The sequence below is a fragment of the Dactylosporangium sp. NPDC005572 genome, assembly GCF_040605515.1.
In the GTDB taxonomy this organism is placed as follows: domain Bacteria; phylum Actinomycetota; class Actinomycetes; order Mycobacteriales; family Micromonosporaceae; genus Dactylosporangium.
Genome location: NZ_JBEXCY010000008.1, coordinates 1 through 57,671, shown reverse-complemented (window position 1 = coordinate 57,671; position 57,671 = coordinate 1). Strand labels below are relative to the sequence as shown.

46 protein-coding genes, 2 tRNA genes and 1 riboswitch (1 of these 49 running past the window's edge) are annotated in these 57,671 nt (G+C 70.7%); of the genes, 18 read left to right on the top strand and 30 right to left on the bottom strand.

Features of this window, described 5'->3' with window-relative positions; translation table 11 throughout:
* From ABZS66_RS06405 to ABZS66_RS06360, 10 genes are all read right to left on the bottom strand, one after another.
* Positions 1–321 carry the start of a tetratricopeptide repeat protein gene (locus ABZS66_RS06405; RefSeq protein ID WP_354755736.1) on the bottom strand. It extends 2,115 nt beyond the left edge of the window, so only the first 321 of its 2,436 coding nucleotides appear in the window; it begins with the start codon at positions 319–321; the stop codon falls past the left edge of the window.
* Between the two features lie 64 nt (positions 322–385).
* Positions 386–2,455: an MMPL family transporter gene (locus tag ABZS66_RS06400; RefSeq protein ID WP_354755734.1), complete on the bottom strand. Its 2,070-nt coding sequence runs from the start codon at positions 2,453–2,455 to the stop codon at positions 386–388.
* 668 nt (positions 2,456–3,123) lie between these two features.
* Complete coding sequence (locus ABZS66_RS06395) at positions 3,124–4,281, bottom strand: acyl-CoA dehydrogenase family protein (protein ID WP_354755732.1); 1,158 nt, start codon at positions 4,279–4,281, stop codon at positions 3,124–3,126.
* 103 nt (positions 4,282–4,384) lie between these two features.
* Positions 4,385–5,899, bottom strand: a complete 1,515-nt coding sequence (locus ABZS66_RS06390) for an acyl-CoA carboxylase subunit beta (RefSeq protein ID WP_354755730.1) — start codon at positions 5,897–5,899, stop codon at positions 4,385–4,387.
* Positions 5,900–6,181: 282 nt separating this feature from the next.
* Positions 6,182–7,075, bottom strand: coding sequence for a hydroxymethylglutaryl-CoA lyase (locus ABZS66_RS06385; protein ID WP_354755728.1), 894 nt, complete (start codon positions 7,073–7,075; stop codon positions 6,182–6,184).
* Positions 7,072–8,409, bottom strand: a complete 1,338-nt coding sequence (locus ABZS66_RS06380; protein WP_354755726.1) for a biotin carboxylase N-terminal domain-containing protein — start codon at positions 8,407–8,409, stop codon at positions 7,072–7,074. The genes ABZS66_RS06385 and ABZS66_RS06380 overlap by 4 nt, the downstream gene beginning before the upstream one ends.
* 79 nt (positions 8,410–8,488) lie before the next feature.
* On the bottom strand, positions 8,489–9,121 hold the full coding sequence (locus ABZS66_RS06375; protein ID WP_354755724.1) for a TetR/AcrR family transcriptional regulator: 633 nt from the start codon (positions 9,119–9,121) through the stop codon (positions 8,489–8,491).
* Between the two features lie 57 nt (positions 9,122–9,178).
* Positions 9,179–11,992, bottom strand: a complete 2,814-nt coding sequence (locus tag ABZS66_RS06370) for a hypothetical protein (protein WP_354755723.1) — start codon at positions 11,990–11,992, stop codon at positions 9,179–9,181.
* Positions 11,982–13,745, bottom strand: coding sequence for an HSP90 family protein (locus ABZS66_RS06365; RefSeq protein ID WP_354755721.1), 1,764 nt, complete (start codon positions 13,743–13,745; stop codon positions 11,982–11,984). Before ABZS66_RS06365 ends, ABZS66_RS06370 begins: the two co-directional genes overlap by 11 nt.
* Before the next feature lie 34 nt (positions 13,746–13,779).
* Entirely contained in the window at positions 13,780–14,976 is a 1,197-nt protein-coding gene (locus tag ABZS66_RS06360) for a hypothetical protein (protein WP_354755719.1), read from the bottom strand.
* Between the two features lie 61 nt (positions 14,977–15,037).
* Here ABZS66_RS06360 and ABZS66_RS06355 point away from each other — a divergent pair, with 61 nt between their 5' ends.
* From ABZS66_RS06355 to ABZS66_RS06345, 3 genes are all read left to right on the top strand, one after another.
* Positions 15,038–15,904, top strand: a complete 867-nt coding sequence (locus tag ABZS66_RS06355; protein ID WP_354755717.1) for an ADP-ribosylglycohydrolase family protein — start codon at positions 15,038–15,040, stop codon at positions 15,902–15,904.
* 240 nt (positions 15,905–16,144) lie between these two features.
* Positions 16,145–18,550 carry a glycosyltransferase gene (locus ABZS66_RS06350; protein WP_354755715.1) on the top strand — a complete coding sequence of 802 codons (2,406 nt, stop codon included), beginning with the start codon at positions 16,145–16,147 and terminating at the stop codon, positions 18,548–18,550.
* Entirely contained in the window at positions 18,540–19,490 is a 951-nt protein-coding gene (locus ABZS66_RS06345; RefSeq protein WP_354755713.1) for a hypothetical protein, read from the top strand. The genes ABZS66_RS06350 and ABZS66_RS06345 overlap by 11 nt, the downstream gene beginning before the upstream one ends.
* A gap of 29 nt (positions 19,491–19,519) precedes the next feature.
* Here ABZS66_RS06345 and ABZS66_RS06340 read toward each other — a convergent pair whose 3' ends face one another.
* Together ABZS66_RS06340 and ABZS66_RS06335 are read right to left on the bottom strand one after the other, a co-directional pair.
* On the bottom strand, positions 19,520–20,410 hold the full coding sequence (locus tag ABZS66_RS06340; protein ID WP_354755712.1) for a sulfurtransferase: 891 nt from the start codon (positions 20,408–20,410) through the stop codon (positions 19,520–19,522).
* 10 nt (positions 20,411–20,420) lie between these two features.
* Entirely contained in the window at positions 20,421–21,191 is a 771-nt protein-coding gene (locus ABZS66_RS06335; protein WP_354755710.1) for an SGNH/GDSL hydrolase family protein, read from the bottom strand.
* Positions 21,192–21,362: 171 nt separating this feature from the next.
* On the opposite strand from ABZS66_RS06335, the gene ABZS66_RS06330 reads away from it, so the two are divergent.
* Complete coding sequence (locus ABZS66_RS06330; RefSeq protein ID WP_354755708.1) at positions 21,363–21,788, top strand: CBS domain-containing protein; 426 nt, start codon at positions 21,363–21,365, stop codon at positions 21,786–21,788.
* 209 nt (positions 21,789–21,997) lie between these two features.
* Positions 21,998–22,426: a SufE family protein gene (locus ABZS66_RS06325; protein ID WP_354755865.1), complete on the top strand. Its 429-nt coding sequence runs from the start codon at positions 21,998–22,000 to the stop codon at positions 22,424–22,426.
* On the opposite strand, the gene ABZS66_RS06320 is transcribed toward ABZS66_RS06325, so the two are convergent.
* On the bottom strand, positions 22,400–22,927 hold the full coding sequence (locus ABZS66_RS06320) for a YbaK/EbsC family protein (RefSeq protein ID WP_354755706.1): 528 nt from the start codon (positions 22,925–22,927) through the stop codon (positions 22,400–22,402). The genes ABZS66_RS06325 and ABZS66_RS06320 overlap by 27 nt on opposite strands.
* Positions 22,928–22,937: 10 nt before the next feature.
* Positions 22,938–24,575 (bottom strand): substrate-binding domain-containing protein, encoded by a 1,638-nt coding sequence (locus ABZS66_RS06315; RefSeq protein ID WP_354755704.1) that lies wholly within the window; start codon positions 24,573–24,575, stop codon positions 22,938–22,940.
* 236 nt (positions 24,576–24,811) lie between these two features.
* Between ABZS66_RS06315 and ABZS66_RS06310 the strand changes: the two genes are divergently transcribed.
* Positions 24,812–25,381 (top strand): GNAT family N-acetyltransferase, encoded by a 570-nt coding sequence (locus ABZS66_RS06310; protein WP_354755702.1) that lies wholly within the window; start codon positions 24,812–24,814, stop codon positions 25,379–25,381.
* 51 nt (positions 25,382–25,432) lie between these two features.
* Here ABZS66_RS06310 and ABZS66_RS06305 read toward each other — a convergent pair whose 3' ends face one another.
* The gene (locus ABZS66_RS06305; protein WP_354755700.1) at positions 25,433–26,146 is read right to left on the bottom strand and encodes an SDR family oxidoreductase; all 714 of its coding nucleotides are present in this window, start codon (positions 26,144–26,146) and stop codon (positions 25,433–25,435) included.
* Positions 26,147–26,229: 83 nt separating this feature from the next.
* Here ABZS66_RS06305 and ABZS66_RS06300 point away from each other — a divergent pair, with 83 nt between their 5' ends.
* A complete protein-coding gene (locus ABZS66_RS06300; protein ID WP_354755698.1) occupies positions 26,230–27,069 on the top strand; it encodes a LysR family transcriptional regulator in 840 nt (279 codons plus the stop codon).
* 7 nt (positions 27,070–27,076) lie between these two features.
* Here ABZS66_RS06300 and ABZS66_RS06295 read toward each other — a convergent pair whose 3' ends face one another.
* The 10 genes from ABZS66_RS06295 to gyrB form a co-directional block, all read right to left on the bottom strand.
* The gene (locus tag ABZS66_RS06295; protein ID WP_354755696.1) at positions 27,077–28,288 is read right to left on the bottom strand and encodes a hypothetical protein; all 1,212 of its coding nucleotides are present in this window, start codon (positions 28,286–28,288) and stop codon (positions 27,077–27,079) included.
* 44 nt (positions 28,289–28,332) lie between these two features.
* Positions 28,333–29,112 carry a hypothetical protein gene (locus ABZS66_RS06290; RefSeq protein WP_354755694.1) on the bottom strand — a complete coding sequence of 260 codons (780 nt, stop codon included), beginning with the start codon at positions 29,110–29,112 and terminating at the stop codon, positions 28,333–28,335.
* Positions 29,105–29,665, bottom strand: coding sequence for a SigE family RNA polymerase sigma factor (locus ABZS66_RS06285; RefSeq protein WP_354755692.1), 561 nt, complete (start codon positions 29,663–29,665; stop codon positions 29,105–29,107). The genes ABZS66_RS06290 and ABZS66_RS06285 overlap by 8 nt, the downstream gene beginning before the upstream one ends.
* A 151-nt stretch (positions 29,666–29,816) precedes the next feature.
* A complete protein-coding gene (locus ABZS66_RS06280; RefSeq protein ID WP_354755690.1) occupies positions 29,817–31,820 on the bottom strand; it encodes a DPP IV N-terminal domain-containing protein in 2,004 nt (667 codons plus the stop codon).
* A 708-nt stretch (positions 31,821–32,528) separates the two neighbouring features.
* Positions 32,529–32,604: transfer RNA gene (locus ABZS66_RS06275), tRNA-Ala, on the bottom strand.
* Positions 32,605–32,641: 37 nt separating this feature from the next.
* Positions 32,642–32,770: a DLW-39 family protein gene (locus ABZS66_RS06270; protein WP_238009660.1), complete on the bottom strand. Its 129-nt coding sequence runs from the start codon at positions 32,768–32,770 to the stop codon at positions 32,642–32,644.
* A gap of 349 nt (positions 32,771–33,119) precedes the next feature.
* Positions 33,120–33,193: transfer RNA gene (locus tag ABZS66_RS06265), tRNA-Ile, on the bottom strand.
* An 88-nt stretch (positions 33,194–33,281) separates the two neighbouring features.
* A complete protein-coding gene (locus ABZS66_RS06260) occupies positions 33,282–34,127 on the bottom strand; it encodes a DUF3566 domain-containing protein (RefSeq protein WP_354755688.1) in 846 nt (281 codons plus the stop codon).
* Positions 34,128–34,130: 3 nt separating this feature from the next.
* Positions 34,131–36,578 (bottom strand): DNA gyrase subunit A, encoded by a 2,448-nt coding sequence (gyrA, locus tag ABZS66_RS06255; RefSeq protein ID WP_354755864.1) that lies wholly within the window; start codon positions 36,576–36,578, stop codon positions 34,131–34,133.
* A 98-nt stretch (positions 36,579–36,676) separates the two neighbouring features.
* The gene (gene gyrB, locus ABZS66_RS06250) at positions 36,677–38,620 is read right to left on the bottom strand and encodes a DNA topoisomerase (ATP-hydrolyzing) subunit B (protein WP_354755686.1); all 1,944 of its coding nucleotides are present in this window, start codon (positions 38,618–38,620) and stop codon (positions 36,677–36,679) included.
* Positions 38,621–39,064: 444 nt separating this feature from the next.
* On the opposite strand from gyrB, the gene ABZS66_RS06245 reads away from it, so the two are divergent.
* Entirely contained in the window at positions 39,065–39,622 is a 558-nt protein-coding gene (locus ABZS66_RS06245) for a hypothetical protein (protein WP_354755684.1), read from the top strand.
* A gap of 8 nt (positions 39,623–39,630) precedes the next feature.
* Here the strand turns inward: ABZS66_RS06245 and ABZS66_RS06240 are convergent, their stop codons facing one another.
* The 5 genes from ABZS66_RS06240 to dnaA all read right to left on the bottom strand — a co-directional run bounded on the left by ABZS66_RS06240 (position 39,631) and on the right by dnaA (position 46,682).
* Positions 39,631–40,134, bottom strand: coding sequence for a DciA family protein (locus ABZS66_RS06240; RefSeq protein WP_354755683.1), 504 nt, complete (start codon positions 40,132–40,134; stop codon positions 39,631–39,633).
* Positions 40,127–41,239, bottom strand: a complete 1,113-nt coding sequence (recF, locus tag ABZS66_RS06235; protein ID WP_354755681.1) for a DNA replication/repair protein RecF — start codon at positions 41,237–41,239, stop codon at positions 40,127–40,129. Before recF ends, ABZS66_RS06240 begins: the two co-directional genes overlap by 8 nt.
* A gap of 7 nt (positions 41,240–41,246) precedes the next feature.
* Positions 41,247–42,140 carry a phosphogluconate dehydrogenase (NAD(+)-dependent, decarboxylating) gene (gene gnd, locus ABZS66_RS06230; RefSeq protein ID WP_354755863.1) on the bottom strand — a complete coding sequence of 298 codons (894 nt, stop codon included), beginning with the start codon at positions 42,138–42,140 and terminating at the stop codon, positions 41,247–41,249.
* 21 nt (positions 42,141–42,161) lie between these two features.
* Positions 42,162–43,292 (bottom strand): DNA polymerase III subunit beta, encoded by a 1,131-nt coding sequence (dnaN, locus tag ABZS66_RS06225; RefSeq protein WP_354755680.1) that lies wholly within the window; start codon positions 43,290–43,292, stop codon positions 42,162–42,164.
* A 1,716-nt stretch (positions 43,293–45,008) separates the two neighbouring features.
* Positions 45,009–46,682, bottom strand: a complete 1,674-nt coding sequence (gene dnaA / locus ABZS66_RS06220) for a chromosomal replication initiator protein DnaA (RefSeq protein ID WP_354755678.1) — start codon at positions 46,680–46,682, stop codon at positions 45,009–45,011.
* A gap of 525 nt (positions 46,683–47,207) precedes the next feature.
* On the opposite strand from dnaA, the gene rpmH reads away from it, so the two are divergent.
* The 10 genes from rpmH to ABZS66_RS06170 all read left to right on the top strand — a co-directional run bounded on the left by rpmH (position 47,208) and on the right by ABZS66_RS06170 (position 57,617).
* Complete coding sequence (gene rpmH / locus ABZS66_RS06215; RefSeq protein WP_344616653.1) at positions 47,208–47,345, top strand: 50S ribosomal protein L34; 138 nt, start codon at positions 47,208–47,210, stop codon at positions 47,343–47,345.
* Between the two features lie 26 nt (positions 47,346–47,371).
* Positions 47,372–47,740 carry a ribonuclease P protein component gene (gene rnpA, locus ABZS66_RS06210; protein WP_354755676.1) on the top strand — a complete coding sequence of 123 codons (369 nt, stop codon included), beginning with the start codon at positions 47,372–47,374 and terminating at the stop codon, positions 47,738–47,740.
* Entirely contained in the window at positions 47,737–48,027 is a 291-nt protein-coding gene (gene yidD / locus ABZS66_RS06205; RefSeq protein WP_354755674.1) for a membrane protein insertion efficiency factor YidD, read from the top strand. Before rnpA ends, yidD begins: the two co-directional genes overlap by 4 nt.
* Before the next feature lie 11 nt (positions 48,028–48,038).
* Positions 48,039–49,103: a membrane protein insertase YidC gene (yidC, locus tag ABZS66_RS06200; protein ID WP_354755861.1), complete on the top strand. Its 1,065-nt coding sequence runs from the start codon at positions 48,039–48,041 to the stop codon at positions 49,101–49,103.
* A 115-nt stretch (positions 49,104–49,218) separates the two neighbouring features.
* Positions 49,219–49,842, top strand: coding sequence for a R3H domain-containing nucleic acid-binding protein (locus tag ABZS66_RS06195; RefSeq protein ID WP_354755672.1), 624 nt, complete (start codon positions 49,219–49,221; stop codon positions 49,840–49,842).
* Positions 49,843–50,532: 690 nt separating this feature from the next.
* Positions 50,533–50,616: riboswitch (ZMP/ZTP riboswitch) on the top strand.
* 22 nt (positions 50,617–50,638) lie between these two features.
* Complete coding sequence (locus tag ABZS66_RS06190; protein ID WP_354755670.1) at positions 50,639–51,523, top strand: tetrahydrofolate dehydrogenase/cyclohydrolase catalytic domain-containing protein; 885 nt, start codon at positions 50,639–50,641, stop codon at positions 51,521–51,523.
* A 1,886-nt stretch (positions 51,524–53,409) separates the two neighbouring features.
* A complete protein-coding gene (gene rsmG, locus ABZS66_RS06185) occupies positions 53,410–54,099 on the top strand; it encodes a 16S rRNA (guanine(527)-N(7))-methyltransferase RsmG (RefSeq protein WP_354755668.1) in 690 nt (229 codons plus the stop codon).
* Between the two features lie 253 nt (positions 54,100–54,352).
* On the top strand, positions 54,353–55,585 hold the full coding sequence (locus ABZS66_RS06180) for an AAA family ATPase (protein ID WP_354755860.1): 1,233 nt from the start codon (positions 54,353–54,355) through the stop codon (positions 55,583–55,585).
* The gene (locus ABZS66_RS06175) at positions 55,582–56,586 is read left to right on the top strand and encodes a ParB/RepB/Spo0J family partition protein (RefSeq protein WP_354755666.1); all 1,005 of its coding nucleotides are present in this window, start codon (positions 55,582–55,584) and stop codon (positions 56,584–56,586) included. The genes ABZS66_RS06180 and ABZS66_RS06175 overlap by 4 nt, the downstream gene beginning before the upstream one ends.
* A gap of 245 nt (positions 56,587–56,831) precedes the next feature.
* Positions 56,832–57,617: a hypothetical protein gene (locus ABZS66_RS06170; RefSeq protein WP_354755664.1), complete on the top strand. Its 786-nt coding sequence runs from the start codon at positions 56,832–56,834 to the stop codon at positions 57,615–57,617.
* Positions 57,618–57,671: the final 54 nt, after the last annotated feature.

Genomic DNA, 57,671 nt, shown 5'->3' with positions numbered 1-57,671 from the left:
CAGCGTGGACGCCGGCCGCGCCCGCTGGGCCGGCAGGCGGACCTCCGGCGCGTCCGGCCGCGCCGCGCTCGCGCTTGCGCTCGCCAGGAAGTCGTCGCGCTCCAACCCGGTCAGCAGCAGCGCCTCGGCCAGCAGCGACACGGTGTTGCGCTGCGGCCGGGCGACCCGGCCGCGCTCCAGCTCGCGCAGCGTGCGCACGCCGAGGCCGGCCCGGCTGGCCAGCTCCTCCTGGGTCAGACCCCGCGCCAGGCGACGGGCCCGCAAGGTCGCGGCGAACCCGGCCCCGGCGTTGCGCGGATCATGGTCCGGACCTGGAGACATGTTGAGGAAGGGTACTTCCGGAGCGTCCCGCGAAGAAGCCAGGCGTCAGAACTACGACGCTGGTCTATACCCGCACGACTTCCCGCCGGCGCTGCAGGAACTTCGGCGCCCACCAGTTCCATTCGTCCAGCATCGTCATGAGCGCCGGCAGCAGCAGACCACGCACGACGGTCACGTCGATGAGCACCGCCACCGTCATGCCGACGCCGATCTCCTTCACCGCGACCAGGCCGCCGAAGGTGAAGCCGAGGAACACGATCCCGATGCAGATCGCGGCGGCGGTGACGACCGGACCGGACCGCGTGATGCCCCGCAGGACGGCGCGGTTGGTGTCCGGCCGCTGGTCGTACTCCTCCTTGATCCGGGCGAGGAGGAACACCTCGTAGTCCATGGAGAGCCCGAAGATGAACACGAACAGCAGCACCGGTGTGGTCAGGTCGACGCCACCCCAGGAGTCGAAGAAGAGCGGCAGCTGCCCCCAGCCCCACTGGAACACCACCACCAGCACGCCCAGCGTGGCGAGCAGGGTCAGCAGGTTCATCAGCACGGCTTTGAGCGGGATGACCACGGATCCCGTGAGCGCGAAGAGCACCACGACGGTCACGAGCAGGATGATGAGCGCGGCCAAGGGCAGGCGGCCGGCCAGCGACTGGCGATAGTCGACCACTTCGGCGGCGGGTCCGGTGACGTACTTCGGGAACGGCGTCGCCAGCGCGCGCACCTTGCGGACCAGGTCGTACGACTCCGCCCCGCCGACCTCGCCCTTCGGCGTCAGGTCGAGCACCGTCCAGCCCTTGGGGACGTCGCGGCGCACCTCCAGCCGGAAGAGGTCCTGCTGGAGCTGGTTGATCTGGTTCATGAACATCCGCACGTCGGCGCGCTCCGGCCCGGCCTCGACCAGCACCACGACGTCGTCGGGATGGTTGTTGTTGAACTTCGTCTGCAGCGCGTCGTAGGCCTGCCGCGCCTCGTTGCTGTGCGGCAGCGCCCGCGCGTCGGAGTTGGCGAAGTTGGCGCCGAGCAGCGGCGCCGCCAGCACGAGCAGCCCGGCGATCACGGCGAGCGCGACCGGCCCGGGCTTCTCCTGCGCCTTCGTCGCGAGCCGGGCGAGCAGGTTACGCTTCGGCTCGGCGGACGCCTTGATCCGGTGCTTGGCCAGCGAAAGCAGCGCAGGTACCAGCGTGAGCGCGGCCAGCGTCGCCAGCACTACGACCGCCGCACCGCCCAGCGCGACCGCGGCGAGCAGCGGCTCGGCGAACACGGCCAGCCCGCCGAGCGTCAGCGCCACCGCGAGCCCCGAGATGGCCACCGCCCGCCCGGACCGCTCGACGGCGACGACGAGCGCGTCGTCCGGCTCGTGCGTGCGCCGCTCCTCCCGGAACCGCGCGACGATCAGGAGCGAGTAGTCGACGGCGAGCCCGATCCCGAGCAGCGTGACGACGTTGAGCGAGTACTCGCTGACCTTGGTCACGTAGCTCAGCCCGAGCAGGAGCAGCAGCGACCCGGTCACACCGGCGACGGCCACCGCGAGCGGCAGGCTGGCCGCAACCACCCCGCCGAAGATCAGCACGAGCGCAACGAGGAGCGCCAGGAAGGCCACACTCTCCCCGATCGCAAGGTCGTCGACGGACTGCTCGGCGAACGCCCGCTCGGCGATCTTGTCCCCGCCGACCACCACGCTGGGCGCCTCGATCATCTCGAGCCGGTCCCGCACCCGGTCCTCGAGCGCCTCCCGGTCGGCGTCGCCGAGCCGGGGGTCGAGCTCGACCCGCACGGTGGTGCTCATGTTGTCCGCGCCGATCTGCCCGCCCTGCCCGGTGTAGAGGTCGTTGACCTCCTTGACGCCGGTCATGGCCCGGATCTCGTTGGCGGCCTTGCTCACGCTGGCGTTGAGCCCACCGTCGTAGACGTCGCGCCCTTCGATGACGGCGATGACGAGGGACCCCTGCGGCGCGATCCGGTCGACGGTGTCCTGGGCCACGGCCGACTCACTGTCGGCCCGGTTCGTGGTGGTCGTGGCCAGCCGGTCGAACAACCCGGCACCGAACACGGCCCCGCAGACCACAACGACGAGCCACACCCCGATGACCGGCCACCGAAACCGATCAACGAGGCCGCCCAGTTTCGCGAACATCGGAGTATGCAAGCATGCCTCGCGTCCGCGCCAACATCCCCCGGACCGCCACGGAGAACTGTCAGATTCTCGCCGCCGAGCGCCGCCACGGGGCGTCCATCGCCACTCCTGAACGCTTCGGCGTCGCTACCAAACCACCGCCCGCTCGCCGCCCCCGCTCGCCGGCCCCGCTCGCCGCCCCCGCTCGCCGCCCTCCCCGCGTGTCACCCTTCCCGCTCAGCGCCAACCCCCGCCTCTACCCTGGCGCGATCTTGGAGTTGTGGTCCCGGGTAAGTCCGAAATAGCGACATAAAGCCGGGACCATAACTCCAAGATCGCGACGGGATGGGTTGGCAACAGTGGCGGCGGCGGGACAACGGGGCGGCGGCCGCACCTCCGACTCCCCGGCCGGCAGGACGGACAGCTCACCGTCACCGGCGGACGGGGCGGCGGAGGACCGGGCGGCGAGGCGGTCAGATGGGGCGGCGGAGGACGGGGCGGCGAGGCGGTCGGATGGGCAGAGCGGCGGGCGGCCGTAGCGGAGGCGAGGGCCGCGGCTGGCGGGCGTGCGTGCGTGCGGCGACTGGCGGGTGGCGGTGACAGGGCGGGTGGCAGTGACAGGGCGGGTGGCAGTGACAGGGCAGGTGGCAGTGACAGGGCAGGTGGCAGTGACAGGGCAGGAACGTGGGCTACAGGCCCAGGGAGCGGGAGATGATCATGCGTTGGACCTCCGACGTGCCCTCGCCGATCTCCAGGATCTTGGCGTCGCGCCACATGCGGGCCACCGGGGTTTCGTTCATGAAGCCGTAGCCGCCGTGGACCTGGGTGGCCTCGCGGGCGTTGACCACGGCCGCGTCGCTCGCCTGGAGTTTCGCGATCGCCGCCTGGCGCTTGAAGTCGCGGCCGTTGATCATGCGGCTTGCCGCGTCCAGGTAGGCCAGGCGGGCTGTGTGCGCCCGCGCCTCCATGTCCGCGATCTTGAACTGGACCGCCTGGTAGTCGCCGATCGGGCGGCCGAAGGCGTGGCGCTGCTTGGCGTAGGTCACCGACTCGTCCACGCAGCCCTGCGCCAGGCCGACGCCCAGCGCGGCGAACGCCACCCGGCCCTCGTCCAGGATGCGCAGGAACTGAGCGTAACCTCGGCCGCGCTCGCCCAGCAGGTTGGCCGCGGGCACGCGGACGTTGTCGAAGTTCAGCTCGTGGGTGTCGGAGGCGCACCAGCCGACCTTCGAGTACCCGGGCTGGACCGTGAAGCCCGGGGTCCCGCTGGGGACGATGATGGCCGACAGCTCCTTCGACCCGTCCGGGTTCACGCCGGTGATCGCCGTGACCGTCACCAGGGCGGTGATGTCGGTGCCGGAGTTGGTGATGAAGGCCTTCGAGCCGTTGATCACCCACTCGCCGGTCTCCTCGTCGAGCACCGCGCGGGTGCGGGTGCCGCCCGCGTCGGAGCCGGCGCCCGGCTCGGTCAGGCCGAACGCTGCCAGCGCCTCGCCCGAGGTGAGCTTGGGCAGCCAGTGCTGGCGCTGCTCCGCGGTGCCGTACCGGAAGATCGGCATCGCACCGAGCGAGATGCCCGCTTCGAGGGTGACCGCGATGGACGAGTCGACCCGGGCGAGCTCCTCCAGCGCGACGCACAGGGCGAGGTAGTCGCCGCCCATCCCGCCGTACTCCTCGGGGAAGGGCAGCCCGAACAGCCCCATCTTGCCCATCTGGCGTACCAGGTCGTACGGGAAGGCGTGGCGCTCGTAGTAGTCGCCGATGACGGGCGCCACGACGTCGTGGGCGAACTCCCGGACGCTCGCGCGGAGCGCTTCCAGGTCCTCGCCGAGAGAGAAGTCGACCATGACAGTTCCTCCGGACGAATAAATCGGGTCCAGAGCCGATAGGCCCCGACCGAATTCAGCTAGCAAGTCGGGTCCAGAGCCGATAGGCCCCGACCGAATTCAGCTAGACGGGTGTCACGCCGTGTCGGCGGCGGGAGAAGGTGCGGTCCTTGTACCGCGCGGCGGCGTACCGGCGGACCAGCTCTCCGCGCAGCGCGGCCGGCTCGACGACCGTGTCGACGACGAGCTCGCTGGCCAGCCGCATGATGTCGATGTCCTGCTCGTACTCGGCGCGCTTCTGCGCGACGAAGGCGGCCCGGGCCTCGTCGTCCTCGAGCGCGGCGATCTTGTTGGCGTAGACGGCGTTGACCGCGGCCTCGGCGCCCATCACCGCGATCTTGGCCGTGGGCAGCGCGATCGTGGCGTCGGGCTCGAAGCCGGGGCCGGCCATCGCGTACAGGCCGGCGCCGTAGGCCTTGCGCACCACGACGCAGATCTTCGGCACGGTGGCCTCGGAGATCGCTGTGATCATCTTGGCGCCGTGGCGGATGATGCCCTGCTTCTCCACGGCCGAGCCGACCATGAAGCCGGGCACGTCGGCGAGGAACAGCAGGGGCACGTTGAACGCGTCGCACAGCTGCACGAAGCGGGTGGCCTTGTCGGCCGAGTCGACGAAGAGCACGCCGCCCTTGAACATCGAGTTGTTGGCGACGACGCCGACCGTGCGGCCGTCCAGCCGGCCGAAGCCGACCGTCAGCTCGCGGGCCCACAGGGCCTGGATCTCGAAGTACGAGTCCTCGTCCAGCAGGCCCTTGACGAACTTGCGCATGTCGAAGGCCTGGCGCTCGCTCACCGGGATGTCCGGCACGCCGGTCGCCGGGCGCGCGTCGGTCACCGGCGGCTCGAGCTCATAGGACGACGGGAGGAACGAGAGGTACTGCCGAATCGTCTCGATGGCAGCGGCCTCGTCCTTGCAGAGGAAGTGACCGACGCCCGACTCGGCGCAGTGCACCCGGGCCCCGCCCATGGCCTCGAGCGTCGTCTTCTCGCCGGTGACCATCTCGACCATGCGGTCGGAGCCGAGGTACATCGAGGCGTTGCCCTCGACCATGGCGACGACGTCACAGAAGGCGGGGATGTAGGCGCCGCCGGCGGCGGACGGGCCGAACAGGGCGCAGGCCTGCGGGATGCTGCCGCTGGCGCGCACCTGCGTGTGGAAGATCCGCCCGGCGCCCCGCCGCCCGGGGAACAGGTCGACCTGGTCGGTGATGCGCGCGCCGGCGGAGTCCACGAGGTACACCATCGGCACCCGCTCCGAATAGGCGCGTTCGATGATGCGGATGATCTTCTCGACGGTCCGCGCACCCCACGAGCCGGCCTTGACGGTGGAGTCGTTGGCCATGAGGCAGATGGGCCGCCCGTCGACCGTGGCCGAGCCGGTCACCACCCCGTCGGCCGGCAGGCCGTCGGCCAGCGCGTTGGCGTAAAGGCCGTCCTCGACGAAGGAGCCCTCGTCGACCAGCATCGCGACCCGCTCGCGGGCGAACAGCTTGCCGCGTGCGGCGTTGGCCGCGTGGTATTTCTCCGCGCCCCCGGCCTCGATCCGTTTGCGCGTCTGGTTGAGGGCATCACCCTCCATAGCGCGACCTCCGCGTCGGTGTCCTGAACGATCGTTCATGCCTAACGATCGTTCAGGTTAGCTGACGCGGAGGTGAAGCTCCAACAGGAACCTTCCGGTGGGTCACCCCGGGGACGGGTCGTCTCTGCGGATCAGAGGGATCCCGGTGCCGAAATGTTGATCGGCACCCGGAGCGTGGTGTCGAACTTGCTACCGCTCAACAGCCGGTCGTGCCGGCCCGGTGCCCGTCCCCAAAATCCGGACGAATCGGACACGCTCCCACGGCGCGCCGCCGCGGGCAGCTCAGAAGGGCAGGCGGGGGCCGGCGCGCAGGACGCCGGACGGCAGTTCGCGGCCCACGATCTCCTGGGCCAGGCGGGCCGCCTCGAGGAGGGCCTTCAGGTCGATCCCCGTCTCGTACCCCATGTCGTGCAGCATGTGCACGACCTCCTCGGTGGCCACGTTGCCGGTGGCGCCCGGCGCATACGGGCAGCCGCCCAGGCCGCCGACGCTCGCGTCGAACTCGGTGATGCCCAGCCGCAGGGCCGTCAGAATGTTGGCCAGCGCGGTGCCGCGGGTGTTGTGGAAGTGCAGGAGCAGCGGCAGGTCGGGGTGGCGGTCGCGGACCCGGCCGACCACGTCCTCCACCCGGCGCGGGGTGCCCATGCCGGTGGTGTCGCCGAACGCGACCCGGTCGGCGCCGTCGGCCACCACCCGGTCGACGATCGCCGCGACCCGGGCCGGGTCGACGTCACCCTCGAACGGGCAGCCGAAGCTCGTCGAGATGATGACCTCGGCAGTGGCGCCGGAGCGGTGCAGCAGGTCGATCAGGGCCGCGATGTCGTCGAGCGACTCCTCGGTGGAGCGGTTGACGTTGCGCTGGTTGTGCGTGGTCGAGGCGGACACCACTACCTCGATCTCGCTGAACCCGGCGGCCAGCGCGCGCTCGGCGCCCTTCGAGTTGGGGACCAGGGCCGAGTAGCGCACGCCCGGGCGCTTGGCGGCGCGGGACCAGACCTCGTCGGCGTCGGCCATCTGCGGGATCGCCTTCGGGTGGACGAAGGAGACCGCCTCGATCCGCTGGACCCCGGTGGCGGACAGGGCGTCGAGCAGGCGCACCTTGGCGTCGGCCGGCACCGGGTCCTCGTTCTGCAGACCGTCGCGCGGTCCGACCTCGCGGATCGAGATGAAGCTCATCGCATCCTGCCCACGATTCCCGTGTCGTACTCGCCGGAGACGAACTCGGCGTTGTCCAGCAACTCGGCGAAGAACGGAAGGTTGACCTTCGGGCCCACGATCTCGAAGCCGGCGACCGCGGCGCGCAGCTTGGCGAGCGCGTCGGCGCGGTCGGCGCCGTGGACGATCAGCTTCGCCATCAGCGAGTCGTAGCTGGGCGTGACCGTGTTGCCCGCCGCGTAGCCGGCGTCGACCCGCACGCCCTCGCCCGCCGGCTCGACCCAGGTCGTGATCGCGCCCGGGCCGGGCAGGAAGCGCTTCGGGTCCTCGGCGTTGACCCGCACCTCGATCGCGTGGCCGGTGACGGTCAGCGCGGCCGGGTCGAAGGTCGGCGCCAGCCCGGAGGCGACCCGCAGCTGCTCCTCCACCAGGTCGATGCCGAACACCGCCTCGGTGACCGGGTGCTCGACCTGGAGGCGCGTGTTCATCTCCAGGAAGAAGAACTGGCCGGTGGTCGGGTCGAACAGGCACTCGACGGTGCCGGCGTTGCGGTAGCCGACCGCCTCGCCGGCCCGGACCGCGGCGGCCAGCAGGTCGGCCCGCTGCCCGGGCGTGAGCGCCGGCGACGGGGTCTCCTCCACGAGCTTCTGGTTGCGCCGCTGGACCGAGCACTCGCGCTCGCCGAGGGCCACCACCCGGCCGTCGGCCAGGCCAAGGATCTGCACCTCGATGTGCCGGACACGGGGGAAGTACCGCTCGATGAGCACCGACCCGTCGCCGAACATCCGCTCGGCGAACCCGCGGACCTTGTCATACTCCGCGCGCAGCCCGGCCTCGTCGTTCGCGACGGCCATGCCCATGCCACCGCCGCCGGCCGCCGCCTTGACCATGACCGGGAAGCCGATCGCGGTCGCGGCCTCCAGGGCGGCCTCGACGGTCGTGGCCGGGTCGGTCGTGCCGGGCGCCACCGGCACACCGGCCGCCGCAATCAGGTTGCGCGCGTTGATCTTGTCGCCCATGGCCGCGATCGCCTCGGCGCCGGGCCCGACCCAGATCAGGCCGTTGTCCTGCACCGTCCTCGCGAACGCCGCGTTCTCCGACAGGAACCCGTAGCCCGGGTGGATCGCCTCGGCGCCGGTCGACTTGGCCGCGGCCAGGATCGCCTCGGTGTTGCGATACGACTGCGCCGGGTTGGCCGGGCCGATCAGCACCGCCTCATCCGCCTCGGTCACGAACGGCAGCCCGGCGTCGGCCTCCGAGTGCACCGCCACCGTGCGAATCTGCAGGCGGCGCGCGGTGCGGACGATCCGGCGTGCGATCTCTCCGCGGTTGGCGACGAGCAGCGAGCTCAGCATGCGGCGGGACTCCTGTGGATAACTCTGTGGGCGGGAACGCGGCGGGGCTGTGGATAACTCTGTGGAGTCACCCGGAGGGTTACCCCTGGAGTGCGGAGAGTGTCGCTGCCCGCAGTAATTCGGCCCGGCGCGTCCGGTCGACCTCGCCGCCGAGGAACGGCGTCGAGTTCATGAGACCGAACGCCGCGTGCGCCAGCACCCGCGCCTCGCCGTCGGTCAGCTCGCCGGCCCGCAGCGCGGTGAGCGTCCCTACCCACTCCTCGACGTACAACCGCTGCAGCCGGCGGATCTGCCGGCGCGGCTCGTCGGGCAGCCGGTCGAGCTCGTGCAGGTGCAGGGCGATGACCGCCGGGTTGGCCAGCGCGAACTCGACGTGGAAGTCGACCAGCGTGGCGAGCGCCGCGGCCGGGTCGTCGGACGCCTCGGCGATGCGCTCCTTGCCGCCGGCGAGCAGCTGCTCGCTCACCGGGATGAGGGCGGCGACGAGCATCGCCTCCTTGCCGGCGAAGTGGTGATACAGCGCGGGGCCGGTCACGCCGGCCGCCGCGCCGATGTCGTCCATCGAGACCCCGTGGTATCCGCGGGTGGCGAACAGGCCGACCGCGATCTCCAGGATCTCGTCGCGCCGGGAGCGCCGCCGAGGCTGCTGACCAGCGGGTCCGGACCCGCGGGACTGAGCCGGTGGGCGAACGGCTTGCTGTTCCAGCGTCATGGGAAAAGCCTAACCTCGTGTCAAGGGATATGCTGAACGCTCGTTAAGTGGATGTTGTCACTCACCGTCGGGCTGTTCTTCGAGATGCTCGGCACGAATCCGGGCCGCGTCGTCCGACCGGCCCTGCATCTCGAGCGACTCGGCGAGCATCCAGGCCGAGTTCTGCCCGACCTGCGAGCCCGTGGGCGCCGTCCCGAGCACCGAGCGCAGCAGCGGCTCCGCGGCCACCGGGTCGCCGGCCCGCATGAGCAGCTCGGCGTGCAGGAAGTCGGCGTCGAGCGCCTCCCCGAGCGCGCCGATGCCCCGGAAGGCGTCGCCCGAACCCCGCACCCGGGCGAGTGCCTCGTCGAGCTGACCTGCCCCGACGTGCACGCGCGCCGCGTCGGCGCCGGTCATCGCCCGCTCCCAGACCAGCCAGGGCTCCTCCAGGCCGGGGCCGGCGGAGGCCTCCGCGGTTGCCGTGGCCAGCAGGGCGTCGAGCTCGGCCAGCGCCGCGAGCGAGCCGGGCCCGTCGCCGGCCCAGCGCAGGGCCAGCGCCCGCATGCGCCGGTTGAACAGCTCGGCGGTCACGACGCCGGCCGCGCGGAACGCCTCGGCCGCCGCCGCGAACCGCTCGGCCGCCTGGGCGTCGCGGTCGATGCCATACAGCAGCTGCGCTGCCTCCTGCAGCATCCGCCCCCGCGACGGCAGGTTGTCGAACCCGTCGAGGTTGCCGGCGAGCGTCTCCAGCAGCGCCAGCGCCTGGTCGGGCTGCTCGAGGTCGCGGTAGACCCGCGACAGCAGATACCGCACGTTGTCGGCGAGCTCCTGCGCCTCGATCCGGTCGAGCACCTCGAGCGCGCTCTCGGCGGCCTCGGCGGCGTCGAGCAGCTGCCCGGCCCGGTAATACGCCTGGGCGAGGTCGAAGCGCAGCACCGCGGCCGGCGGGTCCTCGCCGTGGGCGATGTGATCGGCGATCGCCTCGACCAGGTCGTCGACGGCCGCGTCGAACCGGTCGCCGGCCAGCCGGGCCCGGCCGCGCCCGACCAGGGCGGACAGCCGCGGCTCGCGCTCGACGGCCAGGGCCAGCGCGGCGTCGAAGGCGGCCACGGCATCGTCGAACCGCTCCAGGTTGGCCAGGGCGTGGCCCTGGATCAGCGCGGCGAGCGCGGCCGGCGGCGGGTCGCCGAGCGCCGCGAACTGCTCGCGGGCGTCGGCCGCCGATGCGACCGCCTCCTCGTAGCGCTCCAGCACCAGCAGGGTGCGGGCCCGCCGGCCGTGGAGGTCGGCCCGCAGCCCCGGCCGGGTCGGCTCCTCGGCGAGCGCGGCGTCGATCACGGCCAGCGCCTCGTCGACCCGGTCGGCGTTGAGCAGCGGATACTCCAGCCGGATGTGTGCCTCGGCCCGGGCGTCGGCGTCCGCGACGGCGACGGCGAGGATCCGCTCGGTGACCGCCTCCAGCTCGTCGAACTCGTGCTCGGCCGCGGCGGCCCGGGCGTCGGACACGAGCGCGTCGAACTCGCTGCCCACCGCCCGGTGGGCCGCGGCCGCCTCGCGGAACAGGCGGGCGGCGTCCTCGTCGCGGTGCTCGGCGGTGGCCAGCCGGCCCGCGCCGTCGAGCCGGCGGGCCGCGAGGGCGGGCGCCGGCTCGGCGTGCTGCTCGTCGAAGTGCTCCCAGGCGGCCCGTGCCTCCGAGATCCGGTGGTCCTCGAACAGGGCCACCGCCCGGTCGAGCAGCTCGGCGGGGTCGGTCGGCAGCGGCTCGGCCGCCCGGCTGGGCGGCGCGGCCAGGCCGGGCGTGGTTGCGTCGGCCTGCCGGCGGGCGACCGCGCTCAGCGGCAGGTGCTCGACCAGCGGCTCGGCGGTCAGCACCGCCTCGATGCGGCGGCCGACGGCGGGCGTGCCGTTGCGCTCGTCGAACCGGCCGGCCAGGTCGCGGGCCCGGGCGGCGAGGCGGTCGGCGAGCGCCCCGGCGGTCGTCGCACCGATGGTGACCCCGGCGTCGAGCCGGCTCAGCAGCAGCCCCGCGGAGGCGGCGAACCACATCTCCGCCTGCGGGTGCGGCGCCTTCTCCAGCCACGGCAGGTGGCGCTGCACGATCTCCAGGCCGCGCACCTCGTTGCCGGTGCGGGCGCAGAACACCACGTGCTCGGCGACGTCCTGCAGGTCGGCCAGGATGGAGCGGTGCGCCCGGTAGGCCCGGCGGTGCGCGTCGGCGGCCTCTTCCAGCCGGCCGGTGCGCAGGTAGGGCAGCAGCAGCCCGGTCAGGATGCCCTGCGGCTGCTCGGCGCAGGTGAGCTGGCCGGCGAGCACCGGCTGGGCGAGCTCGATCGCCTCCTCGTCGAGGCCGCGGTTGAGCAGGTGGTAGACCTTCGACGTCGGGTCGCAGCCGATGCAGTCGCTGTTCTGGTCGCGGGGCGCGGCGTTCCAGCGGTCGAACCACTCGTCGGCGGCCGGGTCACCCAGGTGCTCGGCGACGCTGTGCCGGTAGGAGTAGACGGTGTGCAGGCTGTGGCCGCCGCGCCGGAACCGCCCCTCCATGTCGTCGAGGACGTCGTAGGTGCGGGCCAGCGGCACGGTCGGGAACTTCATCAGCCCGGCCACCATGTATTTGAACTGCCACAGCAGCAGATGCTCGTCGCTGCTGTCGAAGCGGTCGGGGTGCGCGTCGTACTCCGCGCGGCACCAGGAGAAGGTGACGAACGCCTTCGCCGTCTCGCCCCCGTGGACGTAGGCCGTGGTCGCGTGCAGCCGCGCCGCGATCCGCAGCTCGTCGAACCCGCCCGCGTCGGCGTGCTGCATGATCTGCTCGGTGAGCGCGATCTGACCACTGCCGTAGGGCATGTGGTAGGCCTCCCGCAGCAGACCCCAGAGCTCTTCCTCAGTCTTCACCCGCCACCGCCTTGTTGAGCAGTCCCAAAAACGAGCTGTTGAGCAGCGCGGCGTCGGCCGGCCGCAGTGGATGGTGCCCGAGCAGGAGGGCCTGCCCGTAGAGCCCCTCGACGGAGAGCCGAACGAGGTCGTCGTCGGCGAGCTCGGTGATCCGCCGCACGAGCGGGTTGCGGTAGTTGAGGACGAGCTGGGGGCGATCCTGCTCGTCGGTGCGCGCGAGCGCGTCGAGCACGTCGGCCCAGACCTCGTCGACCCGCTCCCGCGTGGCCCGCAGCTCGGCGGCGAAGGCGGCCGAGCGGTTCTGCAGATACATCGCCGGCATCGACACCGGGTCGAACGCGCGCAGCACGACCTCGCAGCCGAGCCGGTCGACGGCCCGCTGGGCCCGGGCCAGGAACGGCCGCCGGGCCAGCTCGACGCCCGGGTCGAGCGCGTCGAAGTGGGTGCTGAGGTCGCCCGGCTCGACCCGCTCGATGAGGGTGCCCGACTCGACCGCCGGCAGCCGCTCGATGAGCTGGGTGTCGTAGGTGTAGCCCCCGTTGACGATCGGCATGCCCTGGGCCGCCGCCACCGCGCCGATCTGCCGGAACTCGTCGACCTGGACCGTGTAGCGAACCAGGCCGTGCTGGGCCCGGAAGTCGGCGAGCGTCATGCGCCCGAGGTTGGTCTCCATCGGCCACCAGCGGTCGACCAGTCGGAGCATCTCGTCGTCGTGCAGCGCGAGCGCCTTGACCCCGAGGTGGTGGATGTCGAGGAACTCCAGCAGCCGCCGGGAGTCGCGCGCCGCCAGCCGGACCAGCCAGCCGCGGAGCTGGTCGCCGAGCGACTCGCGGGTCGCCTCGAGCAGCTGGTCCTCGTAGAGCGCCTCGCGGCTGGCGGTCGGCCGCAGCTCGGTGGTGTCGATGACGCACCGGGCGAAGAACGCCCACTCGGGCAGGACGCCCTCCGCGCCCTCGGCGAGCAGCATCCGCTTCAGGTAGACCCGGTGGCCGGCCCGCGCGGCCGGGTTGGCCGGGGTCGGCAGCACGAACGCGACGCCGGTCAGGCCGGCCGCCGGTACCGACAGGTCGACCACGTCGAACGGCATGAAGCCGAAGACTTCCTGGCAGTAGGCGGCGAGGCGCTCCCGGCGCCCGTCCGCCGGCCCCTGCCAGGGCAGCCCGCCGCCCGTCACCGGCACGTCGGCGACCTCGACCGACACCGGCAGCAGCGAGCCGTAGAGCGTGGCCAGCTCGGCGACCGTGCGGCGGACCAGCCACTGCTCCGCGTCGCGGCGCGGCACCAGCGTGACCGTCGTGCCCACCTCGGACCGCTCGGCCGCGGCCGGGCTCACGCTGTAGCGACCGTCGGCGAAGCCGCGCCAGAGCACGGTCGGGCTGCCCTCCGCCCGGGTGAGCACCCGGATCTCGTCGGCGACGAGGAAGCAGGAGAGCAGGCCGATGCCGAACTGGCCGAGGAAGTCGTGGCGGGCGAAGCCGAAGTCGTCGCGCTTCGAGCTGCGCCCGATCGTGGCCAGGAACTGGTGTACCTGCTCCTCGGACAGCCCGACGCCGTTGTCGGACACCCGCAGGGTGCCGTCGCCGGTCGCGTCGGGCGCCTCGATGCGAATCCGCCCGCCGCCGGTGCCGCGGGCGGTGATCGCGTCGACCGCGTTCTGCAGCAGCTCCCGCACGTAGACGCGTGGGCTCGCATAGAGGTGATGACTGAGAAGGTCGACCACGCCTCGCAGGTCGACCTGGAACGTCCGATCCACGCGGGCACGCTACCGCGCCCCACCGACAATTTCCTCAGCCCACCACCCGGTGCAGGCCCACCAGCCCCGGAATCGCCACCCGACCCGTGGTCGCGCCGGTCAGCGGATCGAGGCGGAGCACGGCATCGGGCTGCCCGACGTACAGGTGCCCGCTCGACACCGCGATCCCCAGAGCGTCCGCGGGCAGCGCCCACGACGCCGCGACCTCCTTCGCGCCCACGTCGAGCACGATCACCTGCCGGCCGGCGGCCAGATAGAACCGCCCGCCGGCGGCGGCCGACGCCGCCGCCCCGTCCACCACAGGAGCCGTGATCTCGTTCGTCACCGCCAGGGCGTCGGCGTGGATCACGGCGACGAGACCCTTGCCGGCGTCCGCCACCCACACCTCGTCGGCCGACTGCGCGATGGTCAATCCGGAGACCGCCCCGGTGCCGAACGCGGAGGGCAGATCCACGCAGACCGCCCAGCCACCGGAGACGCTGAGCGTGTGCACGAACGCGTGCACGTCCGGCTTGCCGTCCCGGGCGCCGGGATTCAGCAGGTCGCGCACGTGCTGGTGATCGGGCTGGTGGCTGTACAGCGTGAAGAGCCGCTCCCGCCGCGCGTCGTACACGGCCTGGCGCCCCTCGCCGCGCATCTCCTCCTCGGCGCCCGGCGGCACGAGCACCTTGATGCCCGCGTTCTCACCGGGCAGGTTCAGCGCCCGCAGCTGTCCGCCGGTCAGATCGAGGACGCGCACCCGGTAGCGGTCGGGATGCTCGGGCGGCAGCATGTCGAGGACGAACAACTCGGTACCACTGGATGAAAAGGCCTCCGGCTCGACGAACCCGGGCACCGTCAGGCGGTGCCGCTCCCCGGTCGGCCCGGCCACCACGATCGTCGTCTGGCTGCGCCCGCCGGCGGCCCCCTCCACCAGCGCGAGCAGCCCGGCATCCGGCGCCGCGGCCGCCAGCCGCAGGTTCCCGCGCACCGCCGCGGCCGTCACGACCGACCCGTCGGCGGCGTTGCGGACCACGACCCGCCCGTCCGGGTCGAAGCCGACCAGCCGGTCCCCGGTCAGCAGCGCCCCGGTCGCGACCTTGCGCGCCGTGCCCGAGTCGAGCACGACCGTCCCCTCGGGCATCGAGACGGCGAGCAGCTCCCCCGAAGCAGGCGGAACCGAGGACGAATCAGACGAGCAGGAGGCCAGTAGCACCACGCCGCCCAGGCCCAGCAGTTCCCGACGCTTCATACCCCAGGAGAGCCCCGATCCGCCGAACCCGTTCCCGGCGGCCATCGACTATTTTCGGCGGGTGGATCACGGCGCCGCACACGACAGCCTGACCGGCCTCTCCGTCGGCGACGCGATCGGCGCGCCGTACGAGATGCGACCCCCGCTGGAGGGCGAGCTGCGGCTGCCGCCCGGGCCGTGGCGCTGGACCGACGACACCGAGATGGCCTGCTCGCTGGTCGAGGCGCTGTACCGCGACGGCGGCGTCAACCAGGACCGCCTCGCGCACGCGTTCGCCCAGCGGTGGAGCGCCGACCGGGGCTACGGCCGCGGGTCGGTCACGTTGCTGGCGAACATCCGCGCCGGCGTGCCCTGGCGGGAGGCGGCCGCGGCGCTGTTCGCCGGCCGCGGGTCCAGCGGCAACGGCGCGGCGATGCGCGTCGCCCCGCTCGGCGCGTTCTTCGCCGACGACCCCGACCTCGCCGCGCGGCAGGCGGCACTGTCGGCCGAGGTGACCCACCGGCACCCCGAGGGCGTCGCCGGCGCGGTCGCGGTCGCGCTGGCCGCGGCCCACGCAGCCCGGCACGCCGAGCCCGGCACCCTGCTGCGCCTGGTGCTCAACCAGCTGCCCCCGTCGGACGTCCGCGACGGGGTCGGCCGCGCGTCCCGGCGCCCGGCGGACGCGGACATCGCCGAGGTGGCCGCCGACCTGGGCAACGGCTCGCACGCCCTCGCCCAGGACACGGTGCCGTTCGCGCTGTGGGTCGCGGCGACCCGCTTCGACGACTACCCGGGCGCCGTGGAGACCTGCGTGCGGGCCGGCGGCGACGTCGACTCGCTGTGCGCGATCGCCGGCGGGGTGGTCGCGGCGCACACCGGCCGGGCCGGGATACCGGCGGAATGGATCGACGCCCGCGAACCGCTGCCGGAATGGACCCACAGGCCGTAATCACACTACGTTACCGTTCGCCGATCGACGGGTGAAATCGTGGTAATTGACAGTGATCAGTTCAACCGGTGCGGGTGATTACGGGTGAAGCGCCGCTGACCTGCACGGAAAACCGGATAAGGTGGTCGGATTGGCCACCCGCTGAGCGCACCTCATTCGGGCGTATGAAGGTTTTTTGACGTTGCGCGGGGTAACAATGTGCTCATGTCACACCCTGCCGCTTCCTATCGACTCGGTATCGTGTCGACCTACCTGCCGCGCCGCTGCGGACTCGCGACCTACACCGCGGATCTGCGCGAGGCACTGGGTGTCGCCACCGACGATCTCGAGACCGTCGTCGTGGCCATCGACCGGGACGGGCACACCTATGGCGACGAGGTCGTCGCCACCATCAACCAGGACCGCATCGAGGACTACTCGGCGGCGGCCCGCGTGCTGCGCGAGGCCGACGTCCAGGTCGTGCTGATCCAGCACGAGTACGGGATCTTCGGCGGGCCGGACGGCTCTCACCTGCTGGAACTCACCCGCGCGCTGAACGCGTGCGGTATCGCGTATCTGCTGACGCTGCACACCGTGCTGCCGCACCCCTCGCCGGGGCAGGCCGCGACGCTGCGGGCCCTGTGCGCCCGGGCCGCCCGGGTCACGGTCTTCACCGAGACGGCCCGCCGCGTGGCCATCCGGACCGGCATCGCCGCCGGCCACCAGCTCGTGGTCGTGCCGCACGGCGCGCCCGACGCGATGCGGCAGGCCCCCGACCCGGCGACCCTGCGTCCCGAGCTGCGCGACCTGCTCGACACGGTGGCCGGCAAGCCGACGCTCACGACGTTCGGCCTGCTCGGCCCGGGCAAGGGCATCGACATCGCGATCGACGCGCTCGCCGAGGTGGTCAACAAGCACCCGGACACGCAGTACATCGTGGCCGGCAGCACCCACCCGGAGATCCGGCGCGAGCACGGCGAGCGCTACCGGGAGGGCCTGCACGAGCAGGCGAAGCGGCTCGGCCTCGGCGACAACGTGCACTTCGTCGACGCCTTCCTCGAGCTCGACGAGCTGTCGGCCATCCTGCACGCGAGCACGCTGTTCGTGACGCCGTACCGCCAGCCGGAGCAGATCTGCTCGGGCGCGCTCACGTTCGCGCTCGGCGCGGGCCTGCCCGCGGTGTCCACCTCGTACAGCTACGCCGAGGACATGCTGGCCGGCGGCGCCGGCCGGGTCGTGCCCATCGGCGACGGCGCGGCGCTCGCCACCGAGATCATCGACCTGCTCACCGACGCCCGCGCGCTCGCCGCGGCCAAGTCGGTGGCCGAGTCGTGCGCCGCCTGGCTGCCCTGGCCGGCCGTCGCCGCCCGCGAGGCGGACCTGTTCGCCGAGGTCGTGCAGCAGACGCAGGCCGCGGCGGCCAGGCCCGGCCACGCGACCGCGGCCGCGCCCGCGCTCAACCTCGCCCACCTCGACAAGCTCACCGACGAGATCGGCATCCTCCAGTTCTCCCGCGGCCCGAACCCCGACCCCGCGTCCGGGTACTGCGTCGACGACGTGGCCCGGCTGGCCATCGTGGCCGCCGACCTGCTCGCCGTGGGCACCGACGCCAAGCAGACCGCCCAGGCCACCCGCTGGCTGCGGCAGTCCGTGCGGTTCCTGATCGCCGCGTACGACCCGGCGGGCTCCATGCACAACGTGCTCAGCTACGGCGGCACCTGGCAGGACTGGCCGCACATGGGCGACCACGTCGGCCGCACAGTGTGGGCGCTCGGCGTGCTCGTCGGCACCCCCGCGGTGCCCGACGACATCCGCCGCCCGGCGGCCGCGCTGCTCGACGACCTGGGCCCGCGCACCGCCGCACTGCCCGACCTGGGCCTGCGGGCCGGCGCCTACGCGCTGATCGGGCTGGCCCGGGCCGGCCGCTCCGACCAGGCCGCGCCGCTGCTGCGCCGGCTCGACGAGGCGCTTGTCGAGACGTCGGCAGCCGACCCGGCCTGGCGCTGGTTCGAGTCCGAGCTCACCTACGACAACGCCCGCCTCGCCCAGGCCATGCTGCTCGGCGCGGCGCTGCTGGAGGACGACGACGCGGCCGGCCGCGCGGTCGCCGCGCTCGACTGGTACGTGCAGCACGTCGGCCTGGCCGACGGCACCCTGCGCTGCGTGGGTAACCACTGGCACCGGCGGGGCGAGTCGCCGGCGCTGTGGCTGGCGGACGACGGCGACGAGCAGCCGATCGACGCGGCGGCCATCACCGAGGCGCTCGTCGACGCGTGGCAGCACACCGCCGACCCGGTGCTGGCGCGGCTGGCCGGCTGGGGCTACGCCTGGTTCCTCGGCCGCAACCGGGCCGGGGCGCGGCTCTACGTCGATGCCTCCGGCGCCTGCCACGATGGTTTGTCTGCTACTGAGCCAAATGGGAACCAGGGGGCCGAGTCCACGCTAGCCTATTACCAAGCGCTGCTCAGCCTGCTCAGGGCCGGTTTGGCCGCTCTGCCCCACCCGGTGGTCGCCACGGCGCCGGTGCCGACGTCGCTCCCGGTCACCACGATGTCCACCAAGGCTGGGAACCACGGTCGGATCGTGGGCCGGGCCTCGGCAGGCTTCAGCGCGACCGCAACGCCGCCCCGCTCGCGCACCACGGAGGGCCATTCCGATGCACTTTGACGCGGAGCTGTTCCACCGGGAAGCCGCCAATCCCCTGCTGAGTGCGGGGGATTGGCCCTATCCGATCAACAGCGTGTTCAACCCCGGCGCTTGCCTGCACAACGGCGACACCGTCCTGCTCTGCCGGATCGAGGACCGCCGCGGCATCTCGCACCTCACCGTCGCCCGGAGCAAGGACGGGCGCACCAACTGGGTGGTCGAGGGCAAGCCGCTCATCGCCGACGACCCCACCGACGCCCACAGCTGCTGGGGCGTCGAGGACCCGCGGATCACCTACGTCGAGGGGCTGGGCGGCTACGTCATCGCCTACACCTCGTACGGGCCGGGTGGCCCCTGCGTCGCGCTCGCCCGCACCGAGGACTTCCTGTCGGTCGAGCCGCTCGGCATCGTGATGCCGCCCGAGGACAAGAACGCCTCGCTGCTGCCCCGCAAGATCGACGGGCAGTACGTGCTGTTCCACCGCCCGGTGTCGGTGCTCTCGGCGCGGGCCGACGTCTGGCTGTCGAAGTCGTCGGACCTGCGCTCGTGGACGACGCCCGAGCCGGTGATGCAGGCCCGCTCCGGCCCGTGGTGGGACGCCACCCGGATCGGCATGGGCCCGCCCCCGATCGAGACGCCGCACGGCTGGCTCGCCGTCTACCACGGCGTCAAGGCCATGGTGGCGACCTCGATCTACCGGGTCGGCCTGGTCATGCTCGACCTGGACGACCCGACCAAGGTCATCCGGCGTACCCCGAGCTGGGTGCTCGGTCCGGACGCCCACTACGAGCGGGTCGGCGACGTGCCCAACGTCGTCTTCCCCACGGGCCTCGTGCACGACGAGGCCCGTGACGAGCTGCGCATGTACTACGGCGCCGCCGACCTCACCGTCGCGATGGCGAGTGCGCGGTACTCCGAGGTCGTCGACTACCTGGTCTCCCTGCCACCCGAAGGCGAGTGACCGGCGGGTGACCCGAAGGGCAGCGATCCCTACCGGGGGTTGCTGCCCTTCACCACCGGCACCCGGACGGTGTTGCCCCACTCGGTCCACGAGCCGTCGTAGTTGCGCACGTGCGGGTAGCCGAGCAGGTGGGTCAGCACGAACCAGGTGTGGGACGAGCGCTCGCCGATGCGGCAGTAGGCGATGATGTCGTCCGCTTTCGCCAGCCCGAGCTCGTCGGCGTAGATCTTGTGCAGCTCGTCGGCCGGCTTGAAACTGCCGTCGTCGCGCGCCGCCTGCTTCCACGGCTTGCTCACCGCGCCCGGGATGTGGCCGCCGCGCAGCGCGCCCTCCTGCGGGTAGTCGGGCATGTGCAGCAGCTCCCCGGAGTACTCCCCCGGTGAGCGCACGTCGACCAGCGGCCGGTCGGCCTTGATGTGCTCCAGCACCTGATCGCGGAACGCGCGGATCTTCGTGTCGTCGCGCTCGACCGCCGGGTAGTCCGTCGGCGCCCGCTCGGGCACCTCGCGGGTCAGCGGCCGCTGCTCGGCGATCCACTTGGCCCGGCCGCCGTCGAGGATGCGCAGGTCGCGGTGGCCGAACAGGGCGAACACCCACAGCGCGTAGGTCGCCCACCAGTTGAAGTTGTCGCCGTAGAACACGATCGTGTCGTCGGGGCCGATGCCCTTCGCGCGGCACAGCGCGGCGAAGCCCTCGGCGTCGAGGTAGTCGCGGGTGGTCTGGTCGTTGAGCTCGGTGTGCCAGTCGACCTTGACCGCGCCGGGGATGTGCCCCGTGCCGTAGAGGAGGACGTCTTCGTCGGACTCGACCACGACCAGCCCGGGGTCGTCGAGGTGCTCGGCCAGCCACGCCGTGGTGACCAGCCGCTCCGGGTGCGCGTAAGCGCCGAGTTCGGGCGCCGGATCGTTCGCAACAGCCATAATCCCGACCCTAGCGCTCCAGCGGTGCGAGCTCGGGACGCTTCGCGGTCACCATGTCACCCGACGAACGCCCGGTCAGCCGCCGCTTCACCCACGGCGCGAGATGCTGGGTCGCCCACTTGGCGTCGGCCGCCTTCCGTGACACCCACGACAGCTCCTCCGGCGGCGCCGGCGCGGCCAGCCAGTCCGGGTCGCACGTCACGCCCAGCTCGGTCAGCACGTGCGCGGCCACCCGCCGGTGCCCCGACGGCGACAGGTGCAGCCGGTCGATGCTCCACAGCCGCGGGTTGAGGAACTCGGTGTCGTCCCAGAGGCTCACGACGTGCGCCCCGTGCCTGGCGCCGACCTCCTCGATGGCCGTGTTCAGCGCGTCGACGCGCGGCCGGAGCATCTTGCCGCCGGGCATCCGCCCCGTCAGGTCGGCCCATCGGAACAGAACGACATCCGCGCCGGTACCGCGGAGCTTCTCGATCGTCCGGTCGAAGCGCCCGACGAGCGCGTCGACCTCGAACGTCCGCCGCAGGGCGTCGTTCCCCCCGCCGGCGAAGCTGACGAGGTCGGGCTTCATCGCGACGGCCAGCGGCACCTGTTCCGCGACGATGTTGTCGAAGAGCCGGCCCCGCACGGCCAGGTTCGCGTACTTGAACTCCCCCGCACCCTGCGCCAGCACGCCCGCGACCAGGTCGGCCCAGCCCCGGAACCCCTGCCCGTCGGGCGTCGGATCGTCGAGCCCTTCCGTGAAACTGTCACCGACCGCGACGAAGCTTTTCCACTCGGCCACCGCGCCCGTACCTCCCCGTTGTGTTCATCCCCGGTTCGCATCCTGTCAGGGCGTCCGGACCGGAGGAAGCGACTTTGCCGCAGACCACACCCGCCACTCGAAACTCATGATCGTTAGCCGACTTTCACCCTGGGTATCACATGTGCATCCACCACTTCGGAGGTACAAACCATGACAGTCCAGACGGTCCGGGATGTGATGACCACCAGCGTGGTCTACCTACCGAGTGAGACAACCCTGGCGGAGGCCGCACGCACGATGCGCGAGCAGGACATCGGCGACGTGGTGGTAGCCGACGGCCCAGAGCTCACGGGTGTCGTGACGGACCGCGACATCGTGGTCCGCGCGGTGGCCGAGCGCTGCGACCCGGCGGCCACGACGATCGGCGAGATCGTGTCGAAGGACCTGGTGACGGTCCGCCCGGACGACTCGATCCACTCGGCGGCCCTCCTGATGCGCGACCAGGCCGTCCGCCGCGTCCTGGTCTGCGACGACCACCAGGGCCTGGTGGGCATCGTGTCGATCGGCGACCTGGCCGAGGAGATCGACCCGGACTCGGTCCTGGGCGGCATCAGCAAGGCCTCCCCGAACAACTGAGCGGTTCCTGATGGACCCCGGTCCGCGGGGCTACCTGCCGTTGCTCCCGCGGACACCGCTCGTGGCCCCGGTGCATCCGCCCCGGGGCCACGGACGCTGCCGTCGCCGTCGCCCCACGGGCCCGCGGGCTTCGCCCGCGCGGAGGCCCGAACCCATCCATGATCGAGGGAAACATCCGGCCGTCCGCGCGTTAGCGTTGGTTCGTGGACATGCCTGACAAACTCGCCGCCATCGTCGAGGAGTTTGCCTCCGCGCCCCGCGACGTGGTGCTGGAGATGCTGCTGGAGTACTCCGACGCGGTCCCCCCGTTGCCGGCTGAGTTCGCCGAGCACGCGGGGATGGAGCAGGTGCCCGAGTGCCAGACGCCGTTCTTCCTGAAGGCCGAGGTCACCCCGCAGCGGACGGTGCAGCTGTACTTCGACTGCCCGCCCGAGGCGCCGACGACGCGCGCGTTTGCCGGGATTCTCAGTGAAGGGCTCGACGGCGCCGACGTGGACGAGGTACTGGCGGTGCCGAACGACCTCTACCAGCGGATGGGGCTCGCGGCCGCGATCAGTCCGCTGCGGGTGCGGGGTGGCACCGCCATCCTCGCGCGCATGAAGCGGCAGGTGTCAGAGAGCCAGGCCCTCGACCACTGACGCGCCGGGCAGCTGCGCCAGCAACGCGCCGGGCAGCACGATCTTCGAGCGGCGCAGGCCGCTGCCGACGACCGCCTCCGGCACGTCGACGACCCGGGCGTCGATCCACACCGGCCATGTGGCGGGGAGGCCGATGGGCGTGATCCCGCCGTACTCCATCTGCGTCAGGCTCACGGCCGACTCCATCGGCGCGAAGCTCGCCTTGCGCACGTCGAGCCGCTTGCGGGCCACACCGTTCACGTCGGCGCGCGTGGTCGCCAGGATGACGCAGGCCGCGTACCGCATCTCGCCGTCGCGCTTGCCCGCGATCACGACGCAGTTCGCCGAGGCGGTCAGCTCGACGTCGTAGGCGGCGCAGAACGCGGCCGTGTCGGCCAGGTCCGGGTCGATCGGCGCCGCGAGCACGTCGGCGGCGGGCGGCCAGGACTGGAGGGCGGCCAGCACGGGTGGGGCGAGGAGGGACGGCGCGGAGAGTGCGGTGACGGTCTCGAGTTTGCTCATGCCGCAGTTTCTATCGCCCGTCGTCCAGGGCGAGCGCCTTCATGAAGATCTCACCGATCTTCGAGGGGTCGGTGGCGACGAACACGGCACCGCCGGTCGCGTCGACGATCTTCTGCATCTCGGCCTGGTTCACCTCGGTGCCAATGCCGATGACGATGATCTGCACCGGCTGGTCCGGGTTCTCGACCTTCTGCAGCGAGTCGACGAGGGCGTCGAGCGAGAGGCTGCCCGAGGTGTTCCGGCCGCCGGTGATGACCACCACCGAGTTGCCGCGGCCGGAGTCCCAGCCCTGCTGGACGGTCTTGTAGGCGGCGAAGATCGTGTCGTACAGCCCGCTGGAGCCCTTGGTGTCGGTCTTGAGGCCGCCGATCGCGCCGCGCAGCTGGTCGCGCTGCGCGGTGAGCGGGCCGATCGGGACCTGCTCGTGGTGGCCGGTCGAGAACGACCACAGGCCGACCGCCCACGAGTCCGGGAAGAGGTCCAGGCCGCCGACGGCGGCCTGGAGCGCTACCTGTTGCTTGGTCACGCCGGCGCCCGGTACCTGGGCCTTCATCGCCGGCGACACGTCGAGCACGGCGAGCATGCGCGACGGCTGGGTGATCTCCACCCACATCTGGAGGGCCTTCGAGATCACCGCGGGGTCGGGCACCGGCGTGACGCCGCCGCTGCTGGCCGCGCTGGGCCCGAGGGTCATGCCGACCCCGACGCTGCCGTCGTTGGCCCGTAAGTGGTGCGTGGCGAGCACGTTGCGGAAGTCGTTGCCGGTCAGGACCGAGAGGAACTGGTCGGCCGCGGCCGCCCGGTTCGGCGACAGGCGGGGCATCGCCGCGAACGGGAAGTCGAGCGCGATGGGGGCCGGGTCGGGGTACACCGCGATCAGTGGTACCGCCGGGCCGGCCGCGTTGTAGGCGTGCAGCGCCTGCTCCGACAGCGGCGCCAGGGTCACCGCGGTCGACAGCGTGCGCGGGTCGGCGTCGCGCGGGAAGCGCGCCAGGAGGCCCGAAGGCTGCTCCGACTTTCCGGTCGTCAGTGCCTTGACGGCGCCGACGGTGAGCGCGTCGCCCTCCGCGCCGAACTGGTCGCGCACCGAGGCCATCGCGACCATTGTCGACACGCCGACCGAGTCACGGTTGGGGTCGACGATGCCCGGGTTAATGCGGGTGTCGCCGACGATCTGCTCGAGGACCTGCTTCCAGGTCAGCTTGTTCTCCAGCCAGCCGAGCGACTTGGCGGTCGGCTCGGGCACGGCGAGGACGATGGGGCTTCGGGCGAGCGACGGGGCGACCTGCGTTACGAGATCTCCGCGGGCGGCACGCATGCGCTGGAGCCACAGGGACGAGTCGGGGATCCAGACGTGCGGTACCTGGGTCTTCCCGTCGGCCTGGCCGACGCCCGAAAGCTTGGCGCCGCTCTCGCCGGCGATCGCGGCGGCGACCTCCGCCGCGGCGACCGGCGTGACATCGACCGCCACGCATTCGTTGCCGACCCGCGGCTCGGTCTTCAGCCAGCGGGTTGCGGCGTCTTTGATAGCCGGCGCGATCTCCGGGCTCGCCGCGACCGACAGTCGCACCGTCCCCGAGCATCCCGCCGTCGACATCGCTCGGAAGCCGCCGTAGACGGCGCCGATCGCGACAAGGGGAAGGATCATGCCGGCTGCGAGGGCGACGAACCCGTTGCTTCTCAGGTCCGTTGCCCGATGCCGTCCTCTCACGGGTACCAATATTCCCTAGATAAGCCGATCGTGGGTCCCGCGTTCGGGTATTCGTCCGCGGGATTCCCGCCGGGCGAGTACACTCCGCACTGCCGTGATCACCGCCAGTCGGAAACCTTGTGAGTTCCCTTTGGGGAGTCTTTGGTGGCCGCTGCAACCCTACAGTCGGCTCCATGCCCTCACTGACTTCCGCGGCCGTCCCGCCCGGCACGCTGTCGTGGTCGGCCCAGCCGTCGATCCCGGCGGACGGCCTCCTGCTGCGCCCGTGGCGCGCGGCCGACCGCCCCGCGGTCCTGGCCGGGTACGCCGACCCCGACATCCAACAGTGGCATTGCCGGTCGATGACCGACGAGGAGGCCGCCGACTGGCTGGCGACCTGGCCGGCCCGCTGGCGTGAGGAGTCGGGCGCCGGCTGGGCCGTCGTGCATGACGGCGTGGTGGCCGGCCAGATCAGCCTGCGGCGGTTGAGCCTGCACGAGGGCCTGGCGGAGGTGTCGTACTGGGTGCTGCCGTCGAAGCGCGGCCTGGGCCTGGCGCCGCGGGCGTTGTCGGCCCTGGCCGGGTGGTGCTTCGCGACGGTCGGACTGCACCGCATCGAGCTCAACCACTCGACACGCAACGTCGCCTCCTGCCGGGTGGCGGACCGGTCGGGCTTTCCGCTCGAGGGCACGAAGCGCTCTGAGGCCCGGCACGCGGACGGCTGGCACGACATGCACCTGCACGCCCGCGTCGCGCCGGACTGAGCTACCGGGCAATCTCGCCGTTGCCGTTACCAGGCGATCTCGCCGTCGCCGTTACCAGGCGATCTCGCCGTTGTCGTCGAAGAAGCCGCCGGTCGGGCCGTCGTCGGGCAGGGTGGCCAGCCGGATCGCGATCTGGGCGCCCTGCTCCGGGGTGCGGAACCCGCGGAACCCGTTGAGGTCGGTCGCCGTGTAACCGGGGCAGCCGGCATTGATGAGGATGTTCGTCCCGCGCAGCTCCTTGGCGTACTGCACGGTGACCGCATTGAGGAACGTCTTCGACGGGGCATAGGCGGCCGAGATCGGCCCCGTGTCCTGGCTCCCGTCGGCCTGCCGGGCGAGCGACCCGACGGTGCTGGACATGTTGACGATCCGCGGGCTCGGCGACCGGCGCAGCAGCGGCAGCAGCGCGTTGGTCACCCGGATGACGCCGATGACGTTGGTCTCGACGACCGCCCGCATGGTGGCAGGCTCGACCGTGGTCGGCGTCTGCGGCATCCCGCCGGTGATGGCGGCGTTGTTGACGAGCACGTCGAGCCGGTCGAGCTGCTGCGCCGCCGCGGCCACGCTCGCGTCGTCGGTCACGTCGAGCGGCACGCCGAACGCGTCGACGCCGGCCGCGCGCAGCTTCTCCACCGCCGCCTCGCGCCGCCCCTCGTCCCGCGCGCCGACGCCGACGGTCCAGCCCAGGGCGCCGAGCCCGGCCGCGATCTCGTACCCGATCCCCTTGTTCGCGCCGGTGACCAGCGCAATCGTGCGTTCACTCATGCATCCGATGCTGTCGCTGCCCGCGCCGCGTCTCCAACACCGTTTGGGTCGCCGGCGATACCTCCCGGGTATCGTTGCGTTCCATGGAGACCCGCGAGCTGCGGTACTTCGTGGCCGTCGCCGAGGAACTGCACTTCGGCCGGGCCGCCCAGCGCCTCGGCATCGCCCAGCCGCCGCTGTCGCGGGCGATCGGCCAGCTGGAGCGGCGGCTCGGGGTACCGCTGCTGGAGCGCAACAGTCGCGGGGTCACCCTGACCGAGGCCGGAGCCGTCCTGCTCCGCGAGGCCCGCGCCGCCCTGGATGCGGTCGAGGCCGCCGAGCGCCGCACCCGCCGCGCCGCCGCGGGCCAGGCCGGGCTGGTCCTGGTGACGAAGGCCGGCGCCTCGACCGAGCTGCTGTCGAAGCTGCTCGCCGCGTACGCCGCCGAGCCCGACGCGGCCCCGGTCGACGTGATCCTCTGCGGCATCGGCGAGCAGGGGCGCCTCCTGCGCGACGGCCGCGCCGACGTGGCCCTCCTGCACCGCCCGTTCGACTCGTCGGCCGGCCTCGACACCGAGGAGCTGACGACGGAGGCCCAGGTCGCGGTCCTGCCGGCGGGCCACCCGCTCACCACCGCGGCGCGGCTGCGGCTGTCCGACCTCCAGAATGTCGCGGACCTGCCGCTGCCGTCGTGGCCGAAGTCCGACGGCACCTACCCGGACGGCCCCGGCCCCCGGGTCCGCGACAACACGCAGCTGCTGCAGCTGATCGCTCTGGGCCGCTGCGCCGCGGCGCTCCCGGAGTCGTGCCGGGCCCACCTGAACGCTGATGTGGCAGCGGTACCCCTGGTGGACGCGCCGCTGGTGACAACCCTGATCGCCTGGCCACCGCACAGCCGGTCCCGCGCGCTGGCCGCCCTGGTCCGCACGGCCACCCGCCTCTGACGCCCCGTCAGGCGATCCAGCCGCCGTTGAGGTAGTGGATCGTGACTGCGCCCTGCACGGTGAAAGCGGAGCAGAGGTAGGCACGCGCGAGGTACCGCACCTGGGCCATCCGGGCCAACAGCACGAACGCCGGGAAGATCTCCAGCACATGCCGGGAGGCCGATGGCAGGCGGCCGGTGGGCTCGGGAAAGCCCGGGAAGCTGACGATGAACAACCACTGCATGACGCCCACCAGTGGAAGGGCCAGCAGATGCCGGGGCAGCCTCCACGGCCCGACGAACGACAGCACCAGGAGCGTTCCCGCCAGCAGCACCGCCCCCAGGTTCAGCACGTTCGCCTGGTTGACGGAGATCGGCGTGGTCGCGAGCCCGCGCATCGTGTCCAGGATCGACACCCATGGTCCGGCGAAGTGCCGGCCCCAGTTCGCCTGGGCGTGGCTGAACAGCAGGGCATCGCCGTAGGCGTGCCGGGTGTAGGCCGCGAAGGCGACCAGCCCGGCCGGCACCAGTCCGATCGCCAGCACGTCCCAGCGGAACCGTCGCAGCTCGAACCCGTGCTGCCGCAGATACTCGTAGGCGAACGGCACGGCGAGCAGCATCCCGGAGGCGCGCGTGCCCGACGCCAGCGCCGCGAGAACACCGGCGACCCACCAGTGCCCGGTTCGCAGTGCGGAGATGCACGTGACGGAGAGGAACAGGATCAGGCTCGACGGGTACGGCGCGACGAGGAAGAACGCCGTCGGGAACGCGACCAGCACCGCCATCGCCCGGTTCGCGGTCGGCTCGCCGAACTCACGACCGACCAGGCGGTGCAGCATGACCAGCGCGCCCAGCAGCGCCAGGCTGGAGACCACCAGCCCGGCGAAGACCGGCGGCCCCGGCACCACCCAGTCGAACCAGCGGACCAGCAGCCCGTAGAGCGGGAAGAACGCCCCGATACGGGTGTCCTGCGGGGTATACATCCTGTCATAGCCGTCAGTGGCGATAATCCGGTAGAAACCCCAGTCCCACTGCCCCCAGGCGCCGACCAGCTCCTTCCAACTCGCCGGCGTGGGCTTGAGCAGATGCGCGAAGTACGTGAGCAACATCGCGTTGCACATGCACAACAACCAGGTGGCGGCGCCGGCAACCACCGACCCGCGCGCTGTGCCGGCCGATGGCTCCGCGGGCGGGTCGGTCGCCCGTGCGTGCGGGTGGGAACGCCGCCGTTCAGCGGCCATGACGAGAACGGTGGTGTCGGAGCTGGTTCGCATCGCGCCGGGGCCTACTGGAACCAGTCGATTTTGACCAGTTCCAGCGCGAGGGCCCGCGCCTGTTCTCCCGTGCATGCGGCGTGGTCCAACGGTGGTGTGGTCAGCTGCCGGCCGTTGTCGTCAACGCCGTGGTTGAAGCACGTCACGTCGATCAGCACGCCGTCGTCGGTGCCCAACCGGCTGTTTCCGAAGAACTCGGGACTTCCCGTCAGGGTGTTGCTTCCCTGGGAGTCCTGCCACCACAGGTAGCCGTCCGGCAACTGTTCACAGACCCCATTGGACCCGTCCACACAGGCCTGTCGTCGGACCTCGTCGGGCGAGCTCAGGGAGATCACGACCCAGACATCCCCGGTCCGACCGGCCTCGGTCACCGGGATCCGCACCCCGGCGGTTTCGCCGCATATTCCGAAGACCTGCGACGGCGTTCCCCACGCGCCCTTGACCGGCAGTCCCGCCATGACCATCGGGGCAAGCTGGTCGTTCCAGCCGCAGAACGGGCCTGAGGCAGTGGTGCTCGGTCTCGGCAGACGCGGCCTGACCGATGGCGACAGCGTTGGCGATGGCGACGACGCCACCGATCCGTCGCCGTGCCGGTCGTCCGACCGTTGCGAGGCGATGACCGTGCCGGCGCCGGCGAGGATCAACAGGACCGTCGCGGTCGCGGCGCCGGCGGCCCGCCGCCGGTTCGCCCTGCGCGCCCGGGCGAACAGCGTCGCCGGCTCGGCGGCGGTCAGCGGGGCGTCGCCGCCGGCGACGTCGTTCAACAGCAGCCGTACCGTCTCTTCAGACACCGGCAGCCCCCTTCGCGTCGCTGCCGGGCGCCGCGGGCAGGGCCGCGACGGTGTCCGACCCCTCGCCCAGCAGCCGGCGCAGGGTAGCCAGCCCGCGCGCCGTCTGGCTCTTCACGGTTCCGGTAGAACATTTCAGCGTCGCGGCGGTCTCCGCGACGTCCAGGTCCTCGTAGAAGCGGCAGACCAGCACCGCTCGCTGCCGGGCCGGCACCTGTTGCAGCGCCGCGCTGATCAACAGCCGCCGCGCTGACGCTTCGTCGTCACCACCGACGCCGGCGATGTCGGGCAGGGAGGGCACGGCGCGTTCCCGCCGCCACGGCCGCCGGGACTCGTCGACCGCGGCGCGGATCAGGCAGGTCCGCACGAAACTGTCCAGCGCGTTGTGGCTCTGCACCGACCGCCACGACCGGGCCAGCCGGATGAACGCCGCCTGGGCCAGGTCGTCCGCCCGGTGCCAGTCCCCACACATCAGGTACGCGACACGCCGAACACGGTCGTACCGGGCCGCGAAGTACTCGCCGAACTCGTGCTCGTCATCGGTCGCTTGCGGCATCCGCCACCTCCTGTCAGGAGTAAAGGCGGAAGCACCACCACGGACGGTTGCACGAATCACCGCCGGGCTTCCCGGGCGAGCGTTTCGTGGCGAGCAGGTCTGAACCCGGTAACGCGTCCGCGCCGCGAGACGCGTTACCGGATTCGCCGTGCTAGGGCCGCTTGAACTGCGTCGACAGCTGTGGGGTCACCGTTGCGGGAGCCGACTGGCTGGTGGCCACCGACGCCGAGGGTGGGTACTGGTAGAAGGTCCCGACCACGTCCACGACCACGTCGCAGTAGCCGCCGGCGTTGAAGACGTTGAACTTGTCGTCCGCGCCGATCATGGTCTGCACCGCGTTCGGCACGACCGATCCGGCGGTCGGGTTGAGGTTGGACGTACCGGGCCTGCCGCTGCCGCTGGGCCAGACCGTGAGATACGTGGCCGTGGTCGGGAGGACCGCGGTCACGTTGGTTGCCAGCGCCCGGGTGTCGACGTTCGCAATGGAGCTCGGTGTCGCGATCGACGCCGTGGCTGCGGGTCCGAGCCGCGAGGGCCAGCCCTGCCCGCTGCGGGTATCCGCGATCCGGGCCGGCACGACCGGCGTGAACCGCAGCCCGCCGGGCAGCGTGCCATCGTCGTAGTACCCGACGATGTCGACGATGATGTGCGCGTTGGTGCTGGTGTACACCCCGATCGACGGCAGCCCGGTCGCGGTGCCGCAGTCGCTGCAGGGCGTGGTCGGAACCACGGCGAAGTTCGGCACGGTGGCGTTCGCCGTGTAGTTCAGCGTCGACGTGTTGGGCAGGCTGCCTTCGTCGCCGTCCCAGGCGGTCAGGTAGCCGCCCCCGGTCGGCGCGGTGGCCGTGACGTTGACCGCGAACGCGTGCACGTGCGGGTCGATGGTGCTGTCCCAGGAAGCAACGGAGTTGATGTAGTAGCCGGCCGGGACCCGGCCGACCCCCCAATCCCGGGTGTCGGTCAGCCGGACCGGCTGCGCCAACGGGTGGTATTGCCCGCCCATGAAGCCCGAGCAGCATTCGTGGCCCTGCGTGTAGTAGCCGTAGACGTCCGCAATGAGGTGTGCCGGGCCGCCGGCGTTGTAGAGATCCACCCTGCCGTAGGCGCCGACCTTCACGGTGACCGAGTTGGCCCCGGTCCACCCCTTGACGTAGTTGAGCGACGACGCCGTCGGGCGGGCCACATCCGTCGGGTAGACCGTGACATACCCCGGGCCCGCGGCCTCGGTGACGGTCACATTGAGCACGACCGTCGAGGCATCCGTGGGCACACCGCCCGCACCGGTGACCTGCAGGCTCACCACACCACCATTGCCGACGACACCCATCGGCGCTCCCTTGCCGGAGCGGGTGTCCATGACGCGGTAGGGCGGCATCGGATAGTAGGTGCCGCGATCATTGGGCTGCATGGGCGGCTTCGGCGCCGAGGGGTTGATGGGCTGCCAGGAGGGCGCGCCCCAGCTCCAGGCGAGCCAGACCGTCTCGGTCTTGGCTGCCATGTCGAAGATCTCCGTGTCCTGGCCGTAGGGCCCGCCGTTGCTGTAGAACGCGATGCGCGTGCCCGACGGGGACCACACCGGAGCCGAATGGCGCTTGTTCTCGGTGGCTCCCGTGGTGGTGAGCCGGGTGACTCCGGAGCCGTCGATCGCAGACACGAACAGGTCGTCCCCGTACGTGGTCGTAAGTCGACTGAAGGCGAGCTTGGTGCCGTCCGGCGAGATGTCCGCGTCGAACGCGTTGTCGAGCACCTTGTGCGCAGTACCGGTCGTCTTGTCGTAGAGCCAGACCTGACTTGGCGACGAGGTGCATGAGTGCGTGAATGCGATCAGGTTTCCACGAGCAAGCGGATGAAAGTCAGTGCATCCCGTGTTGGTTGCGAACAGCGGGGTCTTGGACCCGGTGCCGAGCACCGACGTGACGTAAAGCTGTGGATGGCCGGCGATGTCGTCGTTCGGGTAGTCAGCGAACACCAGCTTGGTGTTCGAGTCGAACCACGTCGGACCCCCCGAGTACATGGTGTTCGGGATCCGCACCTGGTTGGCGCCGTCCGGGTCGCTGACCACGAGACCGGCAGCTCCGGCGATATTCTCCCAGGCGATGCGGCTGCCGTCGGACGACCAGGTCGCGTATCGCGCTGAGGACAACGCCGACGGCACGTGCTGTCCCGTGCCGTCGGCGTTGCCGATGTATGTGCCTTGGTTCGCTGACGTTGCCAGGAGACCATCGGTCCCCGGCTCCGTGGCGTACGCGGCGGCGGGCTGAAGAGCAACGAAACTCCCTGTCACCGCGAGTACAGACAGGGCGATTGCAGTGATGCGACGTGAACGCATTGTGGTGAAATCCCCACCTGAGGCGATTGTGCTGCCGCCGCCGCGCGTCCCGCGCATGAGCGGCCGGCTGATTCTTGCGACCTGCGCCGCGCGACGTCAATGTCAGCCGACAAAAGAGCCCGACAGGCTGAGCCCAGGTCTGCCATTCGTTGATCAGTCCATTGAGGACTTCGCGGCGCCGGACCCGGACCGCGGCAAGATCGGCGATCAGCGCCGGCGATGTCTCCACCCCTGGAGGGCGTTGCTCGCCGCGCTGGGGATCGAGGACGAGTCGCGAGCGTCGCACGGCGGGTGTGCCGCGTTCCGTGCGCTGCGGCACTTTCTTCGCCACGGTGCTCATCGCCGACGGAGCTGAGTTGCGTCCCGCAGGCGCTGCGACACAAGTCACTCAGCCTCATGCTGGAGAGCTACGTCGGTTGGCGGCCGAATTCTCGCTGCGTGATCGGCGGAGCGCCGCTGGCCGCCCGGCGAGGTCAAGCTCGGGACCGAGCGGCGATCTTGGTTAAGCGAAGGCCACAGGCCAGACGCCTGGAGTGGTGGAAGCGAGGGGACTCGAACCCCTAACCCCCGCCTTGCAAAGGCGGTGCTCTGCCAGTTGAGCTACGCCCCCGCGAGCCGGGGATGGCGCAAGCGCGCCAGCCCGCAGACTACCGCAGGTCGGGAGCGGTCGTCGCCTCGTGCCACAGGGCCCGGTCCTCGTTGGCGGCGCGAACGCGCTTCACAACGTAGGCAGCGGCTCCGACAACTGCGACGACCACCAGCACCTTTTTCCACATGTGGGCCTAGCTGGACTCGAACCAGCACCCTCAGGGCAGAAAAACGACGATCACCCCGAGGACCAGCGCACCAGATTGCGCCTATCCCGCTACGACAACGGGGACAACCCCTGTGCCGCCGCAGCGATGCTACACCAACGGAGCGCGACGCCAGTCACACACCCGACAGACCCAAAGAGAAAAACCAACCGCCCAAGAAGACCGGCGAAGCCACGACGAAGCCGCAACAAATCGGGGGTGTGGGTGGGCGAAGCCCCCCACTGGGGAGCGGGCGCAGCCCGCGCGAAGAACGACGGGCCGTCAAGGCGAAAGCGCCCCCTGCGCTGAGCAGGAGGCGCCTACCGGCCCGTGGGGCTAGCTGGAATCGAACCAGCGACCTCAGAGTTATCAGCTCTGCGCTCTAACCGACTGAGCTATAGCCCCGTTGTGCGGACGATGAAGGTTACCGTACCCGGCCCGCTGCCCTCAAACCGGTTCCCCCCGGCGCGCCGAGGGGAACCGGAACCGCAGGTCAGTCCTTCTCGGCGAGGGTCAGCTCGATGCCGCCGACCAGGTCGGCGCACACGTTGTAGATGAACGAGCCCAGCGTCGCGAGGGCCGTGAAGAGCACGACGTTGACGACGCCCAGGAGGGCGGCGCCGCCGATGATGCCCTTCGCGGTGATGCGGAAGGTGTTGTTCGACTCGCCGCCGGTGGAGCTGACGATGTCGGCCAGCATCTTGTTGACGCTGTTGAACACGTCCATGGCGTCGAGGGCGAGGTACAGCACCGAGGTCGCCACGATGACGACCACGAAGAGCACGAACGACACCGCGAACGCGAACTTCATCACAGACCACGGGTCGATGCGCTTGAGGTGCAGCCGGGCCCGGCGCGGGCCGCGGCCGACGGCCGAGCTGACCGTCTTGCGAGCGGCCCGGACGGCCTCGGTGACGCGCGCGGAGCCGGACGCCGACGCCGCGGGCGCGTTGATGGCCTGGGTCGCCGCGGCGGCGGGCGTGCGCACGGCCGCCCGCGCGATTGCCGAGACGCTCGCGGTGCCCGTCGCCGAGCCGCTCACGGGCTTCACGCCCGCCGGGATCGACATCGGCGGCGCGGCCGATCCGACAACCGAAGCCGGCGACTGGATCGGCACAGTCAGTGAATCGGGCGGCGGGGCCATGCCCGGCGCACGCATGAACTTCGGCGTGCCTCCGGTCGTGGTCTCGCCGGCCAGCCCGTTCCCGTTGAACGCGCCAGCCTCCCCGCCGGCGGCAGGCGCCCCCGAGTCAGATCCCGTCATGGCAGCCTCTCCGGCCTCTCCGGCCTCGTCGGTTGCTGCCGAGGCGGTCCCCGACTTCGCCTGTGTGTCTGTCATCAACTAGTCCTGTTCGTCGGGCTCATCGGCGTTACGGGCGATCGCGACGATGGTCACACCCTCCGGCAGGTCCATGAGCTTGACCCCCATTGTGTTCCGGTCCCGCGTGCGCCGTACAGGCTTCACGGGAGTCCGGATCACGCCACCATTGGATGTAATGGCAAACAGCTCATCGTCCGGGCTGATCACCACCGCGCCCACGAGGCCTCCGCGACGCGACGTGATTTTAGCGGTGAGCACACCCTTGCCGCCGCGACCTTGCACCGGATATTCCTCGATGGGCGTGCGCTTGGCAAAACCACCGTCGGTGGCGACCAGCACGTCCAGATCCATCCCTTCACGTACCACTTCCATGGCGAGCAACTCGTCACCGTCGGTGAACCGCATGCCGATCACCCCGGACGTCGCCCGCCCCATGGGACGCAGCGTGTCGTCGTTGGCCGTGAACCGGATGGCCTGCGCCTGCTTGCTGACCAGGAGGAGGTCGTCCTCCGGGCCGAGCAGTGCCGCGCCCACCAGCTCGTCATCGTCTCGCAGGTTGATCCCGATGATGCCCCCCGACCGGTTGGAGTCGAACTCCTCCAGCTTGGTCTTCTTGACCAGGCCTTCCTTGGTCGCGAGCACCAGGTACGGCGCCACCTGGTAGTTCGGAATCTCGATCACCTGCGCGATGTGCTCGTCCGGCTGGAAGGCCAGCAGGTTGGCGACGTGCTGCCCCTTGGCCACCCGGCTTGCCTCGGGTAGCTCGTACGCCTTTGCCCGGTAGACGCGTCCTTTATTCGTGAAGAACAGCATCCAATCGTGCGTCGAGCACACGAAGAAGTGGCTGACGATGTCGTCCTGCCTGAGTGTCGCGCCTGAGACACCCTTGCCGCCGCGCTTCTGCGAGCGGTACAGGTCGACCTTGGTGCGCTTGGCGTAGCCGGTGCGAGTGATCGTCACCACAACGTCCTCGCGCGCGATGAGGTCCTCCATGGAGACCTCACCGTCGAACGGGATGATCTGGGTGCGCCGGTCGTCGCCGCGGCGGGCCACGATCTCGGCGAGCTCCTCGGAGATGATCTGCCGCTGTCGGGCCGGCGTGGCGAGGATGTCCTTGTAGTCCGCGATCTCGATCTCGATCTTCGCCAGCTCGTCGAAGATGCGCTGGCGCTCCAGCGCGGCGAGGCGCCGCAGCTGCATGTCGAGGATCGCGGTGGCCTGGATGTCGTCGATCTCCAGGAGGTTCATCAGGCCGGTCTTCGACTCCTCGGCGCTCGGCGAGCGCCGGATGAGGGCGATGACCTCGTCGAGCATGTCGAGGGCCTTGACCAGACCACGCAGGATGTGCGCGCGCTCCTCGGCCTTGCGCAGCCGGTACCGCGTGCGCCGGACGATGACCTCGATCTGGTGCGTCACGTAGTGCCGCACGAACTGGGCCAGGTTGAGCGTGCGCGGCACGCCGTCGACCAGGGCCAGCATGTTGGCGCCGAAGGTCTCCTGCAGCTGGGTGTGCTTGTACAGGTTGTTCAGCACGACCTTGGCGACCGCGTCGCGCTTGAGCACGATCACCAGGCGCATGCCGGTGCGGCCGGAGGACTCCTCGCGGATGTCGGCGATGCCGGCGAGCTTGCCCTCCTTCACCAGGTCGGCGATGCGCTCGGCCAGGTTGTCGGGGTTGACCGCGTAGGGCAGCTCGGTGACGACGAGGATCGTACGACCGCGGGGGTCCTCCTCGACCTCGACGACGGCGCGCATGCGGATCGAGCCGCGGCCGGTGCGGTAGGCGTCGACGATAGCGGCGGTGCCGACGATGAGGCCCTTCGTGGGGAAGTCGGGCCCCTTGACGATCTTGATCAGCTCGTCGAGCGTCTCGGCCTCGTCGGCCTCCGGGTGGTCGAGGCACCACTGGACGGCGGCGGCGATCTCGCGCAGGTTGTGCGGCGGGATGTTGGTCGCCATGCCGACCGCGATGCCGGTGCTGCCGTTGACCAGCAGGTTGGGGATGCGCGACGGCAGGATCGTGGGCTCCTGTGCCCGGCCGTCGTAGTTCGGGACGAAGTCGACGGTGTCCTCGTCGATGTCCCGCAGCATCTCCATCGCCAGCGGGTCGAGGCGGGCCTCGGTGTACCGCATGGCGGCGGCCGGGTCGTTGCCGGGCGAGCCGAAGTTGCCGTTGCCGTCGATCAGCGGATACCGCAGCGACCAGCCCTGCGCCATGCGGACCAGGGCGTCGTAGATGGAGGCGTCGCCGTGCGGGTGGTAGTTGCCCATCACGTCGCCGACGACGCGGGCGCACTTCACGTAGCCGCGGTCGGGCCGGTAGCCGCCGTCGAACATCGCGTAGAGGATCTTGCGGTGCACCGGCTTCAGGCCGTCGCGCACGTCGGGGAGCGCACGGCCCACGATCACGCTCATCGCGTAGTCGAGGTACGAGCGCTGCATCTCCACTTCGATGCCGACCGGCTCGATCCGGCTGGCGACCCCGGAGCTGCCCTCGGCGGGCGTCTCGTCTGGAGTGGGGTTCGGTTCCGTCACGCTACTAAATCCCTTTTCTCAGTGTCCGCAGATCAGATGTCGAGGAACCGAACGTCCTTGGCGTTCCGCTGGATGAACGAGCGGCGCGCCTCCACGTCTTCGCCCATGAGGACGCTGAAAAGCTCGTCCGCGGTTGCAGCGTCGTCCAAGGTCACCTGACGGAGCATCCGGGTCGCCGGGTTCATGGTGGTTTCCCACAGCTCGGGGTAGTTCATCTCGCCGAGACCCTTGAACCGCTGGATGTCGTCCGGCTTGGCGTTGGGCTTCGACTGCTGGCGCAGCTCGATCAGGCCGTCGCGCTCACGGTCCGTGTACGCGTACTGCGCGTCGTCGCCCTTCTTGTTCCATTTGATCTTGTACAGCGGGGGCGCGGCGAGGTAGACGTGCCCGAGCTCGATCAGCGGCCGCATGAAGCGGAAGACCAGCGTCAGCAGCAGGGTCTGGATGTGCTGGCCGTCGACGTCGGCGTCCGCCATCAGGATCAGCTTGTGATAGCGCAGCTTCTCGATGTCGAACTCGTCGTGGATGCCGGTGCCGAGCGCGGTGATCAGCGCCTGGACCTCGTTGTTCTTCAGCACCCGGTCGATGCGGGCCTTCTCGACGTTGAGGATCTTGCCGCGGATCGGCAGGATCGCCTGCACGCGGGGGTCGCGGCCCTGCTTGGCCGAGCCGCCGGCCGAGTCGCCCTCGACGATGAACAGCTCGCACAGGCGCGGGTCGTTGGACTGGCAGTCGGCCAGCTTGCCCGGCATCGAGCCGGACTCCAGCAGCGACTTGCGCCGGGCCAGCTTGCGGGCCTGCGAGGCGGCGATCCGCGCCCGGGCGGCCTGCGAGGCCTTGGTGATGATGGTCTTCACCTCGGCCGGGTTGCGGTCGAACCAGTCGACCAGCCACTCGTTGCAGACCTTCTGCACGAAGCTGCGCGCCTCGGTGTTGCCCAGCTTGGTCTTCGTCTGGCCCTCGAACTGCGGGTTGGCCAGCTTCACCGAGATGATCGCGGCAAGACCCTCGCGGATGTCCTCACCGGTGAGCTTCTCGTCGCCCTTCAGCAGCTTCTTGTCGGAACCGTACTTGTTCACGACGCTCGTCAGCGCGGCGCGGAAGCCCTCTTCGTGGGTGCCGCCCTCATGCGTGTTGATCGTGTTGGCGAACGTGTAGACGCTCTCGCCATACGACTCGTTCCACTGCATGGCGATCTCGACCGCGATGCCCTCGCCGTCCGAGCCGAACTCGATGACGGAGCGGTGGATCGGGGTCTTGGTCGCGTTGAGGTGCCGCACGAAGTCGGCGATGCCGCCCTTGTAGCAGAAGACGACCTCCTTCTTCTCCTCCGGCACGTCCGGGCGCTCGTCGCGCAGCGCGATCGTGAGGCCGCGGTTGAGGAAGGCGTACTCCTGGATCCGGCGGTAGATCGTCTCGTAGACGTAGGTGGTCGTCTCGAAGATCGTCGGGTCGGGCCAGAACGTGACGCTCGTGCCGGTGCGGTCGGTCGGCTCGCCCTTCTGCAGGGGGTCGGGCTTGGAGTTGCGGTAGGTCTGGCGCCAGACGAACCCGTCCTTGTGGATCTCCAGGTCGATGCGGCTGGACAGCGCGTTGACCACCGAGATGCCGACGCCGTGCAGACCACCGGAGACCGCGTAGGCCTTGCCGTCGAACTTGCCGCCGGCGTGCAGCACGGTCAGCACGACCTCGACGGTGGGCCGCTTCTCCTTGGGGTGGATGTCCACGGGGATACCGCGGCCGTTGTCCACGACCCGAACGCCACCGTCTGCCAGCAGCGAGACCTCGATCGTGTCGCAGAAGCCGGCCAGGGCCTCGTCAACCGCGTTGTCCACGACCTCCCACACCAGGTGGTGCAGGCCGCGCTCGCCGGTCGAGCCGATATACATGCCTGGGCGCTTGCGGACCGCCTCAAGTCCTTCGAGGACGGTGATCGAGGAGGAGTCATAGGACTGTTCGGGCTTGTTTGCTGCCACCCTCGGTCGCTTTCTCGCACTGGCCGGCCGCGCGGGTCGCGCCCCGGGTCTCGTGCGGAGTCGTGCGAGCGCGCCGGACGGTCGACGGCACACCGAGCGCTGGCGCTCGTCCACAGAGCGCCCCGACCTCCGGCGTGCCGACCACCGCTGTGACGCACACGCGGAAACTGTTCGGCTGGCTTCCTGAGCCGCTCCAATCCTACTGTGCTCATGCGACAATTTCGCGCCGGGACGGCACCTGTAGTCGTCGTAGCGGCCCGAACGGTACGGTCCGAAGGTCCCCCTACGCAGGAGGGGTCTTCATGCGTGGTGGCGGGCGGCACAGCAGGTACAAGAGCCGGGTTCTCGGTTTTGGAACATCCGGGGGTCGCGCAAGGGGCCGTTCGTGCCGTATGTTCCCCGCCGCGGGGCGGGCGTGGGTCAGGGAAAGTGAGGGTGGGCGCGATGGGGCTTGACAACGTCGCCGTGCAGTGGCCGCGCACCGGCCGGTTCTACGACCCGGTGGCGCCGGCGGAGTTCGTCGACTTCGCGGACCTCGCTGAGAAGCTGCCGCTGCACGCGGGCCCGGCCGCGGCCCTGGCCGATCACGTGGCGAAGACGGGCACCGTGCGCGTGACGGGTTACACCGAGCTCGTCGACCTCCTCTTCGGGCTCAACGGTGTGCTCTACGCCACGGACGCGGCCGCCGAGGACGAGGACCCCGTCATCAGCCCCGACGACTGCGCCTGGATCGCCGGCGGGCTGGAGCGGTTCGTCAACGGCCACCAGCAGTACGGCGAGGAGATCACCTTCGAGACCGTGAGCACGGTGCTGCGCAAGGCGCTGGAGGGGTCGCGCCTGGCCGAGCAGCAGCTGCGCTGGCTGCAGAGCCGGCTGGACGCGCTGCGTGACGACTCGGGCAACGCTCCGCAGTGGAGCTACTCGATCGCCGAGCTCGACGTGCTCGCCAAGTTCTACCGCCGCTGCGCGATCCGCGGCTTCGCCGTCTACGCGGATTTCTGACAGTACTTCTACCCGTAGGTGTCCCGCGGCCCCCGGCCGCGGATCCGGCGCGGCCCGCGGCTCCACGACGGCGTCGTCGGCCCCTGGATGTGCAGCTTCGTCACCACGTTGTGGCCGACCTCGCCCGCGATCCGCGCGAGCAGCTTGCCGGCCAGCATCCGCAGCTGGGTCGCCCACGCGGTCGACTCGGCCTCGACGGTCAGCTCGCCCTGCTCCAGCTTGAGCGGGCGGCAGTGGGCCGCCACGTCGTCGCCGACGACCTGCGCCCACTCGCCGAAGACCTTCGCCTCGGCGGCCGGGCGCTGCCAGCCCCGCTGCTTGACCAGCCGCTGCAGCACGTCGCCGAACAGCTGCGGATCGCGCGGGTCCGGGCCGGGGCCGGTGTAGCCGCCGCGCCGGCGCACCTGCTGCTCGGTGACCGGCTTGCGGCGCGGCTTGGCGCGGTGCTTGGCCAGCGCCGCCTCGACGGCCGCGCGGGCCAGCTCCGGACCGGGCTTCGGTTCTTCAGACACGTCGGACCTCGCCTCCACCCACCTCGTACCGCGCGCCGCGCAACGATCGTGGCACGTCATCGTCGACGGCGCAGGTGACGATCACCTGGCTCGCCCCGCCGACCAGGTCGGCCAGCCGCTCCCGGCGGCCGACGTCGAGTTCGGCGAACACGTCGTCGAGGGCGAGCACCGGCTCGATCCCGTCGTCCCGCAGCAGATCGTAGGCGGCCAGCCGCAGGGCCAGCGCATACGACCAGCTCTCGCCGTGACTCGCGTAACCCTTGGCCGGCAGTTCGCCCAGCGTCAGGGTGAGATCGTCGCGGTGCGGCCCGGCCAGGGTGACGCCCCGTTCGATCTCCTGCTTGCGCACCTCGGCCAGCTTCTCCAGCAGCGCCTGCTCGACGTCGTCGCTCAGCTCGACCGACGGGCTGTAGGCGATCCGCGCGTCGGACCGGCTGGCGCTCACCGCCGCGTATGCCTTGGCGACGTGCGGCGCGAGCCCCGCGACCAGGTCGAGCCGCGCCCGGATCAGCTGCGCGCCGTGCCGCGCGAGGTGCGCGTCCCAGACGTCTAGCGTGGAGAGGTCGCCGCCGCGGCTGCCGCCGGTCTTGCGGGCGAGATACGCGCTGCGCAACAGCGCGTTGCGCTGCTTCAGCACCCGGTCGTAGTCGGCGCGGACCCCGGCGAAGCGGGGCTGTCGCTGCTGGAGCAGCTCGTCGAGGTACCGCCGACGCTCCGAAGGATCACCCCGGACCAGCGACAGGTCCTCGGGCGCGAACAGCACCAGCTTCAGGGCGCCGAGGATGTCGCGCGTGCGGGTCACCGGCGAGCGGCCGAGCCGCGCCTTGTTCGCCTTGCCCGGTTCGATGGAGAGCTCCACCAGCAGCTCGCGCTCGTCGTGCAGGACGGCGCAGCGCACCACCGCGCGGGCCGCCCCGAACCGGACCAGCGGAGCGTCGGTCGCGACGCGATGGGATTCGAGGGTGGCGATGTACCCCAGCGCCTCGACGAGGTTCGTCTTGCCCACCCCGTTGGGCCCCACGAGGACGCACGGCCCGGGTTCGAGCTCGACGACCACCCGCTGGTAGCTGCGGAAGTCGACGAGCTCGAGCGCCCGGACGTACAAGCCTTCCTCAGTCCTTCTTCACTGCATGGCCGCCGAACTGCTGGCGCAGTGCGGCCACCGCCTTCATCGCCGGCGAGTCCTCCTGCCGCGAGGCGAACCGCGCGAACAGGGACGCGGCGATCACGTTCATCGGCACCGCGAGCCGGATGGCCTCCTCGACCGTCCAGCGGCCCTCGCCGGTGTCGTCGGCGTAGCCCTTGAGGCGGTCGAGCTTCGGGTCCTCCTCGAGGGCCCGGTCGAGCAGGTCGAGCAGCCAGGACTGGACCACCGAGCCGGCCCGCCAGGACTTGATGACCTCGGGGATGTTCTCGACGTACTCCGACGTCTCGAGCAGCTCGTATCCCTCGGCGAAGGCGTGCATCATGCCGTACTCGATGCCGTTGTGCACCATCTTCGCGTAGTGGCCGGCGCCGGGCCCGCCCGCGTGCGCGAACCCGAACTCGCCGGCCGGCTTGAGCCCGTCGAAGATCGGCATGCAGTGCTCGACGTGCTGCTTGTCGCCGCCGACCATCAGGGCATAGCCGTTGGTGCGCCCCCAGATGCCGCCGGAGACGCCCACGTCGAGGTATCCGATGTCCTTCTTGCCCAGCTTCTCGGCCCGCGGCGGGTCATTGCTGAACCGCGAGTTGCCACCGTCGATCACGATGTCGCCCGCAGCGAGCAGGCCGGAGAGCTCGTCGATGGTGGGCTCGGTGAACTGCACCGGCACCATGATCCAGACCACGCGCGGCGCGGCGAGCTTCTCGACCAGTTCGTTGAGCGAGGCGACGTCGGTGACGTCGGGGTGGTGGTCGTAGCCGATGACCTCGTGCCCGGCGGCCCGCAACCGCTCGCGCATGTTGAAGCCCATCCTGCCCAGGCCGATGAGACCGAGCTGCATTTGGCGTGCCTCCGATTTCAGCTTCTCAGCTGCTTCGCTGTCTCAGCTCCCGATGCGGACCGGCATGATCAGGTACCAGTACCCCGGGATGACTTCACCATCATCCTTCGCCGGAGACATGACCGCAGGCTTCTTCGGGTCCGTGAACGACAGCACGGCGATGGGCGCGTCGAGCGCCTTCAGGCCGTCCAGCAGATACTGGTGGTTGAAGGCGATCGTCATCGGCTCGCCGTCATAGGTGCAGTCCATCGCCTCGCTCGCCCGGGCGTCCTCGCTGCCGCTCGCCTCCACGACGAGACCGTCGGCGCTGAACGACAGGCGGACCGGGGTCTGCTTCTCGGCGACCAGGCCGACGCGGCGCACGACCTCGTTGAGCGCCGACACGGCCACCCGCGCCTGCGCGTTGTGGGTGTCGGGCAGGAGGGCCCGCACCTTCGGGAAGTCGCCGTCGAGGAGCCGGGATGTGGTACGGCGGGCGCCGCCGGCGAAGCCGATCATCCCCTCGCCGAGCTTGCCGCGGGACAGCGCGACCGACACCGAGCCGCCGAGCGGCCCGAGCGTCTTGGCCGTGTCGTCGAGCGTCCGGGCCGGCACCAGGGCGGCCAGGCTGACGTCGGGCTCGTCCGGCCGCCACTCCAGCTCGCGCACGGCCAGCCGGTAGCGGTCGGTCGCCAGCAGGGTCAGCTTGGTGCCCTCCAGCTCGATCCGCACGCCGGTCAGCATCGGCAGGGTGTCGTCGCGGCCGGCCGCGATGGCCACCTGCGACACCGCCCCGGCGAACACCGCCGCCTCGACGGTCCCCGCCAGCTCGGGCATCTCCGGCAGGGTCGGGTAGTCCTCGACCGGCATGGTCGGCAGCGTGAACCGGGCGCTTCCGCACGTGATCTCGACGTGCGACCCCACGGCGGCCAGGTCGACCGGCTTGGCGGGCAGCGCCTTGGTGATCTCGGCGAGCAGGCGGCCGGAGACGAGCGTCGCGCCGTCGGCGTCGGCCTGGACCTCGACGGTCACCTGGCTGGACACCTCGTAATCGAAGCCGGACACCTGCAGGCGGCCGTCGGCGACGCGCAGCAGGACCCCGGCGAGCACCGGGACGGAGGGGCGGCTGGGCAGGCTCTTGGCCGTCCAGGCGACGGCATCGGCGAGCGCATCGCGCTCGACTCGGAACTTCATCGCGGTCCTCCCGCGTTCGACTCGTCTCGGGTCTCAGGCTTGTGGTGCTGATGGTGCTGTTCCACGTTCGCCGCGGCCGTCGCTCCGGCCGGCTCGGTCATCACCGAGTCGGGGGTGCGTGGGTCGTGGCTTCGTGGGCGTGGCTTCGTGGCGCGTGCGGCGCCGGTGGTGCGGGGAGCATCGGGTGATCGGTGGGTCTGACGGTGTCAATGATCGCCGATGGTGGCGATGATCGGCTGCGGTGTTGGTCGGTGGCTGTGGTGAGCGACGGACAGGGGTGGCTGGTGCGCACTCCTCGGGCCGCTCATCGAACCTTAGGCGCTCCGAGCGGCGCTCGTGCACCGACCCCGCCAAATCGAGCTCCCAAAGTTTTCCACCTGCCGATGATTGCTTTTTCTTCTCTTCTAAAGAAATTCCCTTCGTAATCATCGGTGGTGTGGATTCTGTGGAAAACCGTCATCTTGCCTGGTCAGCGCGTTGCGGACCGGTGGATGAGGTGTGTACGAACCCCTGTGTACAACGCTGTGGATTGTGGACAACTACTCGTCCACAGGCGTTGTCCACCGGTTGTCCACCGGTAATCCCCAGGGTTCATCCACTGCCTGGGGATAACGAGGACCGTGTGAACACTACGGCGAGTAGCGACGGCGGTTACAGCTCGGCCGCGTCCACAGGACTTCCACACAGCTTCCCCAGTAGTTATCCACAGCCTGTGGACGTCGACTGTGCGCAACGCGTAGTGACTTGGTGACCGGAGCTCGTCGGTGCCTGGAAAGTTGGCACAGACGGAGTTTTCCACAGCTTTTCTGTGGATTCCTTGTGGACAGTGTGGACAAACCCCGCGGGGGTATATGTGTACAACTTGTGGATCGAGCTGGGGACTTCCTGTGGACAACGTGGGGCCACATGGCCAATATCCCAGCTAGGTGCCCTGTGGAAACGGTGGACAGTGTGGTCAGTCCACAGGCTGTGATCAACCGCGGTGGAAAGCCGTTTTCTGTGGAGAAGTTGCCCTACCCCCTGTGGATAACCGGCTGAGCCCCGATTTGCCGACCGAAGCTTCCACCCCGCCCGCCGACGCCCGGGCCGCCGCGGGGAGCCGTTTCGCCCTCGCCTCCAGCCGCCTGTGGTGGTGGCTCTGGTCCTTCAGTCGCCGTGTCTGGGTGGCGTCACTGGCGCTTCAGCCGGCGTGGGGAGCCCGGGTCTCGACCGCCCGAACCCGGGAGCACCCGATGCAGGTGCGGGCCGGCACCGTGGAGCGGGCCGAGCCGTCGTCGGCTCCAGACTCTGGAAGTCGGTCGGTCAGAAGAGGACGCGCCTTGGCGGCTGGCCAGCGGCCGAGCCGTCCAGGCGTGGGCGTCCCTCGTGCGGACCGTCCCCCACGTCGATCGTCACCACGTCGACCGCGCTCCGCGGGGACCATACTCCGCGCGGACCCGTCCTCCGCGGACTGAGGACGAGCGGCTGGGATGAGTGAATGCAGCCCGCTGGATTGCCCGCCTAGGACTGTCCCAAGGGCTGGGGACCGTGGCTCCCGCCGTCGTGGCCTGCAAGGAGCGCGGGGTGGCACCCGCCGTCGACAGATCGGCCTCGACCCGCTCCGGGCCGCTCTCGGCCGCGATGGCGAGGCACCCCCTAGCCCATGATCAAGGGAAGTTTCTGGTTGTCAGGGCAGCCAGAAACTTCCCTCGATCATGAAGCGACGCAAGCGTGCGGTCAGGTGGTCTGCTTGATGCGGTTCGTCAGCTCGGCGATCTGGTTGTAGAGCGACCGGCGCTCCGCCATCTGCTGGCGGATCTTGCGGTCCGCGTGCATGACCGTCGTGTGGTCGCGGCCGCCGAACGCCTGGCCGATGCGGGGCAGGGAGAGGTCGGTCAGCTCGCGGCAGAGGTACATGGCCACCTGCCGCGCGTTCACCAGCACCCGGGAGCGGCTGTGGCCCCGCAGGTCCTCCAGGCTCACCCCGAAGTAGTCGGCCGTCGACGCCATGATCTGGTCGGCGGTGATCTCCGGGCCGGAGCCGTCGGGGATGAAGTCCCGCAGTACCTCTTCGGCCAGGCTCAGCTCGACGGGCGAGCGCGTCAGGTTGGCGAACGCGGTGACCCGGATGAGCGCGCCCTCCAGCTCGCGGATCGACGACGCGATGCGCGACGCGATGAACTCCAGCACGTCCGGCGGGGCGAACAGGCGCTCCTGGGCCGCCTTCTTCTGGAGGATCGCGATGCGCGTCTCCAGGTCCGGCGGCTGGATGTCGGCCAGCAGGCCCCACTCGAAGCGGGTCCGCAGCCGGTCCTCCAGCGTCGCCAGCTGCCGGGGCGATCGGTCGGAGCTGATCACGATCTGCTTATTGGCGTTGTGGAGTGTGTTGAAGGTGTGGAAGAACTCCTCCTGCGTGCGCTCCCGGGTCTCCAGGAACTGGATGTCGTCGATCAGCAGGATGTCGACGTCGCGGTACCGGCGCTGGAAGGCCTGGGTCTTGTCGTCGCGCAGGGAGTTGATGAAGTCGTTCGTGAACTCCTCGGTCGACACGTAGCGCACGAACCGGGCGTTGCCGAGCATCGTCGCGTACTGCCCGATGGCGTGCAGCAGGTGCGTCTTGCCGAGCCCGGAGCCGCCGTAGATGAACAGCGGGTTGTACGCCTTCGCCGGCGACTCGGCGACGGCCACGGAGGCTGCGTGCGCGAAGCGGTTCGAGGATCCGATGACGAAGGTTTCGAAGGTGTACTTCGGGTTCAGGCGATTCCCGGCGCTGTCCCCGGCGGGGGTGCTCGGGCGGCTGCGGTCGTCGCGGCCGGTCCCCGGCGACGGTGGGCGCGGCAGCGGCGGCTCGTCGTCCAGCGGCGACAGCAGCTCGGCGCGCGCGGCCTCGAACGCCGACCCGTGCCGCTCGCGCCGCTCGGCCGGCTGCGGCCGGTCGGCCGGCTCACCGGCGGTGGACGAGCCGGCGGTGGACGACCTGGTGGCCGACGAGCCGGCGGTCGACGAACCGCTGGTGGACGGGCCGGCGGAGGCGGGCAGGTCGAACAATCCGTCGCTCGGCTCCCGCTGCGCGGGCGGCTGGTCGTCGAACAGGTCGCGGCGCGCCCCGTTCGACCAGTGCGACGCCGACGGCGCGGGCAGCGGCGGGCTGTCATCCGGCGGCCGCACCGTCACCGCGACCTGGATCGCGCGGCCGAGCAGCCGGGAGAGCGCCTCGGTGATCACCGGGCGCAGCTTGGTCTCGATCACCTCGCGCGCGAACGCGTCGGGCACGGAGAGCAGCGCGGTGTCCTCGACGATGGCCCGCAGCCGGGTGAGCCGCAGGTAGGCACGCTGCTGTGCCGAGACCACCTCGTCGGCGAGCTCGTCGGTCGTTGCGTGCCACACTGCTGCGAGGTCGGTGTCAGTCACCGTTCGCGCACCCCCATCGTCATTCGCGGCCCCCACCGCGAGTGGACCGGGCGCCGGGTTCCCGCCGTCCCGGCCATCATTGTCCACAGGTTTTCCACAACCTGTGTATCAACGACTCATGTGCCGTGGACGGAGCGTCCTGATTCCCCCTGGTCCCGTGCCGACTTAGCGGTCGGCCGGCCGAGACGGCGTGGAAATGCAGGTCAAGCGCGTCGTCTGCCCCCTGCAGCGCGCCTGTTTGCGGCGATAAGTCCGTTATGCCCTGTCGCCGGTCATCGCGGTTTCTACCGGCAACCGGGCACGTTAACAGCGTTGTCCACAGGCACTCAACTGTTGTCCACAATGATCCTGTGGATTTCCGGGTTCGCCAGTGGGCGGGCGCGCGGCTGCGTCCTTGATCGTTGACGGTGCGTACACCCGCGCGTACCCTCTTTCGGTTGGAGAACCGCTGCCTGGTAAACTCCAATCACACCGATACGACATCCCGTGGGCGCGCCGCGTCCCGCCAGTCACAGGAGCCCCGACGTGAGCAAGCGCACCTTCCAGCCGAACAACCGCCGGCGCGCGAAGACCCACGGCTTCCGGCTGCGCATGCGCACCCGTGCCGGCCGTTCCATCCTGTCGGCGCGCCGCGCCAAGGGGCGCGACCGCCTGTCGGCCTGACCGACGCAACCCCTCCGGGAGGCAGCGTGCTGGCGGCCGCACAGCGACTGCGGCGGCGTGAGGATTTCGCCGCCACCATTCGCAACGGTCGCCGCGCCGGCCGCGGAGCCCTTGTGGTGCATTACATGCAGTCTGCAGAAGTAACGACCGAGCCGGCGCCCCGCGCCGGCTTCGTCGTGTCCAAGGCCGTCGGCAACGCGGTCGTCCGCAACGCGGTCAAGCGCCGCCTGCGGCATCTGGTGCGGCCCCGGCTCGCCGACCTGCCGGCCGGCTCGGTGATCGTCGTGCGGGCGCTGCCTGACGCGGCCTCCCAGGGGTACGACACCCTCCAGAACGATCTCAACGAGGCGCTCGTGGCCGTCCAGCGCCCTCGAAACCGAGGTGGCCGTCGATGAACGTCGGAGCCCGAGTCGTTGCCGCCCCCATCGTCGCGTACCGTCGTTGGATAAGCCCGGCGCTGCCGGCGCGATGCCGGTTCTACCCGTCGTGCAGTGCCTATGCCCTGGAGGCGGTCGGCACACACGGCGCGGTCAAGGGAATCGCCCTCGCGATCTGGCGGCTGCTGCGCTGCCACCCGTTCCACCCAGGTGGGTTCGACCCGGTGCCACCGCGCCGGGGAGCCACGCCACACCCGGAGCCCACCCCCGAGCCTGAGTCTGACGTGACTGGAGCAGTGTCGTGATTAGCAAGCTGATGGGCGGGATCTACTGGCTGATCTCGCAGGTGATGCTGTTCTGGCACTCGGTGTGGGACAAGGTGGTGCCCGATCACCGCGTGCTCGGCACCAACTGGCAGTGGGTCCTCGCGATCGTGTTCCTGGTGATCACGGTCCGGGTCGTGCTGTTCCCGATCTTCGTCAAGCAGATCAAGTCGCAGCGCGCCATGCAGGCGATCCAGCCGAAGATGAAGGAACTGCAGGAGAAGCACAAGGGCGACCGGGAGACCCTCCAGAAGGAGGTCATGAAGCTCTACCAGGAGGAGAAGGTCAACCCGCTCATGGGCTGCCTTCCGATGTTCCTCCAGATCCCGGTGTTCATCGGCCTCCTGCACGTGCTGCGTCACCTGCGCCCGGGCACGTCGAACACCCAGATGGAGCTGTACGGCTGGAGCATCCCGCAGTTCCTCAGCGCGGTCGACGCCCGGCTGTTCGACGCCCCGATCGTCGCGAAGTTCAGCAGCAACGCCTCCGAGCTCGCCCGCATCGAGGCCAGCTCGACCACGGTCAAGGTGGTCTCCGCGCTCCTGGTCGTCCTGATGATCACGACGACCTACCTGACGCAGCGTCAGATGATCAAGAAGACCGGGTGGAACACCGACCCGCAGCAGCGCATGATCCAGAAGTTCATGCTCTACGGCATCCCGTTCTTCACCCTGACCTCCGGCTGGTACTTCCCGATCGGTGTCATCCTGTACTGGGTCACGAACAACGCGATCACGCTCGGCCAGCAGTACTGGGTGCTGCACAAGTACCCGCCGCCGGCCAGCTCCACGACCAGCACGACGCCGTTCAAGCAGCCGAAGGGCGCGAAGGCCGTCAGTGGCACCAGTGAGGCCAAGCCCTCCGGCTTCGGCGCCCTGTTCGGCCGGGCGAAGGCCGAGGCCGAGCAGCGGGCCAACGGCAAGGTTCAGGGCGGCGCCCCGAAGAAGGCGACCGGTGCCGCGGACACCGCGGCCACCGGGCCGTCCCGCGCTCCGAAGCCGGGCGCCAAGCCGATCAATCCGAAGAAGGGTGGCGCCGCGAAGCGGCAGTCGGGTTGACGCGACGCGGCCGGGCCCGTCCCTCGACTGCGGCCCGGCAGGCGGCGCTCCCCGCGGTACCACCACCCCTCACCGACGACCTGTGACGGCGCCTCGGCGCCCCTAGCAAGCGGAGATGAGTTTCGTGACCGACACCACCAGTGATCTCGACGCGCGCGGCACCGAGAGCGAGGCCGAGGAGTTGGACCAGGACGCCAACCTCGACGCCGCTGACGATGACGCCGAGGACGAGGCGCCGGCTACCGGCGGCGGCAGCGGCAAGGCCGCGGCCGACCTGTTCCGGGAGAGCGAGATCGCGGCAGATTACGTCGAGGGCCTGCTGGACATCCTCGACTACGACGGCGACATCGACGAGCTGGTGGTCAGCGGCCGCCCGGTGGTCGAGGTCGTCGAGGGCGGCGACGGCCGCCGCCTCCAGGCCCTGGTCGGCCAGCGCGGCGCCACGCTGGAGGCGCTGCAGGAGCTGAGCCGGCTCGCCGTCTTCCGGCAGACCGGCACGCCGAGCCGCCTGCTCCTGGACGTCGGCGGCTACCGCGCCCTACGCCGCAAGGAGCTCGGCGCGATCGCCAAGAACGCCGCGGAGAAGGTGAAGGAGTACGGCGAGGCGGTCCGCCTGGAGCCGATGAGCGCGTTCGAGCGCAAGTGCGTCCACGACGTGATCAACGCTCTCCCCGGTGTGGAGAGCGAGTCGGAGGGCGTGGAGCCCTCGCGGCGGATTGTCGTTCGCCCGACCGCCTGACCTTTCCGGTACCACAGCGTCCCCGGTCCCCCGAGCTTCGTCCTCGGGAGCCGGGGACGTTCTGCATTCCGGCACCCTCGGCCGTCGGTGCGTCCGGGGCGCTCGCGGCGCGTCGTGTCGTTCTGCGGTCTCCTGCTTGGCGCTGCCGCTGCTCGCTCACCGGTTCTCTGCGGTGGCCGGCTTGTTGTGGCTGGCGGTGCTTGAGGGTGCTTGGTTCGGCTGCTTCGCTTCTCCACACCGTCTCCGCTCTTGCGCCCCACGCCCGTGCTGCGCCTTCCTCTCTAGCGCCGTGGGGTCCGCGCTGCGCCTTCCTATTTAGCGCCCTGGCGCCTCGCGTCCCGTGCCTCGCGTCCCGCGCGGCCTGCCTCCGCGCCCCGTGCTCCACGGCCCATGTCCCACGGCCGCGTCCTACGCTGCCCCTTCCTCTCTTGCGTCCCGCACCTCGTGCTCCGCCCCGTGCCCACGCTCCACACCCGCGTGCCTCCGCCGTGCGCCGCACCCTCCGCTTTGTCCCTGCGCCGCACCTCCACCGCGCGCCGTGCGTTTGCCCTGCGTCCCACGCCTCGCCATTGTTCGTGACCTGCTACGCGCCACGCGCCACCCTTCCTGCGCTTCCTCCGCTGTGTTGCGCCGATAGTGGAGGCTTCCCTCCGCGGTGGTTCGGCTGCTGGGGTACATCTCGGGCATACTGGTGGCAGACGCGACTGGCGGCACGAAGGATGGGCAACCATCGGGGAGCTCCGTTCGCGGGAGTCGACCGCCTGGGCTCCTGCGATCCGTGAGGAGCTGTGCGCCTATGTCGCCGACCGCATCCGTCGACCTTCACACCGCCCGCCTGCTGCCCGGCGCGCCGGTGGCCGAGAGCATCCTGGCCGACGTCGCCACCCGAGTAGCCGCCCTCCGCGCCCGCGGCGTGACGCCATCGCTCGCGACGATCCTCGTGGGCGACGACGACGCGAGCGCCGGGTACATCCGGATCAAGCAGCGCCAGGCCGCCGAGCTCGGCTTCGCCTCCCCGCACGAGCACCTGCCGGCGAGCGCCACCCAGGCCGACCTCCACGCGGTGATCGACGCCTTCAACGCGGACCCGGACGTCCACGCATTGCTGATCCAGTACCCGACCCCACAGCACCTCGACTACGACGCCGCCCTGCAGCGCGTCGACCCCGACAAGGACGTCGACGGCATGCACCCGCTGAACCTCGGCCGCTTGGCCGCCGGCATGCCCGGTCCGCTCCCCTGCACGCCCGCGGGTATCGAGGCGCTGCTGGCCCACTACGAGATTCCGGTGAGCGGCCGTGAGGTCGTGATCCTGGGACGCGGCGCCACCCTGGGCCGCCCGCTGGCGATGCTCCTGGCGCAGAAGCGCCCGACGGCCAACGCGGCGGTGACGGTCGTCCACACCGGTGTCCCGGACTGGCCCCGGTACACCCAGCGCGCCGACATTCTCATCGCCGCCGCCGGCGTACCGGGCATCATCCAACCCGAACACGTCAAGCCCGGCGCCGTGGTCGTCGGCGGCGGCGTCCGGTACGAGGGTCGCCGCCTCCTCCCCGACGTCGCCGAGGAATGCGCCACGGTGGCCGGCGCCATCACCCCCCGAGTGGGCGGCGTAGGCCCAACAACGGTGGCCATGCTCTTCCGCAACGCCATCACCGCCGCCGAGCGCCGTTTCACGTGAAACATCGAGCCGCCGGGCGAGTCGACCTTTGGGCCGAACGCCCGGCGGCTCCATCCCTTCGCGACGACGGACGCGGGCGGGACTGGCACGGCGACGGTGGTCGGCCGCGACGACGGTGGGTCGGGAGCGCCGTGTGTTGCTGAGCCGGTCCACCGATCGGTGGACCGGCGACGACGACGGTGGTAGGCCCGCGGCCGCGACGGTGGCGGCCGGTTCCGCGGAGGGTCGGTTCGGTCGGTGAGGGTCGGCGGTGAGGGTCGGCGGTGAGGGTCGGCGGCGAGGGTCGGCGGCGAGGGTCGGTGCCGGCGACCCACGGCTGTGGCCACGACGGAGGCCGGTCATCGGTGTCGGCGGTCGGCCGCATTGACTGCCGCCTGCAGTGGTCAGCGATTGCGGCGGTGTAGTTGGTGGTGGCCGGCGACGGCCCGTCGTTGAGATCGGCGGGTCGCTGCCGCTCCCTCTGCCAATCGAGCTCAACCGTTCGTAGGCGAGAGCGGGACCGGCGCCACATCCGCTCGACGGCGATTGCCTCGATTGCTGACCGGCACCCGGCCGACCCGGCGGGCCGGTGGGGTTGTGCCTCGGCCACGACCCAGCGATACGCCTGCGCGTTCATCGCCGGTTGGTCAGCATCGCCCCGCGGGAACCGCCGCAGATCGGTGGGCGCTGTGCATCGCCACGGTGGGCGCCATCAGCTCTGCGGAGGCCAGCGGACGGCACGCCGAGCGCGCCCGTAATCGGAGGGCCGGGGTCGCTACAACGCTCCGCGAGAGCGGGGTCCGTTCCGCCGCCGACGACGCCGAAGAAGCGAGCCATGAGTGGCGGAGCCCCAGCGCCATTCGCCGTCGACCTTGATCGGCCTAACCGGGTTACCGCCGAGGCTGACACCAACACCTAGTCCCGAGGCGACTGCGGACGCGTGTTCTGTTGAGCCGAGGGATTTCGGGGTCGGACAGGCGGCCGGGCCGACGGCACTGCGGTCGTTGTCGGCCAGCGCTGCTTCGGCTCCCCCGGTTCGGCACCGAGATGGCCATTGGCTGTGACGCCACCGAACGGACGCCCACACAGACGTACTACGCGGGTGATCCTGTTCCGGACAGCTTCCTGCTGCGTTTCGTTGGGAGTTCGATTCGGCGTTGAACGCCACGTTGAAACGCGGGCGATGCCGACTGGTCGACAGACGGCTCGTGGTGTCGACGCGTGGTGGGGCGCCACGGGTTGGGGCGGTTGCGGGTTGGGGACGGTGGGCGTGGGCGGCGATGGGCGAGAGGAGGCGTGCGCGACGGAGCGGGTGTGCCCGACGGCGTGACGTCCGTGTGCAACGGTGCATGTGGACCGGCGGCACGGATGACGGGGGGCGCTCGCGGTGCGGGTGCGCTTGGTGGTCCCAGCCGCGATGAGTGGCATCCCGGGCGGGCGGGTTCTACGGTGCCGGCTGGGGCTGCGTGGTCTTGATGACGCCTACCGAGGTCCGGGGCGTCCCCGCGAGAGGCTCGCGGGTTCGGCTGAGTCATGGGGTCGGTGGCGTCCGAACGGTGGACTTCGCGTCGCGGCTGTGGCTTCCACCGTCGGGGGATCTATCCCGGGCCGTCACGACCGTCGAGCGGTCGGAGTAGTTGGGTCGCGCGCGTGGCCCGGTCGGACTCGGGCGGCCAGTAGCCGATAGCGAGCTGGGTCGGCGGATGCGGCTTCGCGGCTCGGGCGTGCAGAGCGATGTCGGGCTCCGCGTCCGCGGGAGTGGGAGGTGTCGCCCGCCCGACCGTAGCTGCCCAACCCGGCCCCGATGTTTCACGTGAAACACCGCACCCCAAGAGAACCCGGCCCGATGGAGTGGCAGCGCCCCACCGCCCGCCGGCGGCCGTCCCCAGACGTGGTTTGCTTGACCGATGACCGGCGCAGTACCCCAAGACCTCCACCCCGCCGCCGACAAACTCTTCGGCCCGCGATTGGACCTAGCCCAGGAGTACGCCCAACTCCTCGTGACCGACGGCGTGCTCCGCGGCCTCATCGGCCCACGCGAAGCCCCCCGGATCTGGGAGCGCCACCTCCTCAACTGCGCCGCCGTCGCCGACCTCATCCCGGCAGGGGCCGAGGTAGTAGACGTCGGCTCCGGAGCCGGCCTCCCCGGCCTGGTGCTCGCAGTGGCTCGCCCCGACCTCACCGTCACCTTGGTCGAGCCGCTCGCCCGACGTACCGCCTTCCTCGACGAGGCGGTGGCGAGCCTCGGCCTCGACGAGACGACCACGGTGGTCCGGGCCCGAGCCGAAGAGTGCGTCGGGCGGGTCGACCCGGCCGACGTCGTCACCGCCCGAGCTGTCGCCCCGCTCGACCGGCTCGCCGGCTGGTGTCTCCCCCTCGCCGCCATCGGCGGCCGACTCCTCGCCCTCAAGGGCTCCTCCGCGGTGGCCGAGATCGAGGAGCACGGGGCGGCCCTCGAGCGCCTCGGCGCCGGTACCCCGGTGGTCCGCCTCTGCGGGGACGGCCTCCTCGCGGAGCCCACCACCGTGGTCGAGGTCGTACGGGAACGACAGGTCCAAACGAAGCGCGGAAGTCAAAAGAAGAGCAGACGCGAATAGCAACAAACAGACCCGCCAAGTTGACGGCTTTTCGGTCTTTTGGCGCACGACTCGGCGTGACAAGACCAACGACGCGCCCGAGAGTCATAGCTCCGCTCGGCGAAGCGCCGTAGGCTGGCCGCGCGCCATTCTTACTACGGCGGCGACCGTGGCGGCGATGGATGAGCGGGACGAGCGGGACGGAACTGACATGGTGCGCGACAACAGCGACGACCACAGCGACGGCCACGTTTCACGTGAAACGGGAACCGGAATGGAGGGCTGGGGCGTCCGACCGCCGAGTAGGGGCGTACCCCAGCCGCGAGCCGAGAACCCCCGACCCCAGGAACCGATCCGACCGAGGACACAAGGGACGACCCCGGGTGCGACTCAGGGGACGACTCAAGCGACACGCGGAGGCACGGTGGAGTTTCACGTCGGCGCGCCGAGCCCCGACCGGTCAACCGGTACTGTGTACGGCCGAGGAGCATCGCCAGTCGACACCCCTCAGGCCGACCCGGAGGAGCGGGACGATCGCCGTACCCCACCCTCCCCGCGGCCTCATCCGTCCGTCGTCACCGCGGATACCGAGGGCGCAATGACAGACGCGTACGTTTCACGTGAAACCGAAGACCCCCCATTGGCACAGGAGGCAAAGCGCGCCGTGGAGATTCTCAACCCGAGCGGGGAGATCACGATGCCCCGTCCCCCACGGCGGCGCACGATGTGCGTGGCGAACCAGAAGGGCGGGGTGGGTAAAACCACCACGGCGGTGAACATCGCCGTCGCCCTGGCGCTCCACGGCAATCGGGTACTGGTGATCGACCTCGACCCCCAGGGCAACGCCTCTACGGGCCTGAACGTGCCGCACCACTCCGGCGTTCCGGACGTGTACGACTGCCTGATCGACGGCGCTCCGCTCGACGCGGTGACGCAGCAGGTGGAGGGCATCCCGAACCTGTGGGCGGTACCGGCGACGATCGACCTCGCCGGCGCGGAGATCGAGCTCGTGTCGGTGGTCGCTCGCGAGTCCCGGCTCAAGCGGGCGATCGAGGCCGGCGGCGCCGACTACGACTACATCTTCATCGACTGCCCGCCGTCCCTCGGCCTGCTCACGGTCAACGCGCTCGTGGCGGCCGAAGAGGTGCTCATCCCGATCCAGTGCGAGTACTACGCGCTGGAGGGTGTGCAGGCGCTGACGAACAACATCGAGCTGGTGCGGTCCCACCTGAACCCGAAGCTCGACATCTCGACAGTCCTCCTGACGATGTACGACCGGCGGACCCGGCTCGCCGACCTCGTCGAGCAGGACGTGCGGAACCACTTCGGCGACAAGTGCCTCAACGCCGTCATCCCCCGCAACGTCCGCGTCTCCGAGGCGCCCAGCTACAGCCAGTCGGTCATGACGTACGACCCCGGGTCCCGGGGTGCGGTCAGCTATTTCGAAGCGGCGCAGGAGATCGCGCTGCGCGGCGCGCAAGGCGCGCAGGTGGGAGGAGTCGCATGAAGTCCAACCGACGTGGAGGTCTCGGGCGAGGGCTCGGTGCCCTCATCCCAACCGCCGCCGCGCCGGCCGACGGCGCGGTGGGCACCGCGACCGCGCTCGCAACACCTCCGGCCCCGGCCGACCTCCCGGCCCCGGAAGCGACGCTCGCCCCGGTGCCGGGTGCCCGCTTCGCCGAGATCTCGGTCGACGCGATCGTCCCCAACCCGAAGCAGCCCCGCCAGGTCTTCGACGAGGAGGCCATCGAGGAGCTGAAGACCTCGATCCAGGAGGTCGGCTTCCTCCAGCCGATCGTCGTGCGCGAGCTGCGCGACGGCGAGCAGACCGACGACAGGAAGTACGAGCTCGTGATGGGCGAGCGCCGCTGGCGCGCCGCCCAGGCACTCGGCAAGGACGCCATCCCGGCCATCGTCCGCGAGACACGCGACGACGCGATGCTCCGCGACGCGCTCCTCGAGAACATCCACCGCGCCAACCTCAACCCGCTCGAAGAGGCGGCCGCGTACCAGCAGCTGCTCGACGAGTTCGGCGCGACGCACGAGGAGCTCGCCCGCCGCATCGGCCGGAGCCGCCCGCAGATCTCGAACACGATCCGCCTGCTGAACCTCCCGGCCCCGGTCCAGCGCCGCGTCGCCGCCGGGGTGCTCTCCGCCGGCCACGCGCGGGCGCTGCTCGGCCTCGACAGCGCCGAGGCGCAGGAGGACCTCGCCGCGCGCATCGTCAAGGAGGGCCTGTCGGTCCGCGCGACCGAGGAGGCGGTGCAGGTCGCCGTCAGCGACGGCCCGCCGAAGAAGACGGCATCCCCGCAGCGGCGTGCCAAGCCGCACGCGCCGGCGCTGTCCGACTTGGCCGACCGTCTCTCCGACCGGTTCGACACGCGGGTGAAGGTCGACATCGGCCGCCGCAAGGGCCGCATCACGATCGAGTTCGCGACCGTCGACGACCTCGAGCGCATCGTGGGCATCATCGGCGTCGAGGAACAGCGCGGCAACGCCCGCGACTGACGCCAAAACCCCCGAGAGGCCGGATCCAGAACGGGTCCGGCCTCTTTTGGCGCCCGGAAGAAATCTTGAGAGAACGGTTCTGGGGGAGGGTTGTCCACAGGGGTTATCCACAGGCTGGCTGTTTCACGTGAAACGACGTGGTAGGAGCCTCGCGCCCCTGTGGATGACGGAGCCGTCCGACGCATCGGAAGCGGGTTATCCACAGGGGTGCGGACACCGGCGTCGTGTTCGGCTAGGGTCGGCACGTGCCCGATACGCCGCAGCAGTTGCCCGCCTTCACCTACTGGCCGACGTTCCCGTTCGAGGGTGACCTCCGGGTGAAGCGCCTCCTGGAACCGGTCCCGATCGAGCCCCCGAGGCACGGCGACAACCCCGCCGAGTGCCGCGCCTGCGGCGCCCCCGACGAGGCCTACATCTGGGTCAGCGACCGCTGGCGCGTCCGCAGCCTGGACCGCCCGACGGGCCTGCCGGCGGTACTCATCCTGGAATCCCGCTCGCACCTCGACCTGGGCGACCTGCCGAACATGCTCGCCGCCGAGCTGGGCGTGATGACCGTCCGCCTGGAGCGCGCGATCCGCTCGCTCGACGGCGTGGCGCGCGTCCACGTGAACCGCTGGGGCGACGGCGCCGCCCACCTCCACCTGTGGTTCCTCGCCCGCCCGTATGGTCGCCTCCAACTCCAGGGCACCTTCCTCGCCCTGTGGGACGACATCCTCCCGCCGATCTCCGAGGAGAGCTGGCGCGAGAACCTGGCCCTCGTCGCCGCCTGGCTGGCCGAGTTCGGCGGCCGCCCACTCGCCGAGCCGCCCCGCATCAACTGGACCGCTCCCACCAAGCTCGCCGAGGAGGCCCGCGCGGCCGCCGACGAGACCACGACCTTCGGCGACCCGGGCAGCCACGCCGAGCCCCCCGAGCCCGCGAGCGACACGTCCGCGCGGCCGGAGATCACCGTCCCGGAGCCGGCCGAGGGCAACGGCGACGCCCCGGACGAGCCAAAACTCCAAGAAGACGGCTCGGGTCAGCGCAACTGACGACCGTCGCTCCCGCCAGACACCGCTCGTGCCGCCGGTGCATCCGCCCCGGCG

What these genes read in the sequence shown, in the direction of transcription:
- ABZS66_RS06400 (WP_354755734.1), bottom strand. Translation starts at nt 2,455, where the DNA reads ATGTTCGCGAAACTGGGCGGCCTCGTTGATCGGTTTCGGTGGCCGGTC.
- ABZS66_RS06395 (WP_354755732.1), bottom strand. Translation starts at nt 4,281, where the DNA reads ATGGTCGACTTCTCTCTCGGCGAGGACCTGGAAGCGCTCCGCGCGAGC.
- ABZS66_RS06390 (WP_354755730.1), bottom strand. Translation starts at nt 5,899, where the DNA reads ATGGAGGGTGATGCCCTCAACCAGACGCGCAAACGGATCGAGGCCGGG.
- ABZS66_RS06385 (WP_354755728.1), bottom strand. Translation starts at nt 7,075, where the DNA reads ATGAGCTTCATCTCGATCCGCGAGGTCGGACCGCGCGACGGTCTGCAG.
- ABZS66_RS06380 (WP_354755726.1), bottom strand. Translation starts at nt 8,409, where the DNA reads ATGCTGAGCTCGCTGCTCGTCGCCAACCGCGGAGAGATCGCACGCCGG.
- ABZS66_RS06375 (WP_354755724.1), bottom strand. Translation starts at nt 9,121, where the DNA reads ATGACGCTGGAACAGCAAGCCGTTCGCCCACCGGCTCAGTCCCGCGGG.
- ABZS66_RS06360 (WP_354755719.1), bottom strand. Translation starts at nt 14,976, where the DNA reads ATGAAGCGTCGGGAACTGCTGGGCCTGGGCGGCGTGGTGCTACTGGCC.
- ABZS66_RS06345 (WP_354755713.1), top strand. Translation starts at nt 18,540, where the DNA reads ATGCACTTTGACGCGGAGCTGTTCCACCGGGAAGCCGCCAATCCCCTG.
- ABZS66_RS06340 (WP_354755712.1), bottom strand. Translation starts at nt 20,410, where the DNA reads ATGGCTGTTGCGAACGATCCGGCGCCCGAACTCGGCGCTTACGCGCAC.
- ABZS66_RS06330 (WP_354755708.1), top strand. Translation starts at nt 21,363, where the DNA reads ATGACAGTCCAGACGGTCCGGGATGTGATGACCACCAGCGTGGTCTAC.
- ABZS66_RS06325 (WP_354755865.1), top strand. Translation starts at nt 21,998, where the DNA reads ATGCCTGACAAACTCGCCGCCATCGTCGAGGAGTTTGCCTCCGCGCCC.
- ABZS66_RS06320 (WP_354755706.1), bottom strand. Translation starts at nt 22,927, where the DNA reads ATGAGCAAACTCGAGACCGTCACCGCACTCTCCGCGCCGTCCCTCCTC.
- ABZS66_RS06315 (WP_354755704.1), bottom strand. Translation starts at nt 24,575, where the DNA reads ATGATCCTTCCCCTTGTCGCGATCGGCGCCGTCTACGGCGGCTTCCGA.
- ABZS66_RS06310 (WP_354755702.1), top strand. Translation starts at nt 24,812, where the DNA reads ATGCCCTCACTGACTTCCGCGGCCGTCCCGCCCGGCACGCTGTCGTGG.
- ABZS66_RS06305 (WP_354755700.1), bottom strand. Translation starts at nt 26,146, where the DNA reads ATGAGTGAACGCACGATTGCGCTGGTCACCGGCGCGAACAAGGGGATC.
- ABZS66_RS06300 (WP_354755698.1), top strand. Translation starts at nt 26,230, where the DNA reads ATGGAGACCCGCGAGCTGCGGTACTTCGTGGCCGTCGCCGAGGAACTG.
- ABZS66_RS06295 (WP_354755696.1), bottom strand. Translation starts at nt 28,288, where the DNA reads ATGGCCGCTGAACGGCGGCGTTCCCACCCGCACGCACGGGCGACCGAC.
- ABZS66_RS06285 (WP_354755692.1), bottom strand. Translation starts at nt 29,665, where the DNA reads ATGCCGCAAGCGACCGATGACGAGCACGAGTTCGGCGAGTACTTCGCG.
- ABZS66_RS06270 (WP_238009660.1), bottom strand. Translation starts at nt 32,770, where the DNA reads ATGTGGAAAAAGGTGCTGGTGGTCGTCGCAGTTGTCGGAGCCGCTGCC.
- ABZS66_RS06260 (WP_354755688.1), bottom strand. Translation starts at nt 34,127, where the DNA reads ATGACAGACACACAGGCGAAGTCGGGGACCGCCTCGGCAGCAACCGAC.
- ABZS66_RS06245 (WP_354755684.1), top strand. Translation starts at nt 39,065, where the DNA reads ATGGGGCTTGACAACGTCGCCGTGCAGTGGCCGCGCACCGGCCGGTTC.
- dnaN (WP_354755680.1), bottom strand. Translation starts at nt 43,292, where the DNA reads ATGAAGTTCCGAGTCGAGCGCGATGCGCTCGCCGATGCCGTCGCCTGG.
- yidD (WP_354755674.1), top strand. Translation starts at nt 47,737, where the DNA reads ATGAACGTCGGAGCCCGAGTCGTTGCCGCCCCCATCGTCGCGTACCGT.
- yidC (WP_354755861.1), top strand. Translation starts at nt 48,039, where the DNA reads ATGGGCGGGATCTACTGGCTGATCTCGCAGGTGATGCTGTTCTGGCAC.
- ABZS66_RS06195 (WP_354755672.1), top strand. Translation starts at nt 49,219, where the DNA reads ATGAGTTTCGTGACCGACACCACCAGTGATCTCGACGCGCGCGGCACC.
- ABZS66_RS06190 (WP_354755670.1), top strand. Translation starts at nt 50,639, where the DNA reads ATGTCGCCGACCGCATCCGTCGACCTTCACACCGCCCGCCTGCTGCCC.
- rsmG (WP_354755668.1), top strand. Translation starts at nt 53,410, where the DNA reads ATGACCGGCGCAGTACCCCAAGACCTCCACCCCGCCGCCGACAAACTC.
- ABZS66_RS06180 (WP_354755860.1), top strand. Translation starts at nt 54,353, where the DNA reads ATGGAGGGCTGGGGCGTCCGACCGCCGAGTAGGGGCGTACCCCAGCCG.
- ABZS66_RS06175 (WP_354755666.1), top strand. Translation starts at nt 55,582, where the DNA reads ATGAAGTCCAACCGACGTGGAGGTCTCGGGCGAGGGCTCGGTGCCCTC.